The organism is Hyphomicrobium sp. (genome assembly GCF_051860585.1).
In the GTDB taxonomy this organism is placed as follows: domain Bacteria; phylum Pseudomonadota; class Alphaproteobacteria; order Rhizobiales; family Hyphomicrobiaceae; genus Hyphomicrobium_C.
In genome coordinates, this window is record NZ_JBHYDS010000004.1 from 1 (window position 1) to 56,079 (window position 56,079).

Annotated in this window: 55 protein-coding genes, 1 tRNA gene and 1 pseudogene (1 of these 57 only partly in view); 37 read left to right on the forward strand and 20 right to left on the reverse strand. The window is 64.0% G+C overall.

Going from position 1 to position 56,079, the window contains the following annotated elements; genetic code table 11:
* Nucleotides 1-177: 177 nt before the first annotated feature.
* Together ACTIFK_RS07590 and ACTIFK_RS07595 are read right to left on the reverse strand one after the other, a co-directional pair.
* The gene (locus tag ACTIFK_RS07590) at nt 178-543 is read right to left on the reverse strand and encodes a hypothetical protein (protein ID WP_439542457.1); all 366 of its coding nucleotides are present in this window, start codon (nt 541-543) and stop codon (nt 178-180) included.
* Between the two features lie 177 nt (nt 544-720).
* Nucleotides 721-1,218 (reverse strand): hypothetical protein, encoded by a 498-nt coding sequence (locus ACTIFK_RS07595; RefSeq protein ID WP_439542766.1) that lies wholly within the window; start codon nt 1,216-1,218, stop codon nt 721-723.
* Here ACTIFK_RS07595 and ACTIFK_RS07600 point away from each other — a divergent pair.
* Nucleotides 1,219-1,413: pseudogene (locus ACTIFK_RS07600) on the forward strand (hypothetical protein); the annotation flags it as partial.
* 62 nt (nt 1,414-1,475) lie between these two features.
* Entirely contained in the window at nt 1,476-2,555 is a 1,080-nt protein-coding gene (locus ACTIFK_RS07605) for a polyamine ABC transporter substrate-binding protein (RefSeq protein ID WP_439542757.1), read from the forward strand.
* A gap of 754 nt (nt 2,556-3,309) precedes the next feature.
* Here the strand turns inward: ACTIFK_RS07605 and ACTIFK_RS07610 are convergent.
* The 6 genes from ACTIFK_RS07610 to ACTIFK_RS07635 form a co-directional block, all read right to left on the reverse strand.
* Nucleotides 3,310-5,082: a calcineurin-like phosphoesterase C-terminal domain-containing protein gene (locus ACTIFK_RS07610; RefSeq protein ID WP_439542458.1), complete on the reverse strand. Its 1,773-nt coding sequence runs from the start codon at nt 5,080-5,082 to the stop codon at nt 3,310-3,312.
* Between the two features lie 71 nt (nt 5,083-5,153).
* Nucleotides 5,154-5,570: a DUF1801 domain-containing protein gene (locus ACTIFK_RS07615; RefSeq protein ID WP_439542758.1), complete on the reverse strand. Its 417-nt coding sequence runs from the start codon at nt 5,568-5,570 to the stop codon at nt 5,154-5,156.
* A gap of 40 nt (nt 5,571-5,610) precedes the next feature.
* Entirely contained in the window at nt 5,611-6,123 is a 513-nt protein-coding gene (locus tag ACTIFK_RS07620) for a DUF1801 domain-containing protein (RefSeq protein WP_439542459.1), read from the reverse strand.
* Between the two features lie 123 nt (nt 6,124-6,246).
* Complete coding sequence (locus ACTIFK_RS07625) at nt 6,247-7,116, reverse strand: transglutaminase family protein (RefSeq protein ID WP_439542460.1); 870 nt, start codon at nt 7,114-7,116, stop codon at nt 6,247-6,249.
* Nucleotides 7,113-9,680, reverse strand: a complete 2,568-nt coding sequence (locus ACTIFK_RS07630; protein ID WP_439542461.1) for a circularly permuted type 2 ATP-grasp protein — start codon at nt 9,678-9,680, stop codon at nt 7,113-7,115. The genes ACTIFK_RS07625 and ACTIFK_RS07630 overlap by 4 nt, the downstream gene beginning before the upstream one ends.
* 177 nt (nt 9,681-9,857) lie before the next feature.
* Nucleotides 9,858-13,139: a DUF2126 domain-containing protein gene (locus tag ACTIFK_RS07635; protein WP_439542462.1), complete on the reverse strand. Its 3,282-nt coding sequence runs from the start codon at nt 13,137-13,139 to the stop codon at nt 9,858-9,860.
* 233 nt (nt 13,140-13,372) lie between these two features.
* On the opposite strand from ACTIFK_RS07635, the gene ACTIFK_RS07640 reads away from it, so the two are divergent.
* Nucleotides 13,373-14,503, forward strand: coding sequence for a zinc-binding metallopeptidase family protein (locus ACTIFK_RS07640; protein WP_439542463.1), 1,131 nt, complete (start codon nt 13,373-13,375; stop codon nt 14,501-14,503).
* On the opposite strand, the gene ACTIFK_RS07645 is transcribed toward ACTIFK_RS07640, so the two are convergent.
* Nucleotides 14,500-14,655, reverse strand: coding sequence for a hypothetical protein (locus ACTIFK_RS07645; RefSeq protein WP_439542464.1), 156 nt, complete (start codon nt 14,653-14,655; stop codon nt 14,500-14,502). The genes ACTIFK_RS07640 and ACTIFK_RS07645 overlap by 4 nt on opposite strands.
* 278 nt (nt 14,656-14,933) lie before the next feature.
* On the opposite strand from ACTIFK_RS07645, the gene ACTIFK_RS07650 reads away from it, so the two are divergent.
* The 4 genes from ACTIFK_RS07650 to ACTIFK_RS07665 all read left to right on the forward strand — a co-directional run bounded on the left by ACTIFK_RS07650 (nt 14,934) and on the right by ACTIFK_RS07665 (nt 17,271).
* Nucleotides 14,934-15,200, forward strand: a complete 267-nt coding sequence (locus ACTIFK_RS07650; protein ID WP_439542465.1) for a hypothetical protein — start codon at nt 14,934-14,936, stop codon at nt 15,198-15,200.
* Nucleotides 15,201-15,364: 164 nt separating this feature from the next.
* Nucleotides 15,365-15,526 carry a hypothetical protein gene (locus tag ACTIFK_RS07655; protein WP_439542466.1) on the forward strand — a complete coding sequence of 54 codons (162 nt, stop codon included), beginning with the start codon at nt 15,365-15,367 and terminating at the stop codon, nt 15,524-15,526.
* 147 nt (nt 15,527-15,673) lie between these two features.
* On the forward strand, nt 15,674-16,468 hold the full coding sequence (locus ACTIFK_RS07660; RefSeq protein WP_439542467.1) for an FkbM family methyltransferase: 795 nt from the start codon (nt 15,674-15,676) through the stop codon (nt 16,466-16,468).
* Entirely contained in the window at nt 16,390-17,271 is an 882-nt protein-coding gene (locus ACTIFK_RS07665; RefSeq protein ID WP_439542468.1) for a hypothetical protein, read from the forward strand. Before ACTIFK_RS07660 ends, ACTIFK_RS07665 begins: the two co-directional genes overlap by 79 nt.
* Nucleotides 17,272-17,414: 143 nt before the next feature.
* Here ACTIFK_RS07665 and ACTIFK_RS07670 read toward each other — a convergent pair whose 3' ends face one another.
* From ACTIFK_RS07670 to ACTIFK_RS07685, 4 genes are all read right to left on the reverse strand, one after another.
* Entirely contained in the window at nt 17,415-18,290 is an 876-nt protein-coding gene (locus ACTIFK_RS07670) for a dienelactone hydrolase family protein (RefSeq protein ID WP_439542469.1), read from the reverse strand.
* A gap of 126 nt (nt 18,291-18,416) precedes the next feature.
* The gene (locus ACTIFK_RS07675) at nt 18,417-18,620 is read right to left on the reverse strand and encodes a hypothetical protein (protein ID WP_439542470.1); all 204 of its coding nucleotides are present in this window, start codon (nt 18,618-18,620) and stop codon (nt 18,417-18,419) included.
* Nucleotides 18,621-18,767: 147 nt separating this feature from the next.
* Nucleotides 18,768-19,526, reverse strand: a complete 759-nt coding sequence (locus ACTIFK_RS07680) for a cyclase family protein (protein WP_439542471.1) — start codon at nt 19,524-19,526, stop codon at nt 18,768-18,770.
* A 13-nt stretch (nt 19,527-19,539) separates the two neighbouring features.
* Nucleotides 19,540-20,529, reverse strand: a complete 990-nt coding sequence (locus tag ACTIFK_RS07685; protein WP_439542472.1) for a fumarylacetoacetate hydrolase family protein — start codon at nt 20,527-20,529, stop codon at nt 19,540-19,542.
* A gap of 151 nt (nt 20,530-20,680) precedes the next feature.
* Here ACTIFK_RS07685 and cobT point away from each other — a divergent pair, with 151 nt between their 5' ends.
* The 4 genes from cobT (at nt 20,681) to cbiB (ending at nt 24,165) form a co-directional block, all read left to right on the forward strand.
* Entirely contained in the window at nt 20,681-21,736 is a 1,056-nt protein-coding gene (cobT, locus tag ACTIFK_RS07690) for a nicotinate-nucleotide--dimethylbenzimidazole phosphoribosyltransferase (RefSeq protein ID WP_439542473.1), read from the forward strand.
* Entirely contained in the window at nt 21,733-22,371 is a 639-nt protein-coding gene (locus ACTIFK_RS07695; RefSeq protein ID WP_439542474.1) for a histidine phosphatase family protein, read from the forward strand. Before cobT ends, ACTIFK_RS07695 begins: the two co-directional genes overlap by 4 nt.
* Nucleotides 22,368-23,099, forward strand: coding sequence for an adenosylcobinamide-GDP ribazoletransferase (cobS, locus tag ACTIFK_RS07700; protein WP_439542475.1), 732 nt, complete (start codon nt 22,368-22,370; stop codon nt 23,097-23,099). The genes ACTIFK_RS07695 and cobS overlap by 4 nt, the downstream gene beginning before the upstream one ends.
* Nucleotides 23,100-23,187: 88 nt before the next feature.
* Nucleotides 23,188-24,165 carry an adenosylcobinamide-phosphate synthase CbiB gene (gene cbiB / locus ACTIFK_RS07705; RefSeq protein WP_439542476.1) on the forward strand — a complete coding sequence of 326 codons (978 nt, stop codon included), beginning with the start codon at nt 23,188-23,190 and terminating at the stop codon, nt 24,163-24,165.
* 48 nt (nt 24,166-24,213) lie between these two features.
* On the opposite strand, the gene gdhA is transcribed toward cbiB, so the two are convergent.
* The 3 genes from gdhA to cobU all read right to left on the reverse strand — a co-directional run bounded on the left by gdhA (nt 24,214) and on the right by cobU (nt 27,782).
* On the reverse strand, nt 24,214-25,557 hold the full coding sequence (gene gdhA / locus ACTIFK_RS07710; RefSeq protein WP_439542477.1) for an NADP-specific glutamate dehydrogenase: 1,344 nt from the start codon (nt 25,555-25,557) through the stop codon (nt 24,214-24,216).
* A gap of 193 nt (nt 25,558-25,750) precedes the next feature.
* Nucleotides 25,751-27,226, reverse strand: a complete 1,476-nt coding sequence (locus ACTIFK_RS07715; protein ID WP_439542478.1) for a cobyric acid synthase — start codon at nt 27,224-27,226, stop codon at nt 25,751-25,753.
* A 4-nt stretch (nt 27,227-27,230) separates the two neighbouring features.
* Entirely contained in the window at nt 27,231-27,782 is a 552-nt protein-coding gene (cobU, locus tag ACTIFK_RS07720) for a bifunctional adenosylcobinamide kinase/adenosylcobinamide-phosphate guanylyltransferase (protein ID WP_439542479.1), read from the reverse strand.
* A gap of 37 nt (nt 27,783-27,819) precedes the next feature.
* Between cobU and cobA the strand changes: the two genes are divergently transcribed.
* From cobA to ACTIFK_RS07740, 4 genes are all read left to right on the forward strand, one after another.
* A complete protein-coding gene (gene cobA / locus ACTIFK_RS07725) occupies nt 27,820-28,710 on the forward strand; it encodes a uroporphyrinogen-III C-methyltransferase (protein WP_439542480.1) in 891 nt (296 codons plus the stop codon).
* Nucleotides 28,707-30,044: a cobyrinate a,c-diamide synthase gene (locus ACTIFK_RS07730; protein WP_439542481.1), complete on the forward strand. Its 1,338-nt coding sequence runs from the start codon at nt 28,707-28,709 to the stop codon at nt 30,042-30,044. Before cobA ends, ACTIFK_RS07730 begins: the two co-directional genes overlap by 4 nt.
* Nucleotides 30,041-30,697 (forward strand): 5,6-dimethylbenzimidazole synthase, encoded by a 657-nt coding sequence (gene bluB / locus ACTIFK_RS07735; protein ID WP_439542482.1) that lies wholly within the window; start codon nt 30,041-30,043, stop codon nt 30,695-30,697. Before ACTIFK_RS07730 ends, bluB begins: the two co-directional genes overlap by 4 nt.
* Before the next feature lie 80 nt (nt 30,698-30,777).
* Nucleotides 30,778-31,083, forward strand: coding sequence for an ETC complex I subunit (locus ACTIFK_RS07740; protein ID WP_439542759.1), 306 nt, complete (start codon nt 30,778-30,780; stop codon nt 31,081-31,083).
* Nucleotides 31,084-31,134: 51 nt separating this feature from the next.
* Here ACTIFK_RS07740 and ACTIFK_RS07745 read toward each other — a convergent pair whose 3' ends face one another.
* Nucleotides 31,135-31,959: an alpha/beta fold hydrolase gene (locus ACTIFK_RS07745; protein WP_439542483.1), complete on the reverse strand. Its 825-nt coding sequence runs from the start codon at nt 31,957-31,959 to the stop codon at nt 31,135-31,137.
* 150 nt (nt 31,960-32,109) lie between these two features.
* Between ACTIFK_RS07745 and ACTIFK_RS07750 the strand changes: the two genes are divergently transcribed.
* From ACTIFK_RS07750 to ACTIFK_RS07770, 5 genes are all read left to right on the forward strand, one after another.
* Nucleotides 32,110-32,766: an Isoquinoline 1-oxidoreductase subunit gene (locus ACTIFK_RS07750; protein ID WP_439542484.1), complete on the forward strand. Its 657-nt coding sequence runs from the start codon at nt 32,110-32,112 to the stop codon at nt 32,764-32,766.
* Nucleotides 32,767-32,849: 83 nt separating this feature from the next.
* Nucleotides 32,850-32,926, forward strand: a tRNA-Arg gene (locus ACTIFK_RS07755).
* 360 nt (nt 32,927-33,286) lie between these two features.
* A complete protein-coding gene (locus ACTIFK_RS07760; protein WP_439542485.1) occupies nt 33,287-33,793 on the forward strand; it encodes a hypothetical protein in 507 nt (168 codons plus the stop codon).
* A 61-nt stretch (nt 33,794-33,854) separates the two neighbouring features.
* Nucleotides 33,855-34,301: a DUF3617 domain-containing protein gene (locus ACTIFK_RS07765; protein ID WP_439542486.1), complete on the forward strand. Its 447-nt coding sequence runs from the start codon at nt 33,855-33,857 to the stop codon at nt 34,299-34,301.
* A 127-nt stretch (nt 34,302-34,428) separates the two neighbouring features.
* Entirely contained in the window at nt 34,429-35,055 is a 627-nt protein-coding gene (locus ACTIFK_RS07770) for a hypothetical protein (RefSeq protein ID WP_439542487.1), read from the forward strand.
* Between the two features lie 104 nt (nt 35,056-35,159).
* Here ACTIFK_RS07770 and ACTIFK_RS07775 read toward each other — a convergent pair whose 3' ends face one another.
* On the reverse strand, nt 35,160-35,840 hold the full coding sequence (locus ACTIFK_RS07775) for a response regulator transcription factor (protein WP_439542488.1): 681 nt from the start codon (nt 35,838-35,840) through the stop codon (nt 35,160-35,162).
* Between the two features lie 20 nt (nt 35,841-35,860).
* Entirely contained in the window at nt 35,861-36,397 is a 537-nt protein-coding gene (locus ACTIFK_RS07780; protein WP_439542489.1) for a hypothetical protein, read from the reverse strand.
* A gap of 488 nt (nt 36,398-36,885) precedes the next feature.
* Here ACTIFK_RS07780 and ACTIFK_RS07785 point away from each other — a divergent pair, with 488 nt between their 5' ends.
* The 14 genes from ACTIFK_RS07785 to ACTIFK_RS07850 all read left to right on the forward strand — a co-directional run bounded on the left by ACTIFK_RS07785 (nt 36,886) and on the right by ACTIFK_RS07850 (nt 49,851).
* Nucleotides 36,886-38,718 carry a methanol/ethanol family PQQ-dependent dehydrogenase gene (locus ACTIFK_RS07785; protein ID WP_439542760.1) on the forward strand — a complete coding sequence of 611 codons (1,833 nt, stop codon included), beginning with the start codon at nt 36,886-36,888 and terminating at the stop codon, nt 38,716-38,718.
* Between the two features lie 224 nt (nt 38,719-38,942).
* A complete protein-coding gene (gene moxJ, locus ACTIFK_RS07790; RefSeq protein WP_439542490.1) occupies nt 38,943-39,821 on the forward strand; it encodes a methanol oxidation system protein MoxJ in 879 nt (292 codons plus the stop codon).
* A gap of 46 nt (nt 39,822-39,867) precedes the next feature.
* Nucleotides 39,868-40,452: a cytochrome c(L), periplasmic gene (gene moxG, locus ACTIFK_RS07795; RefSeq protein WP_439542491.1), complete on the forward strand. Its 585-nt coding sequence runs from the start codon at nt 39,868-39,870 to the stop codon at nt 40,450-40,452.
* Nucleotides 40,453-40,548: 96 nt separating this feature from the next.
* Nucleotides 40,549-40,839, forward strand: coding sequence for a methanol dehydrogenase (locus tag ACTIFK_RS07800; RefSeq protein WP_439542492.1), 291 nt, complete (start codon nt 40,549-40,551; stop codon nt 40,837-40,839).
* 147 nt (nt 40,840-40,986) lie between these two features.
* A complete protein-coding gene (locus ACTIFK_RS07805; protein ID WP_439542493.1) occupies nt 40,987-42,036 on the forward strand; it encodes an AAA family ATPase in 1,050 nt (349 codons plus the stop codon).
* Nucleotides 42,033-42,968, forward strand: coding sequence for a DUF58 domain-containing protein (locus ACTIFK_RS07810; protein WP_439542494.1), 936 nt, complete (start codon nt 42,033-42,035; stop codon nt 42,966-42,968). Before ACTIFK_RS07805 ends, ACTIFK_RS07810 begins: the two co-directional genes overlap by 4 nt.
* A 6-nt stretch (nt 42,969-42,974) precedes the next feature.
* Nucleotides 42,975-43,886, forward strand: coding sequence for a nonribosomal peptide synthetase MxaA (locus tag ACTIFK_RS07815; RefSeq protein WP_439542495.1), 912 nt, complete (start codon nt 42,975-42,977; stop codon nt 43,884-43,886).
* The gene (locus ACTIFK_RS07820) at nt 43,883-44,884 is read left to right on the forward strand and encodes a vWA domain-containing protein (RefSeq protein WP_439542496.1); all 1,002 of its coding nucleotides are present in this window, start codon (nt 43,883-43,885) and stop codon (nt 44,882-44,884) included. The genes ACTIFK_RS07815 and ACTIFK_RS07820 overlap by 4 nt, the downstream gene beginning before the upstream one ends.
* The gene (locus ACTIFK_RS07825) at nt 44,884-45,495 is read left to right on the forward strand and encodes a hypothetical protein (protein WP_439542497.1); all 612 of its coding nucleotides are present in this window, start codon (nt 44,884-44,886) and stop codon (nt 45,493-45,495) included. The genes ACTIFK_RS07820 and ACTIFK_RS07825 overlap by 1 nt, the downstream gene beginning before the upstream one ends.
* The gene (locus ACTIFK_RS07830) at nt 45,492-46,454 is read left to right on the forward strand and encodes a vWA domain-containing protein (RefSeq protein ID WP_439542498.1); all 963 of its coding nucleotides are present in this window, start codon (nt 45,492-45,494) and stop codon (nt 46,452-46,454) included. Before ACTIFK_RS07825 ends, ACTIFK_RS07830 begins: the two co-directional genes overlap by 4 nt.
* 16 nt (nt 46,455-46,470) lie before the next feature.
* Complete coding sequence (locus ACTIFK_RS07835) at nt 46,471-47,004, forward strand: SRPBCC family protein (RefSeq protein WP_439542499.1); 534 nt, start codon at nt 46,471-46,473, stop codon at nt 47,002-47,004.
* A gap of 1 nt (nt 47,005) precedes the next feature.
* Nucleotides 47,006-47,992, forward strand: a complete 987-nt coding sequence (locus ACTIFK_RS07840; protein ID WP_439542500.1) for a YncE family protein — start codon at nt 47,006-47,008, stop codon at nt 47,990-47,992.
* Nucleotides 47,993-48,021: 29 nt separating this feature from the next.
* Nucleotides 48,022-48,342 carry a hypothetical protein gene (locus ACTIFK_RS07845; protein WP_439542501.1) on the forward strand — a complete coding sequence of 107 codons (321 nt, stop codon included), beginning with the start codon at nt 48,022-48,024 and terminating at the stop codon, nt 48,340-48,342.
* A gap of 309 nt (nt 48,343-48,651) precedes the next feature.
* Nucleotides 48,652-49,851, forward strand: a complete 1,200-nt coding sequence (locus ACTIFK_RS07850; RefSeq protein ID WP_439542502.1) for a serine hydrolase domain-containing protein — start codon at nt 48,652-48,654, stop codon at nt 49,849-49,851.
* A 2-nt stretch (nt 49,852-49,853) separates the two neighbouring features.
* On the opposite strand, the gene ACTIFK_RS07855 is transcribed toward ACTIFK_RS07850, so the two are convergent.
* Nucleotides 49,854-50,657 carry a quinoprotein dehydrogenase-associated SoxYZ-like carrier gene (locus ACTIFK_RS07855; RefSeq protein ID WP_439542503.1) on the reverse strand — a complete coding sequence of 268 codons (804 nt, stop codon included), beginning with the start codon at nt 50,655-50,657 and terminating at the stop codon, nt 49,854-49,856.
* Nucleotides 50,658-50,739: 82 nt separating this feature from the next.
* On the opposite strand from ACTIFK_RS07855, the gene ACTIFK_RS07860 reads away from it, so the two are divergent.
* From ACTIFK_RS07860 to ACTIFK_RS07870, 3 genes are all read left to right on the forward strand, one after another.
* Nucleotides 50,740-51,852, forward strand: coding sequence for a formylglycine-generating enzyme family protein (locus tag ACTIFK_RS07860; RefSeq protein WP_439542504.1), 1,113 nt, complete (start codon nt 50,740-50,742; stop codon nt 51,850-51,852).
* Nucleotides 51,853-52,207: 355 nt separating this feature from the next.
* Complete coding sequence (locus tag ACTIFK_RS07865) at nt 52,208-54,088, forward strand: PQQ-dependent dehydrogenase, methanol/ethanol family (RefSeq protein ID WP_439542505.1); 1,881 nt, start codon at nt 52,208-52,210, stop codon at nt 54,086-54,088.
* Between the two features lie 155 nt (nt 54,089-54,243).
* Nucleotides 54,244-56,079, forward strand: the 5' portion of a protein-coding gene (locus tag ACTIFK_RS07870; RefSeq protein ID WP_439542506.1) for a quinoprotein dehydrogenase-associated putative ABC transporter substrate-binding protein. It continues 9 nt past the right edge of the window; only the first 1,836 of its 1,845 coding nucleotides appear in the window; the start codon lies at nt 54,244-54,246; the stop codon falls past the right edge of the window.

Consider the following 56,079-nt stretch of genomic DNA (forward strand, 5'->3'; position numbering starts at 1 on the left):
CGGGTAGGGCGCCGCCGCCACGTAGACCTTCCAGTCGAACGTGCGCCGCTTGCCCCACGCGTCGAAGCTCAGGCGCTATTCTGCCTCACTCCGAGAACGACAACGATCGTCCGGCTTCCGTTGGGCCACAATGGGACCCAAAAGCCGCCAGCTGACTATCCTGCCTATCGCGATATTCTAGCCGACGCCGACCAGAACCTTGTCCGGTTCCTTTAGGTCGTTGGCCCAAATCTTGATCTCCGTCACTTCCTGCAGAACAGGAAGCTCGAGCAGATGCTCGCCGAGTACGGAGCGAATGACGACATGGCGCTTCGGCGTTCGAAGCATGCCCTCGTAGACCGGGTTGTCGGCTCGATCAACCTCACCGAGTGGCGCAAGCGTAAATTCTGTTTCGCCGTCGTCCTCTGACAGGCAACCAACCGCTACGCAGGTACTTGTAGCAGAGACAAGCGAGCCCCCCATCGTCTTCGGAATTTCTCCGCCGTCCACGTCGGACACGAGAACGACGGAGTTCGGTGGCGCCATCCTCTTCGTCAATGCCATCACTGACCTCCCCGCGAGAGCCGGCGCGCAATCTCTAGACCCTGTTCGCGGCCTCGTGGTGTCGAGCTGTGCGCAGATCGCACAAGGGGTCAAGAGCTCCTCTTGTCATGAGACCCTTCTGCTGACGGGCCTTCAGCGCGTGGATCTCCGTTACAGCGGGTCCTTCAGCAGACCAAATCAGCGCAATTGGCAGACTACTTGGCGAGACCAGCGATCATTTCCGGCGCTGATCGAGCTCAACATTGTTTTCGGTGATTCCGATCGCAGATCATGGCCTGCGCTGCTGGTGGCGCCACGCATCTCCGGCGCAATTGACCCTTCGGGGGTGATGTGAGGGCCGTTTGCACATTCACGCGCAAGGCTGTCGATATGTTCGGCAGCGAGCATGGTGCAGCGTTGGCGCTGGTGCTGGCGCCACTCCTCATCGCGACCAGCATCGCCATCAGCTTGACCTCGACCACGCGCGCCGCGCTCGATGGGGATCGCCGCATCGAGGCGACGTTGCGGCGTCACCTGGCGCTGCAGTCCGCGATCAACCAGACCCTTGTCGCCCTGCTGGAGCCAAATGCGAGGACGTGGCCGGCGCTCGACGGCCGGCCCCAGAGCGTTCGCGTCGATGATGTCGAGGTCATTCTCATCCTTGAGACCGAGACGGCCAGGATTAACCTCAATCATATGCCCAACCCGGCGCTTGAAACTCTGCTGACGCTGTCGTGCGTTCCCGCGGACCAAGCGCACCGTCTGGCCCGCGCGATTGCAGACTATGTCGATGCCGATGATCTGGGGCTTAGTGGCTCGGAAACCCAGGACTACGTCGCAGCGGGATTGCCCTATGGACCCAAGAACGCCCGGCTGGCCACGCGCAATGAGCTGAGGCGTGTCCCGGGGATTTCGGCGGACCTCTATGAACGCATCGAACCTTACGTGACGCCATATTCGTATACGGACGTTCCCGCTCCGTGGCCATTCCGGCGCCGGTGGCCGCAGAGGAACGTGTCGTCAACGTCTACAACTGGTCGGACTACGTCGATCCTGAAACGCTCGACGCCTTTACGAAGGAAACGGGGATCAAGGTGGTCTACGACACCTACGACTCGGACGAGATTTTGGAGACCAAGCTCCTCGCTGGCAAAACCGGCTACGACGTCGTCGTGCCCGGTGCTCACTTCCTGCAGCGTCAGATCAAGGCTGGCGTTCTCGCCAAGCTCGAGAAGTCCAAGCTCAAGAACCTCGGCAACCTCTGGGACGAGATCGAGAAGCGGCGCGACGCCTATGATCCAGGCGCGCAGCACTCGGTCCCCTACATGTGGGGAACAACGGCTATCGGCATCAACGTCGCAAAGGTCAAGGAACGTCTTGGCGATGTGCCCCTCGACAGTTGGGATCTCCTGCTGAAGCCCGAGAACGCCGCGAAACTCAAGGACTGCGGGATCCATATTCTCGACAGCGCGGCACAAATCCTGCCGAACATCCTGAACTACGCCGGGCTAAATCCGGACAGCCGTGATGAGGCTGATATCAAAAAGGCGATCGCCATCCTCAAGGGAATTCGGCCGAACGTCGCGAAATTCCATTCATCAGAGTACATCGGGGCTCTGGCCAGCGGCGACATCTGTGTTGCCGTCGGATATTCCGGCGACGTGTTGCAAGCAAAGAGCCGCGCTGAAGAAGCAAAGAGCGGCGCAGAAATCGGCTACATCATCCCCAAGGAAGGCGCGCTCATGTGGTTCGATGGCATGGCGATCCCGGCTGATGCCCCGCATGTGGACGAAGCACATGCCTTCATCGACTTCATGCAGCGCCCGGAAATAGCCGCGAAGAACTCGAACTACGTGAGTTACGCCAACGGCAACAAGGCCTCGCAGGCCCTGCTCGATGAAGCGGTTCGCAACAATCCGGGAATCTATCCGCCACCCGAGGTCATGGCCAAGCTTTTCGTTTCGACTACGGCGGACGAGAAGGCCCAAAGATTCATCAATCGAGCATGGACAAATTTAGTCGCCGGACAATGACTGCAAATCCTTGGCGCGGACCCAAAGCCACAGACGTGAGTAGGGCCGCGCCAACAATCTCTGCATAAAGACGACTCAACCGCTGTGCGTCCAGAAGGACGTCGCGCGGCGGACGGAGTGGCTGCGACGACAAGGCGGCGGGACTTGGGAAAGTCGATTCCACTTATGCTCGATGAGCGCGCCTTCGATCGCGCCCTCATTCAAGACACGTTCACCCCCGATGTCGGCGGCGCGCTGTTGAAGTCCTCGTTCTCACGAAGCCGAGCAAACCAGAACGGGTGTGGCCGCCGGCAGCCGCAGCGCGGAGATCAACTGCGCTCGTAATGCTTCAGCAAATCATCATTTGCGCCATCGGATGTCCGAGAGCAGTATTCAAGCAGCGTTTCGGACCACAGCTTGCACCGAACCTTTCGAAGCATGGGGTCTGTCCAATTCTGGTTCATATCGCTCGCGAGTAGGCGGATCACCACATGCAAATCTGCAGTTGAGGCGATCCGCGAAGAAGCTATCGCCAACTCTAAGGCATCGATTCTTGCGCCCATAGTTTTAAGTTCGTCGTGAAGTCGACGTGCGCGCTGTGAACGTACGGAATAATTGGCGTCCTACCGAGCACGGCGCTCGTGTTGAGCGTCCTGGACCATGCCCTGCGTTGCCATGTGAACAGCGCAAATCCTGACGGCTTCTTTTCGGGGCATCATGACGACGTCGCCGGGCAGGGAGCCCATTGGCCCCCCGCGCCCTCAAACGTCGGGGCTTAGGCGACGATGTCGAGAACCATTTGGTCGGCAATGGGACGGCCAAACTCATCCGTTCCCCGGACGGCAAGGCGGTAAACGCCGGGAGGGAGATCCTTCGGCAACGGTGCTGTCCAAATGTGCGACGATGGCGTCGGCTCTACCCAAGCCTTGTAGGCGTGGCGGTCTCGCGTAAAGACGTCGACAACATGAGGATCGCACAATCGCGAGCGTCGCATTGGCCGGGGACCAAGGTGTTCGCCTTCAATTTCGAACGTGAGTTGGGTACGCGGCCCGCCGTCGAAGACGTCAACGACGAGTTCGGTGCTGCAGAGCGACGATGCCTGCAGGGGGCAACAGAGCACGCCGCTCGACTCCCACTCCGAAGTGTCCCGTTCGCCCGCTCGCTTCAAGAGCATCATCCGCATCTTGATCTCGCGGCTGCGGCTGACGGGTACGAAGCGCGTCGCGTAGCGCGCGCCGTCCACCGACAAGACGTGAAACCCTTTCGGGCTGCCGTCCCGGCTTAAAGCCGAAGGAATGCCCCGCTCATCCGCAACGCCACCCCACCAGCTCCCCGATGCCGCGGTGAGAACCTGGTGATGATGCGGTTCGTCACGGTCGAAGCCCTCCGCACGTCCCAGATAGTGATGCTCAGTCGTGTGCGAGTGTCCGGCAAAACTCACTGTATTCGGCCTTGCGGAGAGCGCCGCAAGCAACGCGCGCGCATCGGCCGTGGTCTCGCGTGGATCGTCCGGCGCGTTGAAGCTCGCCAGCGGAATATGCATCGAGACGACGACAAGCCTGTCTTCAGGGGTCCGCTGCAACACATTCTCGACAAACGCGAGTTGATCGGACCCGATGCCTCCCCGGTACTGTTCAGGGCAAGAAACATCCACGTTGTTTAACAGGATGAACGTCGCGTGGCCGTACTCGAAGGCATAATGGGCCGGGCCGAACACGTGCCGCCAAGTTGCGAACGCCGCTCCGGCGTCGCGCGCACCGGCGTCCATGTCGTGATTGCCAGGGCAATGGTGCCAGGGCATTCGCAGGGCGCCGAGAATGTCCAAATACCGCCCGTACAGCGTCAGGTCGTCGCCGACGACATCGCCATGATGGATGCCGAAAGCCGCGGGCACTCCAAGCGCTGCGCTGATGATCTCGTCGCGAAAATAGCCGAGTTCCGTCGCATTTGACGGCTGCGTGTCCGCAAACAGCAGGACGTCGAATGCCGTGGGTTCCTCGCTACGGCGAAGGGCAAAGTCGATCCGGTTTTCTCCGGCCCGCTGCGCGAAATCGGGTACACCGCCGGCTGCATGGGCCGTCGTCCAGCCTGACGGTTTAATCAGAAAGATCAAATCGTCGTCGTAAGCCGAAATCGACCAGGCCCCGTCGGTGGCGGTGACAGCGATATCCCGCCCGTTTGAAACCATTGCGCCGGCAATGCCGCAATGGAAGCCGCGCCCGTCGTCCCGTTTGGCGTCATCGAAAACGAAGCCGCTCACGATCCGCTTGGCCGGCGACGCGCGCGTGGGCTCAGCCGTCAGCAAATAGGGCGTTGCAAGCGCCGCACCAGCGCCCGTGAGCACGTCGCGCCGGGACGGTGAGCGAAAATCAATCGGCCGGACGTTTCCAGAGTTCCTCACCGCCGCGCCAGCCCCGCTGGGTTCCCATTGTCTCGCGCAGGACGGTACCGATGATTCACGACGGTTCGGGAACGGATCGGTGAAGGATTGATGACATTGGACGCAAAACGTGAAAACGAGGTCGGACTTTGACAGGATGTGACTCATCGAGCGCAAGATCGAGCGCGCGCAACTCGGCGATCGGCAAAGTCGGCTCCGGGTTAGAGATAGACTTTGTCCTAGCGGCCGCTTCGCTTCGACGTGTTCAGGACCACGGCGGCGCGAATGAGCGCGATCAGGGCCTTTTCATTGATCGTGTCGCCCTCACGGACATCGATCGCACGCCGTGTGTTGCCGTCGAGGCTGGAATTGAAGAGACCCGACGGGTCCTTCAGCGAAGCGCCTTTGGCGAAGGTCATCTTCACGACGGCTTTGTACGTCTCGGCCGTGCAGATAATCCCGGCGTGCGACCACACCGGAACGCCTCGCCACTTCCACTCCTCGACCACGTCGGGATCGGCCTTCTTGATGAGTGCGCGGATGCGCGCGAGCACTTCGCCGCGCCAATCGCCCAGCTCCCCGATGCGCGCATCGATCAACTGAGAGGCCGAGCGTTCTCCGGTCCCGTCATCCGAACCGGTCGCCGTCTTCTTCATCTTCGTCGGCTTCTTCATGGCTGATGCACCTTGCCGGCACTCACATGCGCTCACCGGGCAATTGGCTGGCTTGGGTCACCCAGGCGCCCAATTGGGCTTCATCGATTATGTCGGTCTCATGAATATCGAGGTAGCGCGTGTCCTTGGTTCTGGACTCGCCCGGCGGCACCGGACGCAGCAGCCGGCCGCGGAAGAAGGCCACCTTCACGTACTTCGTGAAGCAGTGGAAGCTCAGGAACCAGCCTTGGTCCGCGAGGCCGTACAGCGGCGTGTTCCATTTGACCGCCTTGCGCACGCCGGGGATGGTGCGCGTGATCAGCGTGTCGAGGCGTCGTCCGATGTCACCCTTCCAGCCCGGCATGGCCGCGATGTAGGCCTGCACGGGGGCGTCCCCGTCGCCCTTCGCGATCTGAGGGTTGCCGCCTGAGAGGAGGCGGACCGTGCCGGTTCGCGGTTGCTGTTCCGGCTTGCGCCGCTTGTCCTTCGATGGCGTGCGTTTGGCGGCGGTGGTCTTCGCGGGCTTCGTTGACTTGGACGACGTCGATTTGGCCATAGCGTTCAATCCACGATCGGATGGGAAAAACACTGAGCAAGGTGCTCGAGGGGTTCGGCCCAACTTAGGAGAGGTCCAGTCGATTTTGAAGGCCGCCGCCGGGCATTCGACGGGGCCAACGCGTCAGATCGGAAGCACATCCACGCCGACCGTGACGTCATGGTCTCCGCCCCCGAGCAGCAGTCCGCTGATCGGGCTCACGTCGTCGTAGTCGCGCCCGCAGGCGACCGTCACGTGCTCGTCGGTGACGGCAATGCCGTTGGTCGGATCGAGATCTACCCAGCCGGTTTCCGGCGCCCACACCGAAATCCACGCGTGCGAGGCGTCCGCGCCTTGCAGCCGCGGCTGGCCCGGAGGCGGCTTGGTCAGGATATAGCCGCTGACGTAGCGCGCCGGGATCCGCATCGCGCGCAGGCCGGCGAGCGCGAAGTGGGCGAAGTCCTGGCACACGCCGCGGCGATGGCGGAACACCTCGTGGATTGGCGTCGAGACGTCGGTTGCCTTGGAGTCGAAGATGAACTCGCGATAGATCCGCATCGTGAGATCCATCGCTCCGTCCAGCACGGGCCGGCCAGGCGTGAACGAGAGCGCCGCATAGTCCGCGATGTCGAGCGTGGCTGTCGTCAAGCGCGACCCGCAGCGATAAGGAACGACGTCGAGCGGGATGGCGCCATTCCGTCCGAGGGTGTCGTCCAGGCGATCCCACGCGCTCGATGCGGAGAAGTCCGTCTCTTGCGGCGTAATCGTCTCGACCGTGCTGCGCGCATGCAGCACCAGCTCCTTGTGCGGCATCTCGATGTCGAGAATGGCCATGTGATTGCCGAACGCATCGACGCCGTCGTACCGCCCCGCAGGCGCGGGCTCGATCAGCAGGCTGTGGTGCCGGATGATCTGATGTTCTGTCGAGCGCGGCGAAAGATGGATCAGGTGCTGCGATTGAACCACCGGCGAGGTGTAGCGATAGAAGGTGCGATGGCTCACGCTCAGCTTCATGGAGCAGTCTCGCTGCGCGTCTGCAGCCGGTGCGGGGTGTCTTCCGTCAGGTTGAAGTAGTGGCGCGTCACCGCGTCCGAAAGCTCGGGCAGGAGCTGGATTTGTTCGATCAGGAGACGTTCGAGCGTCGCTCCGTCGGGTTCCTCGGCGATGCGCTCCACATCGGCGAGGCGGGTCGAGGTCAGCAGCGCGAGAATGATGCGCCGGTCCTCCGTCAGGCTCGCGCCTTGCGTGCTTTCCGGCAGCGTCTCGAGTTGACGCGAGAAGGCGGCGAGCTGATAGCTGAGGCTCCGCGGATTGCTTTCGTCCAGCAGCAGCAGATCGAGCACCAGCGGCATGACCGGGCTCAGCCGATAGCGCGAACGATACGTGATGAAGCTGTCGGCGAGTTCGAGCAGCAGCATCAGGCTGTTCTGCTCGTCTTCGGCGTCTGGCACGGGAACGAAAAGCGCCAGCATCGCCTCGCTGAGATTGTACGCGCGTTCGAGGCGCCGCCCCATGTCGAGGAACGACCAGCCGAAGTTGCGGGTCATGTTCTCGTGCATCAGCCCGTTGAAGGCGGAGATCGAGGCGAGGCCTTCGTCGAGGAGATCGAGCACGCCGCCGGGCGTCGCGGATGCGAGCGACGTCGACCAGGAGTCTCCCGGCCGGAAGCGCCCGAGTGCCTGGAACGCTTCGAGCGACAGGCGGTCACGCGCCAGATGCGCGACTTTGTAGAGGCGTTGCAGCGTGCGTTCGAGCGTCCGCGACGAACGTCCGCCGCGCAGCACGCGATGACAGAGCCCATCGAAATCGAGTTTGCTGATGGCGGTCCGGTCGGCGACGTCGGTTTCCTTGTCCGTCAGCAGCACTTCGAGGCACCGGCGCGCGCTTTCGAGGCCCGTGTGCGGTCCGCTGTCTTCCGCGACGCGCCGCAGCGCGCTGCGCAGCACGCGCATCGTCCAGTCCGCGCGCTCGGCATAGCGGCCGAGCCAGAACAGGTCGTCGGCGACGCGGCTTTGGATGACGCGCTGCGACCGGTGCACGCGCGCCGACTCGATCGGCGGACGCCACAGGCTGACGTGATGCGCTTGCGTCGCGTCGGAAAGCACCCACACGTCGCGTGTATGGCCATCGGGCGCGGAAAGTGCCACGGCGCGGCTCGGATCGACGGTCATGGCAAGCCCGCCCGGCATGGCGACATAGCCGTCTTGCGAGCGCGCAACGAAGACGCGCACCGCGAACGGCTTCGGCGTAAGCGCGCCGTTCGCAAATACCGGCGCCGTGCTGAAACTCGTTTTCTCCTCGGCCACGAGGCGCGCGCCAGCCAACTCGATTTCGCGATAGAGTTCCCTGCGCTCCGCATCCGACATGGTGCGCGTGTCGCGTCCCAACGCCGCCTGGCCGGGACGTCCCGTGCCTTCCTGCGCCTTGCGGATGACGAGATCGTCGAAGCGGTCCGCCACGTGGCGGCGCGAAGCCGGATCGCCGAGCCACCAGCGCTTGGCGTCGTGCAGCATCAGGTCTTCGCCGAGCAGCGTCTTGGCGAGCTGCGGCAGATAGGGTCCGAGCCCGCGGTTCTGGACCATCGCCGAGCCAATCGGATTGACGACGAGGTTCGGTGACAGCCGGCAGGCGCGCACCAGGCCGGACGGCGCGTCGTAGCCGCTGGGGTCGAGTTCGAGCGGATCGCTCGCATGCCCGTCCACGCAGCGAACCAGGAGATCGATTTCCTGCAGCCCTTCGAGCGTCTTCAGGAACACCTGCCCGCCACGCGTGCGCAGATCCGCGCCTTCGACCAGCAGATAGCCGAGGTATCGCGCGATGTAGGCGTGCGAGAAATAGTCTTCGTGATGTGCGCCGGGCGTGAGCAGCGCGATCCGCGCGTTGTCGCGTCCGCTGTGCTGCGTGAGCGCGCTCTGCACGTCCTGGAAATAAGAGGCCAGCCGCACGGCGTTGTTGGCATTGAAGATGTCGCCGGCGACGTGCGTGTGCACCATCCGGTTGGCAAGCGCGAACCCCGCGCCGGCCAGCGTTTCGGCATGGCTGTCGATGACGCGCCATTGCCCGTCCGCGCCGCGCGCGAGATCGGCCGCATAGAACCGCAATCCACCGGCGCGCGGCAGCACGCCGCGAACGGGATGCAGATAGGCGCTATCCGAAAAGACCAGCTCCGGCGGCAGGTGCCCGTCGCGGAGGAGCTGCTGATCGCCATAGAGGTCGTTGAGCACGCGGTCGAACAGGTGCGCGCGTTGGACCACCGCCTGCTCCAGCCACCGCCACTCCGCCGACGAGAATATGATCGGCACGAGATCGAGCTGCCACTTCTGCGCGCTCTGGGTCGGATCGGCGAAAATGTCGTAGGCGATGCCCGTCTCGCGCACGCGCCGGTCCAGTCGCGCGGCCATCGCTTTGCGCTCAGCGTCTGTCAGCGCATTGAGTTCGTTGAGGAACGGCTGCCAATGCCGGCGGGGCGTACCGTCGCTGGCCAGCAGTTCGTCGTAGCTGGCCGTCTGCGATGGCGTGTAGGTATCCAGCAGATCGGACCTGGCGAGCTGGCTGGTCATCGCAGCAGTGGTCGTCATTGTATCGGCTTCCGTCTCCGAGTTCTCAGCCTGTCGTCGGATTACGTTACAAGCCTCAGTTTCCTCATGCAGAATCAGTCTGCACATCGTCCACGGCACTATCGCGTCGCGAACAGGTCGCCGCAAGCGGCGAATATGCACCGCCAACGGTAATCGGCGCGGACCGGCCGGAGACGGTTAATAGGCGCGCCGGAGATCGAGCGTGAGGGGATAATCGGAGTTGATGACGGGCGGCGCTGGGGCCGTCTCGCCGGGCGTGTGCCCGAGCGGCTCGAAACGGGCAAGCCGCCGCCCCTCGGCCTCGTAGGCGTTGACCGGGAAGGTCGCGTAGTTGCGCCCGCCCGGGTGGGCGACGTGGTACCGGCAGCCCGCGACGGCGCGCCCGAGCCAGGTGTCGAACACGTCGATGACGAGCGGCACGTGAACGGGAATGTTGGGATGCAGGGCCGAGGGAGGCGCCCACGCCCGGTAGCGGATACCGGCAACGGCTTCACCCTGGGTGCCCGTTGGCGTCAGCGGCAACATGCGGCCGTTGCACGTCACCGTCAGGCGATCGCCAAAGAATCCGGACACCTTCACCTGAACGCGCTCGAGCGAGCTGTCGACATAGCGTGCGGTCGAGCCGCCCGCGCTTTCCTCGCCCATCACATGCCAGGGCTCGAGCGCCTGGCGCAGTTCGACCTGGCTGTTGGCGTAGTCCAACGTTCCGCAGCGCGGGAAGCGGAATTCGAGGTGCGGCCGGAACCACGCGGCCTCGCACGGGATGCTCGCCGCCTGCAGATCCGCGACCACGCTTTCGAGATCTGCCCAGAGAAAATGCGGCAGCATGAACCGGTCGTGCAGCGCCGTGCCCCACCGCACCAGCCGCTGCTTGTAGGGCTTCTCCCAGAACATCGCGATCAGGCCGCGCACGAGGAGCTGCTGCGCCAGACTCATGCGCGCGTGCGGCGGCATCTCGAACGACCGGAACTCGACGAGGCCGAGACGTCCCGTCGGACCCTCGGGCGAATAGAGTTTGTCGATGCAGATCTCTGCGCGGTGCGTATTGCCCGTGACATCGATCAGGAGATTGCGGAACAGCCGGTCCACCAGCCAGGGCGCGATTTCACCGTCCTTCGGATCGGGGATTTGGGCGAGCGCGATTTCGAGTTCGTAGACGCTTTCGTAGCGCGCCTCGTCGGCGCGTGGCGCCTGGCTCGTCGGTCCGATGAAAAGGCCCGCGAACAGGTACGACAGCGACGGATGGTTCTGCCAATAGGCGATGATGGACGCCAGCAGGTCCGGGCGCCGCAGGAACGGGCTTTCGGCGGGCGTCATGCCCCCGAGCACGATGTGATTGCCGCCGCCGGTGCCGGTGTGCTTGCCATCGAGCATGAACTTTTCGGCGGCGAGGCCCGCGGCAGTGGCGTCGTCGTAGAGCGCCGTGGTGTGTTCGACGATCTCACTCCAGCTCGCGGACGGCTGCACGTTGACTTCGATCACGCCCGGATCCGGCGTCACTTTCAGAACCTGCAGGCGCGGATCGTACGGGGGGCCATAGCCCTCGATGTGCACGGGTATGGCGATACTGGCAGCCGTGTCTTCGAGCGCGGCGAGCAGCAGCGCGTAGTCGTCGGCGTTTTCGAGAGGCGGCATGAAGATGCAGAGCGTGCCCTCGCGCGGCTCGATGCAGAGCGCGGTGCGCACGGCTTCGATCTTTTCCGGCGGCAGGACGCGCATCGCTCCAGCCGCATCGGCAGCCGCGCCGTCACCGCCAGCGGGATCCGCAAGCGGCGGCACCGTCGCCATCGGATCGAGAGGCTGCACATAAGGATAGTCTTCGGCTGCGATCGGCGGCAGCGAGGCGAGCGGCAAGCGGAACCCTGCCGGTGAATCGCCCGGCACCAGCACAAGCTTGTCGCGCCGCAGTTTCCACCGCTCCGTCGCCCAGTGCGAGCGCCGCACGCTCGATGCCTTGAGCGGCAATACGTAGGCAACGACATCGTTGAGCCCGCGGTCGAGCGCGCGCGCAAGCCGGGCCCGCTCGGCCTGGATATCCGGGTTGGCATCGTCTTCGATCGGGTCGCCGATCGGCTGCTTCTGCTCGGTCAGCATCAGCAGCGAAGCGTCTTCGTAGGCGGCAATGGCGCTGTCGCGCGGCAGCCCGAGGCGTTGGCTGAGCCCCGATGCGAAGGCCTCGGCGTGTTCGATGGACGCGTGTTTCTCGTTCGTCTCGCGCGCGATCAGCGACGGGTCGCGCCACAACGGCTTGCCGTCCGTACGCCAATAGGCGGCGAAAGCCCACCGCGGCAGCGGCTCGCCTGGATACCATTTGCCTTGCCCGTAGTGCAGCAAGCCGCCCGGCGCGAGGCGGCGCTGCATCTTGCGCACCAGATCCTCGGCGAAGCGCCGCTTGGTCGGCCCGACGGCGGCGATGTTCCACTCGGGCGCTTCCATGTCGTCGGTGGCGACGAATGTCGGCTCGCCGCCCATGCTGAGGCGCACGTCTCCGGCAACCAGTCGCTCATCGACAGCGTGCCCGGCCGCGACGATGGCCGCCCACGCCGTGTCGTCGTAGGGCTGCGTCACGCGCGGGGTTTCGAGAATGCGCGTCACGCCCATGTTGAAATCGAACGTCGACGTCGCCGCCTCGTGGGCGCCCGAGATCGGCGCAGCCGATTGCGGATGCGGCGTCGCCGCCAACGGAATATGGCCTTCGCCCGTGAGCAGCCCCGACGTTGCGTCGAGCCCGATCCAGCCCGCGCCGGGGATATAGACTTCCGCCCACGCATGCAGATCCGTGAAGTCCTGCGAAGCGCCGGCAGGGCCTTCGCGCGGGCTAACATCGGGCTTGAGCTGAATCAGGTAGCCGGACACGAAACGCGCCGCGAGGCCGAGATTGCGCAGGATCTGTACCAGCAGCCAGGCGCTGTCGCGGCACGATCCGGAGCGCAAGCCCAGTGTGTCTTCGGGGGTCTGCACGCCCGCTTCCATGCGCACGAGATAGCCGATGTCGCGCTGGAGCCTCGCGTTGACCGTGCAGAGAAAATCGATGGTCGTGCGCCCCGCGGCGGTGTCGATCGTCGCCAGATACTCTTTGAGCTTTGGCCCGTCCGGATCGGGCGGGAGATACGCCGCAAGCTCCGAAGCGAGCAGGCTGTCGTAGGCGAACGGCCAATTGGTCGCGCTTTCCTCGACGAAAAAATCGAACGGGTTGATGACCGCCATATCGGCAACCAGATCGATGGTGACGGAGAAGTGGTCTGTCTTCTCCGGGAAGACGACGCGCCCGAGGAAATTACCGAACGGATCTTGCTGCCAGTTGATGAAATGCGTGGCCGGCGAGACCGTCATGGAATAGCTGACGATGGGTGTCCGGCTGTGCGGCGCCGGCTTCAGCCGGATGACCTGAGGCCCCATCGAAATGGGACGATCGTAGCGGTAGCTGGTGGCATGCGTTAAGGCAACGTGCAGCGCCATGGAGACGTGATGTCCTTTTCGCTCGTGCGTTGGCGATCGTCGCATGAACTCGGCGATCATGTATGCGTTATCGAGCTGGGGCTTAAGAGACAAGCATCCGCGTGATTGTTAGGCTGCGTTCCTTGTGAATGCGCTTAAGGCATGAGCAGGGTGATGAAACTTTGGTGCGATAATGCAAGAAATGCGGGCACCACGCAAAGCGGGTCCTCCCGCATAGTCGAGGGCGGTAACGAATGAAGCAGTTCTCCTGTTCCGCATGCGGCAACCGCGTTTACTTTGAAAACGTGGCGTGCGTGCGCTGCGGCCACGCGCTCGGCTTCGATACGGACCTGCAGGCGATGGTGGCGCTCGAGCCGGCCGCGGACGACGCGACGCTCTTCCGGCGCATGACGGCCACGGCGGCCGACGTGCGCTACTGCGCGAATTCCTTCTTCGGCGTCTGCAACTGGCTGACACCCGCGGGCAGTCACGCCCTTTGCCGCGCTTGCAATCTCAATCGCACCATCCCCAATCTCTCCGAGCAGGGCAGCCTCCAGGCCTGGCAGGATCTGGAGCAGGCGAAGAAGCGGCTCGTCTATTCGCTGATGCGCTTCGGCCTGCCGTTCCAAACCGCCGATTCCGGTCAAGGCGCGCTCACGTTCGACTTTGTTCGCAGCGCCATGACCGGACACCTCGACGGCGTCGTCACAATCGACATCATGGAGGCGGACGCGGTCGAGCGCGAGCGCCAGCGCCAGCAATTCGGCGAACCGTACCGGTCGCTGCTCGGCCATCTTCGCCACGAGAGCGGTCATTTCTACTGGAAAGTCCTGGTGTCCGGCACCGGCATGCTGGACGAATTCCGCGCCCTCTTCGGCGACGAACGCGCCGACTACGCCAACGCCATTGCGCAGCACTATAACGTCGGTCCGCCGCCGGGCTGGGATGCTTATCATGTCTCCGCGTATGCCAGCGCCCACCCCTGGGAGGATTGGGCCGAAACATGGGCGCACTATCTGCATATGGTCGCCACGCTCGAAACGGCCGAGGCGTCCGGCATGGAGCCGCGCGTGGCCGGCATAGCGTTCGGAGCAGCCTGGCCGTTCAAGACGTACGATATTTATCGGGAAGAGACGTTCGACGCGCTGCTCGAGCGCTGGATCCCATTGACGCTGGCGATGAATAATCTCAATCGCAGCATGGGCCACGCCGACTTCTATCCGTTCGTCGTCCCAGCCGCCGCGGTGAGAAAACTCGCCTTCGTTCACCGTGCGATCCGCGACCGCCAAATCGTGCAGAACGAGGCCGCGCAAACGCAAAGCCCGAGCGCTCAACCGCAGCACTTGCAATCCGCGCCGCATCCGCAGCCCGCAATCGGAAATTAGCGCAGCACCTTTTCGATCCGCTCCGGCGTCGGCAGTGACGGGCTCACGTTGGGGCGCGCGTCCGCCCCGGAAGATTCAGGTGCGGTGGGCCGCGACGGCGCCGGCTGCGGATGTTCCACGGTGCTGGTCTTGGTTTTGGTCTTTTTCGCCATTCGATACTCCGCCCGGCAATGACGTGCTCAAGCACGGCACTGCTCAAAATGATCGACCCCCGGGAGGGGGGACCCGGGGGCCGAGGAGGGGAACGACGCACGGCCGAGGGAAGGGCCGTGTGTGTCAAAGCAATGCGCGCCTGTCGCCAAGGTTCCCGCAGCCTCCGAGAAAATTTCGCAAACGGCCATTTTAAAACTCGACGCGCGAACCGTTTGCTGCAGCGCAGCGTTGAGCCTCTGCAACCCTGCACATGGACTGAAACATGGAGGTGTGTGTGATGGCCGATACCCAACTGACGGTTCTGGATGGGCCCGACAAACCGTCGCTGCAATGGGCTCTGCTCTATCCGGAGCGGGGCCAGAGCGTCACGTTCAAGCTGGAAAACGAGATCGTCGAGGCGCAGATCGCCGAGATGGTCGAGATGGGCAATGGCCTCAAGTTCGGTCTCAAGGGCACATTCCGCTCGGGCGGTATGCGCGATCAGGCCTTCCACGGCACTTACAGCGTCGACTCGCGCTCGGGCCTGCTGACCCTCGACTCGTAATGCGCAATTCGTGATGCTGAGAGTGTGACAGAACAGCTTGGCTGCGCGGCGGCTCGCTGCTGGGCAGCCGTTCGAGACGTACGATATTTGTCGGGAAGAGACGTTCGACGCGCTGCTCGAACGCCGGATTCCATCGACACTCGCGATGAACGATCAATCGCAGCATGGGCCACGCCGACTTCTATCCGTTCGTCGTCCCGTCGACCGTGGTGAAAAAACTCGCCTTCGTCCACCGTGCCGTTCGCGATCGAACCGCTAGCGATATTTCGCGCATCAAATCCGGAGTTTCGGCACACGCCGAATTCGGAGATGTTTTATGGCCTTAAGATCGGAAACCCCCTTCCGCTTAAGGATCCGCGCTAGATTTCGACAAAATCCGGATGCTAAGGTGGTATCCGTCGCCAGGGGGGCGCGCACGAATGGATTCAATCGCCGATCTTCGATACAAAATTCCGAAACTACGATGGCTTCCAATGCGCCATTGGTACGATTTGCGCGACGCGATGCGCTTCTCGGTTAAAGTCACGGATCCTTTCGACGGAGTGAAGTACAGGTTTTCCTCGGAATCTTTTGAATCCTACCAGCGCGGCAAGTCCTTTCTTGGAAAGGAGCCCGAAACAACGGACTGGATTCGATCCAACCTGAAGCCCACCGATGTATTTCTAGATATCGGCGCCAACATCGGCGTCTTTTCTGTGTTCGCTGCCAAGCATCTCGGACCGGAAGGGCACGTGTATTCTTGCGAGCCGCACCTCGGCAATGCCTCGCAGTTGCTTCAGAACATTGCAGCGAACGAGATTCAGGATCGAGTTTCCGTTCTGTCGATCGCGGTTTCCGGGCAGGATGGCTTTGTGCCGTTTAAGTATAAGCGGTGGCGCCATGGCGCCTCAGGCAGCCAGCTTCAAGTCGAGGGCGGGCCTGAAATGAAAGCCTCAGTCGGTACCGAGTGCAAGGTCACCATGACCGTGGACACCATGATCGAGCGCGAGGTTATCCGTTCGCCGAACTTGATTAAGATCGATACGGACGGGATCGAAATACCGATCGCGCGTGGCATGGAAAAACTTTTGCGGTCCGACAATCGCCCAAGAACCATCCTGATGGAGGTGCAGCCTGGCGATTACACGGAACAAGCCGCGTTCATGAAATCGTGCGGCTACAAACACATCGACACGCACATTTCTGGCCGATGGGCGCGGCCCCGCTATGCGGGCGCGAAGCTGGACGAAATTGGCTTCAACGCACTTTACGTGCCGAACCAATTGTAGGGTGTTTGGAGGAAAGAATAATGAGCGCGTTAGCGATCGATCAACGCACTGACAGGGCGCAACGGATCGTCAATCACCTCGTCGAACGCTTTGGCGGCAGCGGCGTCGTCGATGAGCCGTTCCAGCATTTTGCCACCGAGAATGCCTTCCCCGATGACGTCTACGAGGACATCCGGGCCAGCCTCCCGGGGCGCGAAGCCTACCTGCCCATCAATATCAAGCAGTGGAAGAACGCTGCGGGACAATCCACGCGCGACCGGATTCTTCTGTCGGATGTGGAGATGCCGAAAATCCCCGCGGAAACCCGTCAACTCTGGGAGGATATTAGAACGGCCCTTGCGGCGCCTGAATTCCAGAAGGTGGTTTACTCATCGCTACGGAGAGACATCGCCTTGAGATTGAACGTCCCGGAGGACGATGTGCCAAAGCAGAAGGCATACGTCTACACGATGGTTGTGCGGGATTATGAGGACTATTCGATCAAGCCGCATCCCGACGGCGAACCGCGTGTCGTCACCATGATGTTCTATTTGGCCAAGAAAAACGATCCGAAGGATCTCGGAACCTCGCTCTATCGCGAGCGGCCCGTGCTGAACCGGCTGCTCGGCAACAGATTTGAAGAGGTCGGGAGATTTCCGTTCCTTCCCAACAGTGCCGGCACCTTCGCGGTGAACAGTCGGCCGGATCGGAGAAGCTGGCACGGGCGCGAGCTGATCAAGGGCGCGAATACCGTTCGCGATTCGATCATTGTCTCATTCCTGTCGAAGGAAATGCCGGAGTTCGGTTCGCGACATAACTATTGATGTCCGGCCGCGCCGTGCTTGTGGACTTCGCCGATCGCCCGCCTCGAGCCCGGACATGCCTGTGGTGATGGTCGTCTCCGCCGCCACGGGCTGCCCGGCGGCGCAGCGGTACGCTGCTGGGCAGCCTTCAGTCGGCCATCGCCTCAGACCACCCCGTACTGTTTGAACCACGCTAGCGTGCGCTTCCAGCCTTCTTGCGCCGGTTGCGCGCGGTAACTCGGCCGGTAGTCGGCATGGAAGGCGTGCGGGGCGCCCTCGAACACCACGATCTCGCACGTCTTGCCGGCCGTCGCACAGGCCGATCGCATCTTCTCGATCGTATCGAGCGGAATGCCCTGATCCGCGCCGCCGTAGAGGCCGAGGACCGGAGCCTTGAGATCGGCCGCGATATCGACCGGATGCTTTGGTGTCACGTTCGTCGGTTCGCCGACAAGGCGTCCATACCAGGCGACGCCCGCGCGTAGTTGCGGATTGTGCGCCGCATAGAGCCACGTGATCCGCCCGCCCCAGCAGAAGCCGGTGATCGCCAGCTTGTCGCCGTTGCCGTGCCCGGATGCCGTCGCGTAGGCGACGGCCGCGTCGAGGTCGCTCATGACCTGCGCATCCGGCACGGTCGCGACGATGGGGCGGATCTCGTCGATGGTCTTGAGCTTCGAAACATCGCCCTGGCGCACGAACATCTCGGCCGCGATCGCCATGTAGCCCGCTTTCGCGAAACGCCGGCAGACATCCTTGATGTGCTCGTGCACACCGAAGATCTCCTGCACGACGAGCACGATCGGAAACGGTCCGCCCGTGGCCGGCATGGCGCGATAGGCGGGGACGGCGCGGTCGGCGGTGGGGATCTGGATCTCGCCCGCTTCGAGCCCGGACGTGCCGGTGGTGATGGTCGTCTCCGCCGCCACGGGCTGCGTGGCGAGCGCAAAGCCGGTCGCGAGCGTGGTCAGCATCGCCTCCCGCCGGGACGGGGCGAACTTGGGCGCGAGGCTTCGCACATCGTCATCGAAATTGTCGGTCATGTCGGATGCTCCCAGCAGGCGCCGTCGCGTCTCGGCGATCTTTCCGAAAAGCGCGCGTCTCGTGCGATCGTTCCGCAGACATGGGGAGGTTATCCGGCCGATCAACCCGCGCAGGGGATCGGCGTCTCAATCGTCCTTGCGACGGCGAGGGGCTTTACGGGCTTTTGCGGTTTTCTTGGCGGCTGGAGGCTCGGACGGCAGGGCGCCGCTGTTTTCGAGCCTCCGGCGCCTGTGCGCCGCGAGCCGCGACTGCTTGAGCAGGATGGCGTCGTGGTTCGGGTGGCTCGGGTCCAACTGGGTCGAGATGGGCTCGGTTTTCGGCGGCTTCATTGGTGCCCTGCGTGCGGATGAGAACGTTATCCCATTCTACAGGGAAAAATTCCCGATCCGCATCCCCGGCAGCCACTTATTTTTGTGCAGGACGCCGATGATTGGCGACTAAGGTGAACCGTAACAAAGCGCTAGCCGATCCTGTCATCAGCGCATGAGGGCGACGACCCTGGCCGGCGCAGCCGACGCGCCGACGATTTTGAGCGGAAATACCGCCACCTCGAACCCATGCGGCGGCAGCGCGCCGAGATTCGTGAGCTGCTCCATGTGCCAATAGGGCCGCCGCTGCCCGACGCGGTGCGCTTCCCAGAAAAGCGTGGCGTCCCCGGTCGCCTTGGATTTCGCGATCTGGGCGCGGAACGGCAAATCCCAACCCCACTGGTCGATGCCCATGACGGTGACGCCCCGGTCCAGCAGCCATTCGGTAGCGGCCGCGCTCATGCCGGTGCCCGTTTGCCAGAAATCCTTCGTGCCCATCAGGCGGTCGCGGCCCGTGCGGATCAGAACGATGGTCTCGTCTGTTAGCGTCGCGCCCGACACCGCGAGAGCCTGCTCCATGTCCGCGACCGTGATCGGATCGTCGTCGGCCTTGTGCGAGAGATCGAGCACGACGCCCGGACCGATGCAGCGGTCGAGCGGGATTTCGTCGATGGTCTGCGCGGGCGCCGCGCCCGACTGCGGCCCGTAGTGCCATGGCGCATCGATATGCGTCGTCGCATGCACGCCCATGCTCACGGTGTCGTCGGCCCAGCCCGCAAAGTCGCGTGGGAAAAGACGGAAGGGGAGGCCGAGCAGACGCACGAGAACCTTCGCCATCCAGTGCGGCTTGTGCGTAACCTTGACCCGCATGAAGAACGGATCGTCACGATTGAATTGCACGGGCTTCGACAGATCGATGACCTTCATGCAGGCGTCTCCCTCATGATCCGCGCGCGGGCGCAACGATGCGATTGCGCAGCGTGCCGACGCCCGTGATGCCGATTTCGATCTCGTCTCCGGCTTCCAGCAAGCGGCCGCGTTCGATTCCGCTGCCTCCGGGCAGCGTGCCGGTCGCGAACAGCTCGCCGGGGAAGAGACGCTCCGAACGCGACACGTGCGCCACGGCCTCACCGAGCGACCAGCGCCCGCCCGCTGTCTGCGGCTCCGCGATCAACTCACCGTTGAGGCGAACGAAGCCCGTGAGATCGCGCCAGCGCGGCAGGATCTCGTCGGCGCTGACGATCTCCGCCGAAAGCCCGTTCCGGAAATGCTTGGCCTTCTGCGGCCCGAACCCCGAGCGCATCTCCGCATGCTGCACGTCGCGGGCGCTGAAGTCGTTGACGACCACGAACCCGCCAATGGCCGCCTCCGCTTCCGCGGGCGAAGCGTCCATCAAGTCGCGCGACAGCACGAAGCCAAGCTCCAGCTCGTAATCGAGCGCCTGCGTGTAGGCGGGAATGGACATGTCGCCGTCGCCAGCGAACGCAAGGTGATTGCCCATGTAGTAGATCGGCTGACGCGACCAGAGCGCGTGCGGTTTGAGAAGGGGAAAGGGCGGGCCGACGGTCGCCTCCCAGGCCCTGACGAGCGGCCACGCGCGCGGCATATACGTGCGCACGAAACCGCGCGCCGCGTCGATGGCGTGTCGTTCGTACAGCATGAAGTCGCGGAAGGAGCGCGGCGCGAACGGCAACACAGGCACCCGCGCATCATCGGTAAGAGGCGAAATCCGCGCGGCGCGTTCCAGCATGTCCCGGTGCACGGCGGCCGGTGCACCGAGCAGCGCGATGGCATCGGTGCACCATAAGGCGCGCTCGGCATCGGTTGCGAATTGAGTGCCCTGAAGCGCGCGGGCGACGTCGACCCAGCCGCCCGCGATTGCAACCTGCACGGCCGGAACCGCCCCATCCATGACGCGTCTGAGCTTCATCGCCCGTCCTTGACCTGTCCCGATCGTCGTTTGGCCTGACTTCTGCTCCCACATCCGGGCCGCCCCATCAATCCCGGCCGCAGTTGCCGCCCGCCCCAGGCCGTGTCATGCAGCGCGGAGACCGTGAAACGACCAAAAAATACGGAATGCCATGACCAGCCGCTGGATCGAGACTGTCTGCCCGACGCCGTCCGTTGCCAACGAGGCGGCGGCGCGCGAACGCCAGTCCCAGCTCACCAAGCCGCCGGGCTCGCTCGGCCGCCTCGAAGACCTCGCGGTCACGCTGGCGGCTTTGCAGGCGACCGATCGCCCGCGCGCGGCGGCAGCCCCCATCATTCTTTTTGCGGGCGATCACGGCGTCACCGCGCAGAACATCTCGGCCTTTCCCGCCGCCGTGACTGTCGAGATGCTGCGCAACTTCGCATCCGGCGGCGCGGCTGTCGCCGTCCTAGCGCGTGAGCTTGGCGTGCCATTGATGGTGGTGGATGCCGGTACGCTGGCCAAGGAGCCGATGGCCGGCGTGACCTCCGACAAGACGCGCCGCGGCACGCGCGACTTCACCGTCGAAGCCGCAATGACCGGCGATGAACTGGACGAAGCGCTCGCCGCCGGACGCCGCGCCGTGGAGACGGCCGGCCCCGCCGATCTCGTTCTCTTTGGCGAAATGGGTATCGGCAACACGACGTCGGCCGCGGCGATAGCTTCGGCGCTTCTCGGCAAGCCGCCCGCGGAGGTCGCGGGCGCCGGCACCGGGCTCGACGAAGCCGGCATCGCGCACAAGATCGCGGTCATCGCGCAGGGTCTCGCACGCCATGATCTCGCACGCGCCGGCGTCGATCCGCGTCGTGTCCTGCAGACCGTCGGCGGATTCGAAATCGCCGCGCTCGCGGGGGCGATTGTCGCCGCGGCTCAACGCGGGTGCCCCGTCCTCGTCGACGGGTTCATCGTGACCGCGGCCGCACTCGTGGCGACACGCCTCAATGCGGGCGTCCGTCCGTGGTTGATGTTTTCCCATGTCTCCGCCGAACGGGGTCATGCCACCGTGCTCGAGGCCCTGTCTGCCGATCCCATTCTCGATCTCGGCTTGCGTCTTGGTGAAGGCTCGGGCGCGGCGTCGGCACTCGCGATCCTGCGATTGGCCTGCGCGCTCCACAACGGCATGGCGACATTCGCGGAGGCGGCCGTAACGAACCGGGACGCCCCGTGACATCTATCAATGTGACGGCCATCGATTTTCTCCGCCATGGACGCACGGAAGCGGAGGGCCGTCTGCTCGGCCGCACGGATGCGTCCCTAACGGACGCCGGCCGCAAGGCCGTTGCCGCGCAAGTCGCCGGCCGCACCTGGGACAATATCGTTTCATCTCCGCTCAGGCGCGCGCAGGAAACCGCCGCCCTCGCGGCGGGGAGCGCGCGCCAATTTGCAACCGATCCGTCATGGCGCGAGATCGACTTCGGCGACTGGGACGGCCAACTGCTCACCGATCTCGCCGACGATGCGCGCTTCACGTCTTTTCAAGCTGACCCGGAGGCCAATTCTCCGCCGAACGGCGAACCGCTCGCCGATGTGCGTCTCCGTGTGGAAACGGCACTGCGCGCATTGACCCAACACGAACAAAAGCGCGTACTCGTCGTCGCCCATGGCGGCACGATCCGCATGGCGCTGTCGGTGCTCCTCGCCATTCCGCTGCAACGCCTGTGGGCCATTCGCCTGGCGCACGCAACGCGGGTTTCGCTGCGCGTGGGATGGGCGGACGCGCACGGCCTCTGGGGCGAACTCGTCGAAATCGTCCAGCCGCCAGAAGAGGGGCCAGAAGAGGGGCCAGAAGAGGGGGAAGCATGAGCGGATTTCTCACGGCGTTGACGTTTCTGACACGGCTTCCGGCGCCGGGCTTCGCACCGGAACGCGCTGGTGATTTGGGCCGTGCCGCGCCCTGGCTGCCGGTCGTTGGCGCCATCGTGGGGCTGATCGTTGCGCTGGCCGCCGCGCTGGGGTCCGGCGCAGGCCCATGGGTCGGCGCGCTGCTGGCCCTCTTGGCATGGACGGCCGTGACGGGCGGCCTGCATCTCGAAGGCCTCGGCGATGTCGCGGACGGGCTCGGTGCAGCCCATGGCGATCCCAAGCGCTTCATTGAAGTGGCGCGCGATCCGCACACCGGCGCATTCGGCGTGATCGCCATCGCGCTCCAAATCGCAACCAAGCTCGTGCTGCTCGCGGCGATGATGCAGGCCGCCGAGAGCGATCTGCTCGCCATGGCGGCGGCGCTGGCCCTCACGGCGGCATGGGCGCGCTGGGGAACGCTTGTCATCGCCCGCGCGGTCCCGCCGCTGGGAGATGGGCTGGCCAGCCGCTTAGCCGCCGGCGTCGACCCGCGCGCCGTCGCGCTCGAAGGCGTCGGCCTCGCAATTGTCTCGCTGTTCGTCGCGCCGATGCTGATCGCGGCCGTCCCGATAGCCTTTGGCCTGGCGCTTTACTGGCGCCAGCGGGTCGGCGGCGTGAACGGGGACTGCCACGGCGCGAGCATCGAGATCACCGAGTCGGCGCTGCTCCTGCTCCTGATACTCGCCTAGGATGGAGGTGCGCTCGCGTGAGGTGTGTTCCTCCACGGCCCCGGCTGTGCTAGCACGCTGATCTCGCGGCCGACTGACGGGGAGAGGTATGACGTTCGCGCTGGCCTTTCTCGCGCTCTTCATCGAGGCGCTCGTCGGCTATTCCGACGCGCTCGTGGCTCGCATCGGCCATCCCGTCACCTGGATGGGTGCGCTCATCGCGCGCGCTGAGCAGGTCTGGAACGAGGGCCATCTGTCGCCCGCGCGCGCACGCCTGCGCGGCATCCTCGCCCTTGCGACCATCCTGCTCGTCGTCGTCTCGATCGTGCTTCTGATCGACGAGGTGATCGATCTCGCGCTTCCGTTGGTTGCCGCGCTAATCCTGAAGGCCGCCCTGGCGAGCACGTTGCTGGCCGGCCGCAGCCTCGATGAACATGTGACCGACGTCGCCGTCGCCCTCGAGGAGGGTGGTCTCGCCGCCGGACGTCAGGCGGTCGCGCGCATCGTGGGCCGCGATCCCGCGTCGCTCGATGAAGCAGGCGTCGCGCGCGCCGCCATCGAGAGCCTCGCCGAAAATTTCTCCGACGGCGTCGTCGCGCCTGCGTTCTGGCTCGTGGTGGGTGGCCTGCCGGGCTGCGCCGCGTACAAGGCAGTCAACACTGCCGACAGCATGATCGGCCACAAGTCGGAGCGCTATTTCGCCTTCGGCTGGGCGGCCGCCCGCTTCGACGACCTGATCAATCTACCCGCCTCGCGCCTGACTGCGATCTGGATCACGCTCGCGGCGCGTGTCACTCGCGGAGCTGATTGGCGGGCCGCCGCGCAAAGCGCCTTGAGCGACGCGCCGCGTCATCGCTCGCCGAACGCAGGATGGCCGGAGGCAGCGATGGCGGGAGCGTTGGGGCTCGCACTGGCGGGTCCCCGCAGCTATGGCGGAAAGAGCATCGACGACGCGTGGATGGGTTCCGGCAGGCGAGACGCAACCGCGGTTGATATTCACCGCGCGCTGCGTCTCTATCGGATCGCCTACCTGATCCAGGCCGCCGTGCTCGGCCTGCTCGCCATCCTGGCGTTCTTGCTGTGGTAGGCGCCGCGAGGATCCCGGCGTCATCTGACGCCAAGTGCGTCCACGGCGTCAGATGACGCCGAGCGCGTCCATGGCATCCGCGACGCGGATGAAGCCGGCGACGTTCGCGCCCAGCACGTAGTTGCCGGGAGAGCCGTACTCGTCCGCCACCTCCGCGCACCGGTCGTGAATATCTTTCATGATGGTCGCGAGCTTCTGTTCCGTGACCTCGAAGCTCCACGAATCCCGCGAGGCGTTCTGTTGCATTTCGAGCGCGCTTGTTGCCACGCCGCCGGCATTGGCGGCTTTTCCGGGCGCGAAAATGATGCCCGCGTCCTGGAACACGCGCACGGCTTCCGGCGTGCTCGGCATGTTCGCGCCTTCGCCGACGGCAATCACGCCGTTCTTCACCAGCGTGCGCGCGTCCTGGCCGTTGAGTTCGTTCTGCGTCGCCGAAGGCATCGCGATGTCGGCTGGCACATCCCAGAGGCGCCCGCCAGGGACGAACGTCGTGCCCGTCCCGCGCGCAATCGCGTAATCCCCGATGCGCCCGCGCTTCGTTTCCTTGATGTCCTTGAGCAACGCGAGGTCGATGCCCGCGTTGTCGACGACGTAGCCGCTGGAATCCGAACACGCGATGACGCGCCCGCCCAGTTGATGGATCTTCTCGATCGTGTAGATCGCGACGTTGCCCGAGCCGGAGACGAGTACCTTCTTGCCCTCGAAGCCCTGCTTGCGCGTGGCGAGCGCCCGCTCGACGAAGAACACCGCGCCGTAGCCGGTCGCTTCCGTCCGCACGCGCGATCCGCCCCACGTCAGGCCCTTGCCCGTCAGCACGCCCGACTCGTAGCGATTGCTCATGCGCTTGTACTGGCCGAACATGTAGCCGAGCTCGCGCCGGCCGACGCCGATGTCGCCCGCCGGAACGTCCGTGTGCTCACCGAGATGGCGCGAGAGTTCAGTCATGAACGACTGGCAGAAGCGCATGATCTCGCCGTTGGACCGGCCCTTCGGATCGAAGTCCGACCCGCCCTTGCCGCCGCCGATCGGCATGCCGGTGAGGGCGTTCTTGAACACCTGCTCGAAGCCGAGGAACTTGACGGTGCCGAGCATCACCGACGGATGGAAGCGCAGCCCGCCCTTGTACGGCCCGAGCACCGAATTGAACTGCACGCGGAAGCCGCGGTTGATCTGCACTTCGCCGGTGTCGGTGACCCACGGCACGCGGAAAATGATTTGCCGCTCCGGCTCGCAGATGCGCTCGATCAGGGCATTGTCGGCATAGCCGGGATGCTTGGCGATGACGGCGCCGAGCGACTCGAGCACCTCCCGCACGGCCTGATGGAATTCGTCCTCACCAGGGTTCCGGCGCAGCACTTCCGCGTAAATAGGTTCGAGTTTCTCGTCGAGCATATCGTCAGGCATCCCTAAAGCCGGTCATGATCAGGCGCGTATTGCGGACGCGCCCGCGCTCCCGAACACTTCGCTCATGGCCTCTTGGGGCTCGGCGGCGTCCGGGGCGGGCCCTGTATAGGCAAACGAGGTCCCGTTGTGCATCTATTTTAGTCAACATGCCTGATAAGTAGTCAGACAGCAGAGGGCGGGGTTACCCTGGGATCGTGCGCGCGAGCGCGAGAAGCGCCGCGCAGTCCAGATGCCGCTCCAGATGATCCGCGAGCCGGTCGAGCGTCGCCTCGATGTCGGCCGCGTAGCCGAGGTCGGAGGGCCGTGCCCCGATCTTTTCAAGCCACGCAGCCCGTTGTGTGTCATGGGCAAATAATCCATGCACGTAGCAGCCCGCGATGCGTCCGTCCGCGGCCACCGCCCCGTCCGGCCGGCCGCCCGCAATGGCAAGCAGCGGCCGCCGCGTGCCCTCTCCCACGGTTTCACCGACATGCATTTCGTAGCCCGTGAAAGGCGCGCCGCCGCCCCATGCCGAGCCGGTCACGTCGCGCAGCGTCTTTGTGCCGCAAAGCGTCGTCGCCACGTCGAGCAGCCCAAGACCGGGAACCGTCTGTGCCGGGCCTTCGAGACCCGCCGGATCGGCCACCGAGGTCCCGAGCATCTGATAGCCGCCGCAGATGCCGAGCACGTGCCCGCCGCGCCGGACGTGCGCCGCAAGATCGATGTCCCACCCGGTCTCGCGCAGCACACGCAGGTCCGCGATGGTCGCCTTCGATCCCGGCAGCACCGCCAATCGTGCCGTGGCAGGCAAGACCTCGCCAGGCCGCACGAACACGAGATCGATCTCCTCTTCGAGCCGCAGCGGATCGAAGTCGTCGAAGTTGGAGATGTGCGGATAGGCGAGCACGGCGACGAGCGGTTTGCCGCTCTGAGTTCCCGCGCCCGTCCTGGCATCGAGCGCCAGCGCATCCTCGGCAGGAAGGCGCGAGGCGTCGCGAAAATAGGGCACGAGCCCGAGCGACGGCCAGCCCGTCAGCCGCTCGATCGCCGTCATGCCTTCGGCAAACAGCCGTGGGTCGCCACGAAACTTGTTGACCACGAAGCCGCAGATCGCCGCCGCATCCTCGATGGGCAGCACGGTCTTCGTACCCACGAGACTGGCGATCACGCCGCCTCGCTCGATGTCGCCGATCAGGATCACGGGCACACCCGCCGCGCGCGCGAAGCCGAGATTGGCGATGTCGTTGTCGCGCAGGTTGATTTCCGAGACTGCGCCGGCGCCTTCGACGAGCACGAGATCGGCCCCGGCAGCCAAGTGACGGAAACTGTCGAGCACGGGCGCCATCAAGTTTCGCTTGGCTTCGTGATAGCGGCCGGCTTGCGCAACTCCCGCCACGCGGCCCTGCACGACGACTTGCGCTTCCGTATCGCTCTGCGGCTTCAGCAGCACCGGGTTCATGTGCACGGTTGGCCGCACGCCAGCCGCCAGCGCTTGCAGCGCCTGAGCCCGCCCGATCTCGCCGCCGTCGGCGGTCACGGCTGCATTGTTCGACATGTTCTGCGGCTTGAATGGGCGCACGTCGAGCCCGCGCTGGCGGAACACGCGGCACAACCCGGCAACGATCAGCGATTTGCCGACATCCGAGCCCGTGCCCGCGAACATCAACGCGCGCGCCATTGCGCTAAGGCGCCTTGAGCGTCAACGGAAGACCGGCCGCCATCAGCACCACATGGTCGGCCTGTTGAGCCACCGCCGCGTTGAGGCGGCCCTGGGCATCCCGGAACGCGCGCGCCAGCGCGTTGTCGGGCACGATGCCCATGCCGACTTCGTTCGAGACGGCGATGACCGGAATCGCAGCCGAAGCGAGCGCTTCGAGAAGTCGCGTCTGTTCGCGCTCCACGTCGCCGCCGCCGAGCATGACGTTGGTCAGCCAAAGCGTCAGGCAGTCGATGAGCAGGACGGACGCCCCTGCGTGCTTCGCCGCAATCGACAAAGCGTGCTGCGCCAAGATGGCGCCCGCGAGATCGCGCGGCGCCTCGATCGTCGTCCACCCTTCCGCGCGCCGGCTCCGGTGATGGGTGATCCGGTCCGCCATCTCGTCGTCATGCGCTTCCGCGGTCGCGACATAGATCCAGGGCGCGGGATGAGCCGTCGCAAGTCCCTCCGCGAAACGGCTTTTGCCCGAGCGCGCGCCGCCGATGACGAGCGTGAGGCGAGGAAGCGGCGTGGCCATGGGTCGTGCGTCCATTGAGGCTGGGGAGATGCCCTGTTTGACAGGCCGCGGCGCCAAAGGCTACCTCCAATCGGTCGATGGCGCGTCCGCGCGGCCCTCACCCTCCATTGTGATGCCGGCCATGAACTTTCCGCCCGAGATCTTCCCCGAGTTTCCCGAATTGGCGCCCGGCCAGGTATGGCTGGTGGGGGCTGGTCCCGGCGACCCGCGCCTGCTGACGGTGATGGCCATTCACGCCCTCCGCTCGGCCGACACCATCGTGCATGACGCCCTCGTCGATCCGCGCATCTTGCGCCTCGCGCGCGAGGATGCTGAGGTGCACTTCGCCGGCAAGCGCGGCGGCCGCCCGTCCCCGCAGCAGCGCGACATCAATGAGCTGATCATCGCCGAAGCGAGGAGAGGACGCCGCGTGCTCCGCCTCAAGGGCGGCGATCCGTTCGTCTTCGGGCGCGGCGGCGAGGAGGCCTATGCGCTCGTGGCCGCCGGCATCCCGTTTCGCGTTGTCCCGGGCATCACGGCCGGCCTCGCGGCTCCGGCGCTCGCCGGAATTCCGGCCACGACGCGCGAGACGAACCACGCCGTCATTCTCGCGGCCGGCCACCGCGCCGACGACGAGACGGCCGCCCGCTCGTGGGAGGCGCTCGCCGCCACCGGCCAGCCGATCATTCTCTACATGGCGCTCGCGCAGATTGCCGAGATCACGGCCGCGTGCCTGCGCGGCGGCCTTCCGCCTAGCACGCCCGCCGCTGTCATCTCGCACGCCACCGGCGCCGAGGAACGCATCATCGAGACATGTCTCGCCGATCTTCCCGCCGCCGTCGTGGCGCACGCCATCACGTCACCCGCGGTGATCGTCATCGGCGCCAACGCGGCGCTGCGCTCCGTGCTTGCGCCGGGTATGCTCAAGAATGACATGGTCAAGCCATGAATTTGATGCGGCCACCGGGGCTGATCATTGCCGCGCCCGCCTCCGGCAGCGGCAAGACCACCGTCACGCTCGGCCTCATGCGCGCGCTCGCGCGCAAGGGGCATGTCGTGCAGCCGTTCAAGTGCGGACCGGACTACATCGATCCTGCCTTCCATGCCGTCGCCACCGGGCGCGCCTCGCACAATCTCGACACCTGGGCCATGCGCCGCTCCGGGCTCGCGCACATCGTGCATGGCGAAAGCGAAGGTGCGTCGGTCGTCATTGCCGAAGGTGTCATGGGCCTGTTCGACAGCGGCGTCGGCGCGCCGGGACAGACCGCGCGCGGCGCGACGGCGGACCTCGCCGCGCTCACCGGATGGCCGGTCGTGCTCGTGCTGGATGTGTCGGCCCAGGCCGAAACGGCCGCGGCGCTTGCGCTTGGCTGCGCTCGCTACCGCGATGACATCGCCATCGCGGGCGTCATTCTCAACCGCGTTGGCGGCGACGCGCACGCCCGCATGATCGTCCCGGCGCTCGAAGGTGTCGGCCTCCGGTATCTCGGTGCGCTTCCGCGCGGTGCGGATTTCGCGCTGCCGGAACGGCATCTGGGTCTCGTTCAAGCCGGCGAGATGGCCGACGTCGAGGCGCGCATCGGCCACATCGCGGACGCCATCGCCGAACGCCTCGACCTCGATGCGCTCGTGAGCTTGGCGCAGCCCGCGACGCTCGCTTCGATTGAGCTGCGCGAGGGCTCCATTCGCCCGCCGGGCCAGCGCATCGCGCTCGCCGCGGACGCGGCCTTCGCATTCGTCTATCCGCACGTTCTTGCGGGTTGGCGGCGGGCCGGCGCGGAAATCGTACCGTTTTCGCCGTTGGCCGGCGAAGCGCCGGACGCCGCCGCGGACGCCGTGTGGCTGCCTGGCGGCTACCCGGAACTGCACGCCGGCACGCTGGCGTCCGCTCAGCTCTTTCAACAAGGGCTCGCAGCGGCGGCGGCCCGGGGGGCGGCAGTGCATGGCGAATGCGGGGGCTACATGGTGCTTGGCGCGGGCCTCGTCGACAAGGACGGCCACCGGCACGCCATGGCCGGCCTGCTCGGCGTCGAGACGTCGTTCGCACGGCCCGCGATGCATCTCGGCTATCGTCGCGTGCGTGTGCTTGCCGATTGTGCGATCGGTGCGGCCGGCAGCCAGCTCATGGGCCACGAGTTCCACTTTGCTTCCGTCATCGCCGCCGCCGACGATCCACTCCTCGCCGCGACCGATGCGGATGGCCAGCCGGTCGCCGAGCGCGGCGCGCGGCGCACGAATGTCACAGGCACGTTCGTGCATATAGTCGATAGGGTCGGCCCATGACGGAGAACCCTCATCGGGAAGCGCCCGCCTTTACCGCTGCATTCGCAGCCCAGTTCCGCGACCTCGTCCACTGGCGGCGCGATGTCCGGCGCTTCCGGCCCGATCCCCTGCCCGACGGCAGCGTCGAGCGCCTGATCGAACTGGCGTGCCACTCGCCCTCGGTCGGCAACTGTCAGCCCTGGCGTTTCGTGCTGGTGGCTTCGGAAGGCCGGCGTGAAGCGGTGCGAGCGTCTTTCCAGCGCGCCAACCGCTCCGCCCTCGACGGTTACGACGGAGAGCAGCGCGCGCTCTACGCCCGCCTCAAACTCGAAGGATTGGAAATCGCGCCGGTCCACCTCGCCGTGTTCGCAGACGAGGTGACGGAGCGTGGGGCAGGGCTCGGCCGCCAGACGATGCCGGAAGCCCTTCGCTATTCCGTCGTCGGCGCCATCCACACGTTGTGGCTTGCCGCACGCGCCGAGGGCATCGGCCTCGGCTGGGTGTCGATTCTGGAGCCTGACGTCGTCGCCGGAGCGCTCGAAGTACCGGCCGATTGGACGCTCGTCGCTTATCTTTGCCTCGGCTGGCCCGTCGAGGAGCATCTGGACCCGGAACTCGAGCGCGCCGGATGGCAAGCGCGCGCCGCGACGGCGGATATCGTGCTGCGCCGATGACGGCTTGCCCGAACAGTCAGTCGAAGCTAATCATGGGCGCGGCTAATCATGCCGCAACGCAGTCGAACAGCGAGGGCGACGTGACCGCACGCATCTACAAGCCGGCCAAAACCGCCATGCAGTCTGGCACCGCCCGCACGAAGGAGTGGGTGGTGGAGCATGAGCCCGCCGTCGCGCGCGAGATCGATCCGTTGATGGGCTGGACCAGCTCGGCCGATACGCGCGCGCAGGTCCGCCTCGAGTTCGACACGAAGGAAGAAGCGATCGCCTACGCCGAGCGGAACGGTCTCGCCTATCGCCTCGAGGAGCCGAATCCGCGCGGCCTCGTCCGCAAGACCTACGCCGACAATTTCAAGTTCGGCCGCATCGGCGCGTGGACGCACTGAGCGGCCACTTGTGATTGAGCGTTTGAATCGAGCGTTGCGTTCGCCAACCGCTCAGCCTGCCTGAAGCGCCGCCGGCTGCAGCAGCCGCGCCGCGCAGAAATCCGACACGGCCGTCCGCGCTTCGGGAAACGCCACGTCGAGGCAGAGATGCCCGGCGCCCGGAATGGTGCTCAGGGTGAGGTGCGGATTTTTCATCGCGCGGATCATCGCCTTGTCCACGTCGTCGAGCAGGCACGGGATCGTCTGCTGCGGGCGCACCGGAAAGAGCGGCAGCGTACCCGTCAGGATCAGAGCCGGAACTTTGACGTGCGCCAGGATCGAATAGTAGATGCGATCGCCAATGAGCCCCTCGAGCGTGTACCCGAAGGCGTTGGCGAAGAGAGCCATCAGGTAGTCGCCGATCGGCCGCGTCGTCGCCCGGTGCACGAAGTTGCTGTAGATCGGCCATTGCTTGGCTGTTGAAAACGGCGGATCGGCCGCGATCACGCCGCGCACGCAAGGAGTGCGTCCATCCGCGACGCCAAGACCGATGAGCCCGCCGACGGACTCACCCACGATCACGACATCGCGGCGCGCGAAGTGCCGCAACAGAAATTCGCGAAAGCGTTCCGTGAAAGCCGGGATGGACGGCTCGCCGTCGGAAGGCGAATGCCCATGTCCCGGCAGGTCGACGAAGATGACATCGAAGCGGTTCGAGAGCAGCGGAAACCAGGCTTGCGTGTTCTCCGAATGGCGCAGCGCTCCATGCAGCACCATCACGAGTGGGCGCGACGAGGTCCGCGGGTCGCGATCCATGAGAAAATAGAGGTCGCCCAGCGACGTCGCTCCTGAGCCCAGGCTGAGGCCCGAATCATCCTTGTCGCGAGAATCATCCATGTCGCGAGCCTAAGGTCATTCCGGTGCAGGCGGAAAGGGTTCGGATCGCGTGCACCGCTCTTCGCCCCTTCACCATTTCCACGGGCTGGTCGAAACCAAAGCAGCTTTGGGAAGTTATGTGCGCTGTGGGATCTTCGGTGGAGAAGTGACATGCGGGCCGGATACGGGGCGATCGTGGGGCTAAGCGCAGCGGCGGCCGTCGTGGCGTCTGTCATTGGATGGTTCGTGAGTGCAGGCCCAGCAGGGAACGCCGATCCGGCCGCAAACGCGCCAGCCAGCGCGCGCGCCCTCAAGCCAGTCGCCGCCTTTCAGGGCATAGACGATAAGACCGAGCGGGCCGTTGCGCTTTTTGCCGAGGCCGGCCGCGTTATCCAGCACCCGCGCTGCGTCAACTGCCATCCGCCCGGCAACCGTCCGGCTCAAGGCGAGGACAGTCATCCCCATCAGCCGATGGTCGTCCGCGGCGAGGACGGCCTGGGGGCTGTCGCCATGCGCTGCACCACCTGTCACGGCCCGGCGAATTTCGACCCCGGCGAGGTGCCGGGGCACCCGCAATGGCACGTCGCGCCGGTCGAAATGGCTTGGCTCGGCAAGTCGCTGGGTGAGATCTGCGAGCAGATCAAGGATCCCAAGCGCAACGGCGGCAAGTCGATGGACGAACTGGTCCATCATATGGCCGAAGATTCGCTGGTCGGCTGGGGCTGGAAGCCCGGCAAGGGCCGCGAGCCCGCCCCGGGCACGCAGAAGGATTTCGGCGCGCTGATCAAGGCCTGGGCCGACGCCGGCGCCGCCTGTCCCAAGAGCTAGACGCACCCCGGGCGATGGGCTCCGGGCGACAGCTGGCTTGCCACGGGGAATCTCTCTGCTATGCAAAGGGCTCCGACGGCTCAGATCCCGTAGCTCAGCCGGATAGAGCACCCGCCTTCTAAGCGGGATGTCGCAGGTTCGAGCCCTGCCGGGATCGCCATCCACTGCCGCATATTGGCGCCGAAACGGCGATCGAAAAATGGCGGCCGTGAGCGGCAACGAGAAAAGCAGACGACCTGCCAGAGCATCCTCTGCGATCAGACCCGCTTCGTACTCAAAGCGGACGTTTGCGAACGCAGCACGAGACGGGAGCGTGCGGGTGACATCACGTTCAGCCTTTTTAGGGCGGGACCGACGGGTGCAATTCCCTTTCCAATCCGGGAAGCATTTGCACACGCGCTTTCACGTTCGCGTCAGGCGCACGCGCGCCGCCGTGTTTTGCCTTGAAGGCGAACGGCCGGCCCCCATTATCCGCGTTCCTCGGCGGCCGTACCGTCACTGAAACGTTTGGAGGCGAAGAATGCGCGTGCTGCAGCGAACGATCATGGTCCTATCCGCTTCAGTCCTGACGTCGGCGGCCGTAGCCTCCACGATGGCGTTCGAGGACAACAAGCTCAACTTCAAGAGCTGCGAAGGGGCCAATATTACCGCGCGGTGGCGCGGGAGTGCGTTCTCGCTGGCGGAGCCCGGCAAGTCGCTCGGCGACGAGCACGCATCCTTCAAGCATCTCGGCTGGGATGGTGCCTGCAAAACCGCGAGTTGGAACTCTGACGGCGCAAAGTTTTCGATAGCGGCCGACGGCGCGTCGAAGCTCACTGACCTCGTTCACTACGTGGCGCCCGATGGATCGAAGTGGGTTGGCATACGCGCCGGTGACGGGTTCTTCGTCACGCGTGTTGCCGTCGCGGGCGAAGAGATTTCGAACGAGCGCGTGACGAAAGTCGCCGACTGGCTGGCGCGCACCAGCAAGGAGTTCACCCCCGGGGCGGAACTCGCCGCGCACCTCAAAGCAACCGTGCAGAACTAGGATAGCCATGGCGTTGCTGCGGTCGCCGGTGCGGTGCGTCCATCACCGGAGTTTTTCGAGGGTGGCGTCGGTGTTCGTGCGCGCGGCCCTGTGCCTGCCGTTCGGTCTCGGGATCGCGTCGGGTGCGAGTATCGGAGGCGCGGCGGCGTTTGCGGATCAACTGCCGGAGCGCAAGCCCGGCCACTGGCGCATCACCAGCATCTCGGCCGAACTCGGCATGATGGAGATCGACGCGTGCATCCGTTCTGGAGACAGCATTGCTGTCCCGTCGGATGGGAGTGTGTGCTCCGTGCCGGATGTCCAGCGCGTCGAGGATCAGGTGATCGTCAATGTGACGTGTAAATCCAAACTGGGTGAGGAGAGGATCAGCACGCTCTTCACCGGCGATTTTCAGACTTGGTACCGCGGGATAACGAAGATGACATTCGACCCGCCTACCCAGGGCCAGACGGGGATGGCAGTGACGGTCGACGCCAAGTACGTCGGGCAGCAATGCCCGCCGTCATAGTCGCGTGGCCCGCGGTCTCCGGCCGATTGAAAATCCGGAAAAAGTCCCGGCTGAATTTGCCGTGACACGGCGTAGTCCAGCACGGCAAGTGCAAGTCAATTCCAACCGAAGAATATGGAGAGTTCAGGTGCGCACAATCGTCGTCGCAGTCGCGCTATTGATGGGCGTGGTCGGTCAAGCGCAGGCCGACTGCAAAAGTGAGGTCGACCAGGCCTTCGCGAAACTGCGGAGTGGAAAAAGCTTCCGGCTCGAGACGCGGATCGTCAACGAGCAGCAGGGCGCACTGACCATGACGGTCGACTATCTTTTGCCCGACCGCATGCACCAGCGCGTCAGCCTCGGCGATTCACCGCAGAAAATGGAGACCATCGCCATCGGTGAAAAGGTCTGGTCCAACCAGGGGCAGGGTTGGACCGAGGTGCCGGCGAATTTCGCCGAAGTCATCTCCAAGCAGCTCAAGGAAACGGTCGCCGAGCCGGCGAAGAGCAAGATCGACTACGAATGCCTGGGTGAAAAGACGTTCGAGGGAAAGCCGTACGTTGCCTATAAGGCCAGCCTGCCGGCCTTAGCGGCGGAGCAGTCAAAGGGCGAAGCCGCCAAGGCGCCCGGGCAGCCGAACGTCCAGACCCTCTACGTCGACAAGCAGACGGGTCTGCCGGCCCGCAACGTGGTGACCCAGGGCGAGAGCGAAACGCGGCTCTTCGACGGGACGTTCTCGACGCCCGCCGATATTGCGATCAACGCACCGAGCTGACCCCAGCATCGCTCAAATGACGAATGGCCGGGCAACGCGCCCGGCCATTTGCATTTTAGGCGGCAGGCCGGCGCTACGGCCGGAACGCCGAAAGCGATCGTCCGTCACTCCTTGCCGCGCCGGCCGGATGGACCGGGCAGATGCTGGATCGCGAGCCGCATCAACTCGGGCAGGCTTCTGGCCCCGAGCTTGGACTTGATCTGCGACGTGGTGTTGGCGACGGTTTTGTAACTGATGTTGAGCTCCTCGGCGATCACGCCGTAGGACTTGCCTTCCGAGATCAGTGACAGGGTCTGCAACTCGCGCACGGTGAGCGCGTTGAGGGGGTTCGCGCTGTGACGCGTCTCGCTGAATGCGATCTCGGACGCGACCTCATGGCTGAGATAAGGCTTCCCTTGCCGCACGCAGTGGAAAGCCTTGAGGAACTCCTCCGCCGGTGCGTCCTTGAGGAGATATCCCGTCGCTCCGGCTTCGAGCGCGCGGCGAATGATCATCGGATCGCTGTGCATGCTGAGAACCAGGATCGGCGTCCGTTTGTCGTGAAGCCTGAGGCGGCGAACGAACGATAACCCCCCGAGGGTTGCCGTCTTGATCGAAAGGTCGACGATGATGACGTGCGGATGGTGCGCGCGATATTGGCGGTAGCCGTCGGCAAGTCCCCCGGCCTGAAGCGCACGGGCGATCTCGGCTTCTTCGAGAATACGTGCGCAGCCCTGCAGCACGAACGGATGATCGTCGATGATGAGCACGCGAAGTTGCTCTGTGCTTTGCATATCCAGTCCCATTGGAAGTCTATCCTGAAGTGTTAACGCCTCGGTCCATAGCGGGTCTTGAGCATGTCGAGCGCCTCACCGCGCTCGACGTCGGCAACCCGAAGATTGAAGTAGTGCTGGCTGATCGCGCCAAAGCCTTCCGTCTGGCCGATCTCTCCGGCAATGCTCGTGAGATCGTCGAGAATTGCGATCGGCCCTTCGGCGATGCCGCGCGAGGCCAGCATCTCGGAGAGCTGTGCCGTGCGGTTTGCGATCATGCGCTCGCTTTCGCGGTACCGCGCATTCGCGGTCGCGAGCCGCTGCGCGACGTTCTGCACGTCGGCGTCCCCGATCGGCTTCAATTGATCGTCCCGCCTGCTGACGAGCCACTGGGCCGGGCTTAGCGGGCTCGAAACCTCGAGCCACGCGACCTGGTAGGCAGCCTCTCCGCGGGCGGGCGCCCGCGCCTGGTCGGTCGAAGTCTCATCTCCGCAACCGCCCAGCCCGGCCATGGCGAGCAGAACTGCAACGACCGCCGCGGACGTCCACGCGCGCGCCTCGTTGGGTTTTCGATGTCGGAAGCAAGACACGCGTTCAAAGCCTCATTACGCCGGCCGACGCAATCGCTGCGTCGCGTTCGCGTTGAAACACCACAAGCTTGCGATCAAGCGCAATCACAAAAACGTTACATAGTTACACAATGTCAGCGAACTGGCCAGAGCCCGACGAGTTTGCATTTGTTTCCCGCTGATGTGTGCCAGTCGGACTAGAGACCGAAACGAAAGCCACGGTCTAGCGTGCGCAGACGGCACGAGATGCAATGCCGCAGCGGACGAACTCTAGTCTTCTGCGCGCTGACGCGGATCGAGCCGTGCTCGCGATGTCCGGGACATGGTCGGAGGCCATCGCGAATTGAACAGTGGCAGGCCGCGGTATGCGCTGAGTGGGTTCAAACCCAACCAGAGCAACGCGGGAACTGCCGCGACCTTGGGATGGATAACGCGAGGTTTTGGGAATGATGAAGCACCTGGGTAAGGGGCTGCTGGCTGGCGCGTCATGCGTCGCGCTGACAGTCACCATGCAAGTGGGCTCGGCATCGGTCTCGTTCGCCAACGACAAGCTCAATGAGCTTTCGAAGAGCAACGAAAACTGGATTATGCCGGGCAAGAACTACAGCTCGCAGAACTACAGCCCCAACACGCAGATCAACACCGAGAACGTGAAGCAGCTTCGCGCTGCCTGGTCGTTCTCGACGGGTCTGCTGCATGGGCACGAAGGAACGCCGCTCGTCGTCAACAATGTGATGTACGTCCACACGTCGTTCCCGAACAACACGTTCGCGCTCGACCTGAACGACCCCGGGCACATCCTGTGGCAGCACAAGCCGAAGCAGGATCCGGCCGCTCGCTCGGTCGCCTGCTGCGATCTCGTGAACCGCGGTCTGGCCTACTGGCCGGGTGACGGCAAGACGCCGGCGCTCATCATCAAGACCCAGCTCGACGCACATCTTGTGGCCCTCAACGCCGAGACCGGCGAAGAGTACTGGAAGGTCGAGAACGGCGACATCAAGGTCGGCCAGACGCTGACCCAGGCTCCCTACGTCATCAAGGATCTGGCGCTTGTCGGATCCTCGGGCGCAGAGCTCGGTGTTCGCGGCTACACCACTGCCTACAGCGTCAAGACCGGCGAACAGGTCTGGCGCGTGTATGCAACTGGCCCCGACAACGAAGTGAAGCTCGGCGACGACTTCAACAGCGCCAACCCGCACTATGGCCAGAAGGGCCTTGGCACGGGCACCTGGGAAGGCGACGCCTGGAAGATCGGCGGCGGCACGAACTGGGGCTGGTACGCCTATGATCCCGAGACGAACCTCTTCCATTACGGCTCGGGCAACCCGGCGCCGTGGAACGAGACCATGCGTCCGGGCGACAACAAGTGGACGATGACGATCTGGGGCCGCGATGCGGACACCGGTGTTGCCAAGTTCGGCTACCAGAAGACGCCCCACGACGAGTGGGACTATGCTGGCGTCAACGTCATGATCCTGTCGGAACAGACCGACAAGGCTGGCAAGAAGCGCAAGCTTCTGACCCATCCGGATCGCAACGGCATCGTTTACACCCTCGACCGCGAGAACGGCGACTTGGTCTCGGCCAACAAGCTCGACGATACGGTCAACTGGGTGAAGCAGGTCGACCTGAAGTCGGGTCTTCCGGTTCGCGATCCTGAGTTCGGCACGCGCATGGACCATAAGGGCAAGGAAATCTGCCCGTCGGCCATGGGTTACCACAACCAGGGCCACGACAGCTACGATCCCACGAAGGAACTGTTCTTCATGGGCATCAACCACATCTGCATGGATTGGGAGCCCTTCATGCTTCCCTATCGTGCCGGCCAGTTCTTCGTCGGTGCAACGCTGTGGATGTATCCTGGCCCGAAGGGCGATCGCCAGAACTACCTCGGCCTCGGTCAGATCAAGGCCTACAACGCGATCACCGGCGAGTACAAGTGGGACAAGATGGAGCGCTTCTCCGTCTGGGGCGGCACGATGTCGACCGCAGGCAACCTGGTGTTCTACGGAACGCTGGATGGCTTCATCAAGGCTCGCAACTCGGACAGCGGTGAGCTGCTCTGGAAGTACAAGCTTCCCTCGGGCGTGATCGGTCACCCGATGACGTATGAGCACAAGGGCACCCAGTACGTCGCCATCATGTACGGCGTCGGTGGCTGGCCGGGCGTTGGCCTCGTGTTCGACCTGCAGGATCCGACCGCTGGCCTTGGTGCCGTCGGTGCCTTCAAGAACCTGCAGAACTACACGCAGATGGGTGGTGGCCTCCAGGTGTTCTCGCTCGATGGCAAGAACCCTTACTCGGAAGACATCAACGTCGGTGAGTTCGACAGCAAGGGCTGATCGATCCTGAACTAACGGCCGCCGCAGTGCCGACCTCTCCGGAGAAGCACTGCGGCGGTCAACCGCAATATCACCAAAACGTCGCGAGCCTGCGAGAGACGCACCTGAAGCGTCCGAAGCCGGGTTGCGCGCCGAGCCTAAGCCGCAAACGTCTGGACCCGAGAAGTCCGGATGAAAACAGACGGCGCGCTCGAACCCTCAAGAGGAAACCCAAGGTGAGAGATATGAAGCGTTTCGCCTCCTTCAGCTTCTCGTTCATGAAATCGGGCATGGCCGCGCCCATTCTTGCAGCCGCTCTGTTGACCGGTCCGTCCCTGGCTGCCGACGATGACGTCGACAACGCAAATGTGCTGCGCATCTGCGCCGCCGCAGACGAACTTCCCTATTCGAGCCGCGATGGCTCAGGATTCGAAAACAAGATCGCGACCGCGCTGGCCGAGGCCATGGGACGGGAGCCCATGTTCGTCTATCTGAACAAGCCCGCGATCTACCTCGTGCGCGACCTGCTGGACGTGAAGCGGTGCGATGTCGTCATGGGTCTCGACACCGGCGACGAACGCGTCGCGACGACCAAGCCGTACTATCGCGCGCCCTACGTCTTCATCCAGCGCAAGGACACCAAGCTCGACATCAAGGATTGGTCGAGCCCGGACCTCGCCAAGGCGTCCAAAATCGGTTTCACGCCGGGTTCGCCTGGCCAGATCATGCTCGAGAAGATCGGTCTCTTCCGCGAGCACTTCAATTACATGCACTCGCTGACCAACTTCCAGGACAAGCGCAACAAGTTCACGCGCATTCCCCCGCAGCGGATGGTCAATGAGGTCGCGGACGGCACGGCGGACGTGGCGATCAACTTCGCACCCGAAGTGGCCCGGTACGCGAAAGCCTCCGACAAACTGAAGCTCACCGTCATCCCCGACGACAACACGCGCAGCGACGGCGAGAAGGTGCCGCACCATTTCGATCAGTCGGCCGGCGTGCGCAAGGATGACAAGGTCCTGCTCGCTGCGCTCGAAGCCGCGCTCGAGAAGACGAAGCCGAAGATCGAGGAGATCTTGAAGGAAGAGGGCATCCCGCTCGTCGGCGGATTGCCGCGCTCCTGAGCAGCGGTAGACAACAAAGCACGAAAGAATGGATGGCGATCACAGTATGACGACGAAGAGCAGGACTATTGTTGTTTTGGCGGCGGTCGCCGCTGTTCTCGGCGGTTCGGTTGCGTGGGCGGAAACGTTCCGCAACACGATCACGGGTGAAGATCTCAGGGTGCCAGAGACCGCCAATCCGGAAGGTCGCGATACGGAAGCGGTCAAGCACTTCCTGGAAAGCGGGGTCAATCTCTACACCGAGGTCAAGACATGCCTGCCCAAGGGAGAGGAGGTCTATCTGACCTCGTGCTCCGGCTGCCATGGCCATGTCGGCGAAGGCAAGGTCGGTCCCGGCCTCGCCGACTCCTATTGGACCTATCCGAAGAACAAGACGGACAAAGGCCTCTTCGAGACGATCTACGGCGGTGCGCAAGGCATGATGGGCCCGCACAGCGATCTGACGCTCGATGAAATGCTGAAGTTGATGGCTTGGATTCGCCACATCTACGTTGGTGATGCGGCGGACGCCGATTGGCTGACCGAAGAGCAGAAGAAGAATTTCAAGCCATACAAGCCCGAGGAACACGCGTCCGCGGACGGTAGCGAGAAAGCCGCCGGCGGGGATGAGTGCAAGGTATCCGCAAACTAGCCGGCAAGGCGCCCGAAAAAGGCGCTCCCGGCAGCATGTGGGTGTCAATGCGGATGAAACCGCTCGAAGTCGAAGACGCTATTGGAGGAACGACCCATGACGATCAAGTCTATTCTGACCGTTGCAGCAGGAGCAGTTGTTCTTGCGATCGGAGCCGGCGCCGCCGGCGCCTACGACGGAACCAAGTGCAAGGCTGCAGGGAACTGCTGGGAAGCAAAGCCCGGTTATCCCGACAAGGTGGCCGGCTCTAAGTACGACCCCAAGCACAACCCGGCTGAGCTTGCCAAGCAGCAGGCCGCACTTGATGGCCAGGACGCGCGTAACAAGAAGCGCGCCGAGCACTTCAAGAAAACCGGCAAGTGGGTTTACGACGTTTCGAAGCTCTAAAGGCTTCTTCGTCCTAGTCTCCTCGGCTGCGGTGCCACGCTTGCAAAGTGCTCTGCTTCCTCTCCGAGGGTTCTTGGGGTGCGGCTTCGGCCGCACCTCCTTTTTGAATAGGGCGGCGGGTCGGCTCCGCACGCCGCGAGGTCAACGATGCCTCTCGACAAGGTTGAAAACGGCGACTCGGCCGAACGCATTGACTTGGACGAATGGCGCACGCGCGCCCGGAGGTTCGAAGCGGAAATTGCAAAGGCGGTCGTCGGTCAGCAGCGCGTCATTCGCCTTCTGACGATTGCGCTCTTTGCGCGCGGGCATGTTCTGCTGGAAGGCGACGTCGGCGTCGGCAAGACGACGCTTCTTCGCGCGGCCGCCAGGTGCGTCGGCGGAGCCTATGAACGCATCGAGGGCACCATCGATTTGATGCCCGGCGATTTCATTTACCACACCTATCTCTCCGAAGATGGCCGCCCGCGTGTCGAGGAAGGTCCCGTGCTGCGCGCAGGCGAGGATCTCGCCATCTTCTTCTTCAACGAGATCAACCGAGCGCGCCCCCAGGTGCATTCCCTGCTCCTGCGCATCATGGCGGAACGGAGTGTCTCGGCATTCAATCGCGAATTCCGTTTTCCCCATCTCGTCGTATTCGCCGATCGCAACCGCGTCGAACGCGAGGAGACGTTCGAGCTGCCGGCGGCCGCTCGCGATCGCTTTCTGATGGAAATCTCGATCGGCCTGCCGCCCGACGATGCGACGCGGCGCGCGCTGGCGTTCGACAGCCGGTTCCATGACGGCGACCGGCTGATCGAGCAGCTGCAAGAAGGCGTCCTCGAATACGACCGCTTGAACGATGTCGCCCGCGCCATCCAGAGCGAGATAAAGACCAGCGAGGTGCTTGAGAGCTACGTGCTGGCTCTGTGGCAAGCCGTGCGCAATCCGCATGACGCTGGGATCGAGATTGCGGGGGTCGATACATCTCGGCTCGTTGCGGCGGGCGCCAGCCCCCGAGGCTTGAGCTATCTCGTGCGTGCGGCGCGCGTCTCTGCGTGGCTCGATGGCCGCACGGCGGCGCTCCCGGAAGACGTGCGGGATGTCTTCTTCGAGACCATGGCGCACCGCATTTTCTTTGAACCGGCCTATGAGTTGCGCCGCGAGAGCATCGCGCGGGACCTGGTCGATGCTCTGTTCAAACGGATACCGGTGCCATGATCACGGGCGCCATGAACACGGGTACCAAGACCACGGGCGCCAAGACCGCCAGTCCTGTGACAGCCGGAGACCCGACGGCAGCGAACGCACTGCAAGACCTTCCGTACCGCATCATCTGGCGGAGCCGCGCGTTGCGGCACGGTGCGCATCGCAGCACGCATGCGGGCGCGGGCGGAATGTTTCGCGATCTCGCCAGTCTGCTCGAGTACCGCGACCCCCGCCGCATCGACCTGCGCCAAACGCTGCGCGACCCGTTCGGCGGGCTGCACGTGCGCCGCTTCGAGGAGAGAAGCCAGATCGGTGTCACGATGCTGCTCGACGTGTCGGGCTCGATGGGCTTCGCGGGTGCCGCGCGCAAGATGGGTTTGGCGGCGGATCTCGCGCAGGTCTTCGCTGCGTCGGCGCGGAGAGCAGGGGATACCTTCGCCCTCTATTGCGCCGACGAGGCGATCCGGGAGGATCTGAGCGTTCTCCCACAGCGCTCGCGCGCGGGGGAAACGCAGATGGTCGATGCCATCCGCGGGTACGTCCCGGTTCGCAAGGGTGCGCTCGGGCTTGTGGAGGCCGCGCGCCGCGTGGGCCGCAAGCGTAATCTCGCGCTGGTCGTGTCGGACTTTCTGTTCGCCGAGACGCAGCTCGAAGATCTGTTCGAAGCGCTGAGCGCGCACGATGTCGTGCCGATCCGGATCTCGGACTCCCGCGAGAGTGCGCACTTGCCCTCGTGGGGTCTCCTTGACCTGTCCGATCTCGAAACTGGCCGGCGGCGCCTCGTGGTCATGAGGCCTTCTCTGAAGGCGGAGTGGCAAAGGAGGATCGAGGCACGCCGGTCCCTTTTTCATTCGCTGGCCGCCCGCTACGGCCGCGAGCCGTTCGAAGTCGTGGATCGCATCCAGTGGGATTTGCTGGGTGCGCACCTGGCGGCGGGAGCGTGAGGGATCGTGCGTAAAGCGATGGTCTTTGTCTTTCTCCTGGGCGCCGCGAGCAATGCCGCCGCCGAGGTGCGTTCGGTGCGAACGATCGAGCCGCGGGCCTTCGGTTACTTCCTCGGCGACACGATCACGCGGACGGTCGAAATCGAAACCTCGGCGGATGCCGAGGTCGTACCGGCGTCGCTTCCGCGCGTCGGAGTGTCGAACTATTGGCTGGAACTGCGGTCGCTCGCCACGACTTCGGCAGCACGGGGCGAGGGGCGTGTCCACAAGCTGACGCTCACCTATCAGACGTTCTATGCGCCGATCGATCCGAGGAAGATGACGATTCCCGCGGTCGAGATTGCATTTCGCAGCGCCGGCGGAAGCGAGACCGTAAGCATCCCCTCCTTCACCTTTCTGATGTCGCCGCTTCGCGAGATCTTTCCCGAGAAGAGCGGAGAAACGTCCGAGACCTTTCTGCGGCCGGATGCGCCGGTGGAACTCAGGAAGTCCGGCGGTCTGAGAACAACCGCACTGCTGCTTGGCATCCTCGCCGGTGTCCTCGGATTGCTGCTCGCGCGCGAGTTCGCTTGGTGGCCGTTCCAGCGCCGGCCGGCGCGGCCCTTCTCACGCGCGGCGCGCGAGGTCGGGCGCGCACTGACGCGAGGCGGTGCCGACGGATATCGCGCCGCCCTTCTCGCGCTCCATCGTGCCTTCGACACGGCTGCCGGTCATCGTCTCTTCGCATCCGACGTGAGCGAATTTCTAAAAGCCCACCCCGAACATGACGCAACGCGGCCCCACGTCGAACGGTTTTTTGCCACGTCGAGGGCGGTGTTCTTCGGCGAACGCCAGACCCCGGGGGACCCGGGCCTTCCGTCGCACGAGCTCAGGGATCTCGCATCCAGGCTCGCACGTGAAGAAAGGGCCGCGCGATGAACCTTGCTGTGTCGCAGCCTCTTATCCTGTGGCTGCTTCCGCTCGCGGTGCTGCCGTTGATCCTGTCGGCGCAGCGCCCGCAAGGATATCCCACGCTCGATGGGCTCGAAACCGATCCGCTGTCGGCCGTGATCGACTGGATCTTGCGTCTTGCGGGTGCGCTTGCGATCGCGGCGCTTCTGCTCGGGATTGCCGGCGTGCATCGGCTAGGCGGCACCATCGAGAAAACCGGCGAGGGCGCGCATATCGTGCTGCTCGTCGACCGGTCATCGAGCATGGACAACACATTCGCCGGTCGCGCCCCCGAAGGAAACGAGGAAAGCAAGTCCGCTGCTGCGCGCCGCCTGCTCAAGGATTTCATTCTGCACCGCGAGCACGATCTCGTGGGCGTCGCCGCCTTCTCGACGTCGCCGATGCTGGTGCTGCCGATGACCGGACACAAGGAGGCGATCACGGCGGCGGTCGACGCGATGGACCGGCCGGGCCTGGCCTATACCAACATCGGCCGTGGGCTGGCGCTTGCGCTCGACATGCAGGAGGCGGATACGTCGCTGGCCTCGCGCGCCATCGTTCTCGTGTCGGATGGCGCGGGCGTGATCGACCGGAAAGTGCAGGAGAAGCTGCGCGCAGCCTTCGCCCGCAGGCCGATCAACCTCTATTGGCTGTTCCTGCGCACGCAGGGAACACCGGGCATTTCATCTGTTCCGGCGCCCGGCGAGGAAGATACGCCACAGACCATGCCGGAGCGCCATCTGGACAAATTTTTCAAGTCGCTTGGCGTTTCCTATCGCGCCTTCGAAGCCGAGAATCCGGAAGCCGTCGAGCATGCCATCGACGCGATCGGCAAGCTCGAGCGGAGCGCCATCACCTATGAGGAAAGCATTCCTCACCGGGATCTGAAGGAGTGGGCGTTTTCCATCGCGTTGGCCGCACTGCTGGTGCTGTTGGCCTCGCGACTGTCGGAAGTGCGTCTGGTTTCGGATGCGGAGGGACGCTGATGGCAGAGGCAAGAACAAAGCTGCATCTGATCACGGCGCGCGTGGTGTCGGTCCTGCGCAAAGCGAAGACCTTGGTGCTCGCCGCAACGCTTGCGCTCACGCTCTTCGCGTTTGGCTTGACGGCGTGGCGCTTCCACGAGGCGCGGCGCGACAATGCCAGCATCGCGGCGTTGGCGGCGGGGGAGGACATCCCCATCGACCTGCGCACGGCCTCGGCGGAAGTCCTGTTGGCGCGTTCGCACTATCTGCTGGCGCGCGACAGGTGGGAGGAGGCGCAGGCGGTCCTCGATGCGTCGCACAGGATGCCGGACGGCAGGCAGCGCGCGCGGCTCATTTACAACCATGCCAATGCCCGGATCCGCCAGGCCATCGCCGCCGTCGAGCGCGCCGACAACGACAAGGCCATTCCGCTAACCCGTCTCGCCAAGGACGAGTATCGCCTCGCGTTGCGGCTCGATCCGGACGCCTGGGACATCAAGTACAACTTCGACGTCGCGATGCGCATCGTCCGGGATTTTCCCGGCTATGAGCGTGAGGGCGAAGACATACCGCCGGACGCGCCCAAGCGGCTCTGGACCGACCTTCCTGGCGTTCCGAAAGGGCTGCCATGATGCGCGGGGTTTTGGAGCCGCGCCTCTGCATTTTGCTCGCGGCGATCGCGCTGACCGCCCTCGCGCTGCTGTTGCCAAGCGTTCAACTCACACGGCAAGCCTACGATCTCGTGGCCGTCGTCGATATCACGGGCAGCATGAACACGCGCGACATGACCGTCGCCGGAAAGACCGCGAGCCGGCTGGACGCCGCCAAGTCGGCGCTGCAGCGCTTGCTGACGGGCCTTCCCTGCCAGTCGCGCCTCGGCCTTGGCCTGTTCACGGAGCGTAGAGCGTTCCTGCTCTTCAATCCCGTTGAAGTCTGCGCGAGCTTCGCGCCGCTCGAATTCGCCATTCAGTCGTTGGACTGGCGCATGGCGTGGGAAGGCGACAGCATGGTCGTCAAAGGTCTCTACAGCGCCGTGGCGATAGCGGATGATCTCAAGGCCGATCTGCTGTTCTTGAGCGATGGCCACGAAGCGCCGCCCCTGCCGCCCGGAGCCGGCCTTCCCGATTTCGAGGGAACGGTCGGAAAGGTGAAGGGCCTGGTGCTCGGCATCGGCGGCAAAGACAAAGTGCCCATGCCGAAGTTCGATGACGACGGCCATGAGACCGGCTCCTACGGCCCCATGGATGTGCCACAGGAAAACCATTCCGGCCCGCCGCCGCCGGATGCGGAGCTGAGGCCCGGCTATCATCCGAAATGGGCGCCGTTCGGAAGCGATGCCGGGCAGGGCGATGAGCATCTGTCATCGGTCAGAAGCGATCACCTCGCCGCGATCGCCGCCAAGTCCGGCCTGGTTCACGTCGACCTGATCGATACGCCTGACATTGTTGCTGCCTTCGAAAACGACGCCCGTCCGCGGCCGGTCGAGGTCGCTGTTGATATCCGCCGCGTGCCGGCAGCGCTCGCGCTTGCGCTTCTGATTGTCCTTTACGCCGCGCCGGCGCTCGTGCGCAGCGGTCATTTCAAAATCTAGAAAGATGAGGTCACACATGACGAAATTCGCACAGGTGATGGGAGCCATGGCGCTTTGGCTCGGCGCTGCCGCTCCGGCACTGGCCCACGGCCCCACCCCGCAGAAGGCGGAGGTCAAAGTCACCATCGCCGCGCCGCCCGCCAAAGTATGGGCAGTGCTGAAGGAGTTCGGCGACGTCAGCTGGAACGCCGCCGTGAAAAAAACCGAAGCGAGCGGCGGAAACGGGAACGGTGCCACGCGCACGATTTCGTTGGAGACCGGCAACCTCGTCGAAGGCCTCGACGAATACAGCGCCAAGGACATGTCGTACGGCTATCGGCTTTCGACCGAGAACCTCGAAGCCATGCCGGTCAGCTTCTACTCCGCGACGATTGCGGTGACGGCGGCTGGCGAAGGCAGCGAGGTTACATGGATCGGCCGCTTCTATCGCGGCGATACCGGCAACTTCCCGCCGGAAAACCTGAATGACGAAAGCGCCGTCAAGGCCATGACCGGTTTCATGAACAGCGGTCTCGAGTCGCTGAAGGCAAATGTCGAAGGCAAGAGTTGACGTGAGACGAGTGCGCCACCGCTGGTCGGGGTTTGCCGCTGCAATCGTGGCGTCGCTGTGCCTACTCGGACAGGGTACGGGCGCGGCGGCAGATCGCGTCTACGTTCTCAGCCAGACGGGAGCCGCGTTGAGCGAGATCGTCGAGGGCGCGGACGTTGCGTCTGAAGCCATTGCGCTCGAAAAAGCTCCGGCGGCGATCGCAATCGCTCCGGACGGGGGCCTTGCCTATGTCACGCATCCCGATCTCTCGAAAGTCTCGGTCGTTGATCTCGTGCGGAAACGCGTTCTGCGAACGATTAAGTCACCCGGCTCGCCGTTCGGTGTGGCGATTGCGAGAAACGGACGTCTTTTCGTTGCCGACTGGAATGGGTCGCACGTCTCCGTCGTGGAAGCGGACGGCGGGGCGGCGGCAACGACGGTGCAGGTCGGACGCGCGCCCGCCCACATCCTTCTCACGCCAGATGAGAGCCTGCTGTTTGTCGCCAACCGCGAAAGCGACAGCATCAGTGTCGTCCGCACGGCGGATCTGACGGTCGTGGCCACCGTTCCCGTGGGGCGCGCCCCATTTGCGATGGCGCTCTCACCCGATGCGAAGCGCCTCTACGTCGGGAATGTCCAAAGCGGCACGGTCTCGGTGATCGACACGGCGACGTTCGACGTCGTCGGCGTTTGGCAAAGCGGCGCGATGCCCTACGGCGCGGCTGTGATGGACGACGGATCGCGCGTCCTCGTCACCAACCAACAGGCCGGCACCGTCGCCGTTTTGTCGGACCAAGGCGCTCCACCGGTGCACATCAAAGTCGGCGCCTATCCCGAAGGCGTCGGCATCGCCGCGGACGGCGCCCGGTGCTACGTGGCGAACTGGTTCTCCGACGACGTGTCCGTAATCGATCTTGCAACGCTCAAGGAGGTTCGCCGCGTGAAAGTCCCGGGCGGGCCGCGCGCCATCGCCGTGTGGCGCCCGGAAATTGGAAAGCGTGCGCGCTAACGCAGGGAGATCGCAGGATGCAATCGAGGTTGGAGATCAGAGCGGCGCTGGTGATACCGCTGATCCTGGGGTTCGCCGCCGTTGCCGAGGCAGGTAAATATTGTGGCGACCCTGTCGAAAGCGGCGTGACATCCGAAGCCACTCAAGAGAAAGCAATGATCGCGGCTCAGGAGTGGTGGTCCTCCCGGGCAGGCGCGCTCGGTCGTGGTTACGAACGCTGGAACAACGCGACGGATCAATCGATGGAATGCAGCAAGGACGATCGCGGCAACTTCCATTGCAAGGCATCCGGCCGCCCCTGCCTCCCGGAGGGCACGCTTCCCGAAAACGTGCCGAAGATAGACATGTAGTTTCGGGTCGAGCGCGGGGCCCCACATCGCCGAGGGAAGCAATGTGGCCATGTGACAGGGAAACTTGGCAAACCATATCGGGATGTCGTCCCGTAGTGGACCGACGGGGCGTTGCCTAAGGTCCGCTGGCTTGCAGCGAAGCCGGGCGTCGAGTGATCGGTCTCCTCCTTATGTTTTCTCGACGCCCGGCCTTTTTTTGCGAGATGGCGGGCGCCCGCAGAACTCGGAGCGAGGCTGGTGGTCTCGCGCCGGGTTGTTTGATTGCGCAATTGTTTCTAGTCTTGCCGTCTTTGGCCAAGCCGTGGCGGCATGAATCATAACGTCAAGCGCCCGCTGATCGCGCCGTTTCGCCCGTGGCTGGTGTGCCTGAAGGGCGCGGCTGCACTTGCGTTCGCCCTTGCGAGCTATTCCCCGTCACGCGCAGCGGACTGGCCGCAAGAGAAGACCTCGGGCGCGGACGCCCTGGTCGCAAACTTTCTCAACGAACTCGACCGGCAGGCACCGGAGCGTCCGAAAACATCTCTCGTTTACGGTGTCGCGACTGCCCGCGGGCTCGTAGCGTCTCGCGGCTATCGGGAGGCTGCGCCGGGTGTTCCGGCGACTGCCCATACCGTTTACCACGTCGGCTCCCTCGCCAAGCAGTTTACGGCGGCCGCGGTGCTCGATCTCATCGCACGCGGCGCGACGCTGAGGGACGGCACGCCAATTTCGCTGGATCTTCCGATGTCGCGTGTGTTCTCGGGCGTGGCTCACTGGCCGGGCTTGCGTACGGATCTCGACCAGCAGCCGATCACGCTGCGCACGCTTCTGACAATGACATCCAATCTTCCGAACTTTACGCGCCGTCCCCCCGCATCGACGGACCCCTGGGGCCGGATTGCCGCGCCCGATTTGTTGTCGGAGATCAAGAAGCTCGCACCCTCAGGCTGGCCGAATACGTTCGAGTATTCGAACACCGGCTATTTCCTGCTCGCCGAAGCAATAGAGGAGGCCGTCCTGCCGGGCGAGGCTGTGCCGAAGTCGCACCACCGTTATTTGCGGGAGGCCATCTTTTCCGTTGCCGGACTTGCTGAAACCGGGTTCGTCGGAGAGCCCGTGCCGGGTTCCGTCGCGGCGGCAGCAATCTACAGGACCAAGCCTGTCTTCGACCAACCGGATTGGCTCAAGGGCAGCGCGGACATCACAAGCTCCGTTGCAGACCTTGCGCGCTGGAACGCTGCGCTCATGGATCGAAAGATAATTCCAGCAGATCTCCAGAAGGAGATGTTCTCGGACGCCGCGCGGGTCACACCTGAAACCTATTACGGCATGGGCTGGTTCATCGAGCACGGCCCCGACATGGACATCTATAGCCATTCGGGGCTCGTGCCCGGTTTTACGGCCTACAACATCATCGCGGCACATCCAGGAACATCGGACTGGATCTCAGTTTCGGTGTTGATCAATACCGATGTCAGCGAAGGAATTGACGTGCTTGCGCGCGATCTTTTGAGGATTGCACAAGAGTAGGATCATGACCCGCTCTTGGCCGGTCGATTGCTGAATTCGCCGCCGTCGTTGTCGCGGGCGTTGACTTCGATCACATCGCCGGGACGCGCACCGTAGCTGAAGCGGAAATTCGGGTTTTCGGAGATCGAAATGCCGCCCTCCATGCGGAACAACAGCGTGCCGGCGTTTTTTATTTCCAGGTCATTGACGAAGCGGGCAGGGACGAAACCGCGCGAGATGGGGTCCATCTGCATGCCGGTGAAATTCGGGTGCTTGATCTTCACCTGTGTTTCGCGCCATGCGTCGCCGCGCAACGGCTCCGACAGCGTCTTGATGTCGATCCGGCCGAGCCCGGCCAGCGCCGCTTCCATGTCCTTCGACGGGATCGCGGAACAGCCGCCGGCGCCTGCAACAAATCGGGTTGCCATATGCAGCGTTCCGTCGGCCGTCTCGACGATGGCGCGAACGCGCGAGAAGCTATCGATGCGAATGCGCGTCGCCAACTGACGCTCTCCGACATCCGCGCCGTTGCGGAAGGCGTCTCCGAACTTGAACGTGGCAGCGACCGGCGCAGGATTGCGTTCGACGAGCAGCGTCATCGCCACGATCGTGCGCGAGGTAGCGGACGGAAAGCGTACGCTTACGGGCACCAGCGCCGCATCCTCGGCATTCTCCGGCGCAAAAAGGGCGACTACGCCATCGTTTTCAGCGATCGCACGCTCGCCGAAGAGCTCTTGCTTCAGCCCCGGCCAAAGGTCTGGGTCGGCGGCCCAGCATTGCGATGAGAGGAACAGCAACGCGAATGCGAGAAACGAGCGACGGATCATGTCGGATCTCCACGGCCGGCTTATACTTGATAATAGAAACACTATAACATAAGTGTTCACGCGATCTTCGAGGGATGATTGCATGAACGTCGCTAGGACATTTTCCCGATCGGCTTTGAGTGCGTGCATTGCGCTCGTGTTGGCGAGCGCGCCCCTCCAGGGCGCGGAACGCACGGCTGATATCGCCGCCGCCAAGGATGGCGCAACGCTCGAGGCGATTCTCGCGGCGAACCCGCAATTAAAAAGCGATGTCGCGGCGCGCGCCGGCGAACTCGGCCTCGCCGTGATCGCCTTCACCACAGGATCGAAAGAGAAGCCTGCCGGCACGTCTCGCATCGCGGGCGGCGCCAAGCCGTTCAGCGATTGTGCGGAAGTCTGCCCGACCTTGGTTGTCGTGCCGGCATCGCCGAAGGGGTTCAAGATCGGCTCACCCGAAAGCGAGCCGAACCACATGGATGACGAACGGCAGCAAGACATCTCGATCAAGCCGTTTGCCATCGGAGCCATGGAAATTACGGTTGCCGAATACAGGGCGTGCGTCGCCGGCGGGGGCTGCAAGCCGCCAGAATGGCTCGAGGTCGGCGGACAGCACAACATCGAGACCGGGGCGAGCCGCTACTATCGCAACCTGGGCGACAACCTGACCGCGCCGGGCCAGCCGATCGTCGGCGTCAGTTTCGAGGATGCGACGGCCTATGCCGCTTGGTTGTCTGCGAAGACAGGCCATTCCTATCGCTTGCCCTCTGAAGCCGAGTGGGAGTTTGCGGCCCGCGCAGGTACAATCACAGCCTATTGGTGGGGTGACACGCTTCCGGCGGACAACGTTCGCGCGGCCTGCACCGCCTGCGGCAGCGAATGGGATGGCAAGGCGCCCGCTCCTGCCGATGCGTTCGGGCCGAACCCATGGGGTCTCTTCAACGTGCATGGAAACGTCTGGGAATGGACAGCAGACTTCTACTGCGACGACTACGCCTCTGGCCCGAAGGACGGCTCGCCGCGCAGCAGCGACGATTGCGCCCCCGTTGGCGATCAGCCGCCCGCGCGCGGTGTGCGAAGCATGCGGGGAGGGTCCGTCTTCTACTCTGCGAAGGTCATGCGTTCGGCGATGCGGGCCCGCAACGTGCCTGACTTCAGAAACTTCAGCGTTGGTTTTCGCATCGCACGCGAGTTGAAGAATCCGATCAATAGTCCGTGATCGGGAAATCCTCCCCGCGTCAGTGGGACATTTCCCTCTCGCGGTTCTGGTATAACATCCCTAGCGTCGGCTCTGTTGGTAAGGACAATCGCGCAAGCACATTCATCGCGAATTGCATGCGTTTGGCTTTTGACCGACGCTTGTGTTTTGAACGCTAGGGAGCAGAAGCGCGGTCCACCTGCAGCGAACGCCGCATGGAATAAGGCTCATTCAAGAGCCGTGATCGCATTGCCAAAGTCACATAGTCGCGTGAGCGGGCCGCTCGAGGTTTCTTGCTGAACCTTCTGAGCGGGCGGATGTGCTTTGCCTGTTTCCTCAATTCGCAAGCCTGTGAAGCTAGGAGAGGAGACCGGAAATGACGAAAAAAATGGGCTTGCTCGCGGGCGGCCTCATGTTTGCGATGCTGGGACTTGCCGTCCCTGCGTTTGCAAATGACGAGGTCGACAAGCGCGCAGCCGACCCCAATCAGTGGGGCTCGCCGGGCCGCGACAATGCGCTGACGCGCCATTCGCCGCTGAAAGACATCACCACGGGCAACGTCGATAAGCTGCAGATGGTCTGGTCGCAGTCGACCGGTGCTCTACGCGGTCATGAAGGCCAGCCGCTGTTCATCGAGGATGTCGGCGGAAAGCCGATGCTGTTCTTCGTATCGGGTTGCCCGAACATGGCTCAGTGCAACATCGCGCAGGGCCTGGATCTCTCGGATCCCGACCATCCCAAGCAAATCTGGAACTACGTCAAGACGACGGACCGCGACGAGTCGGCCGTGCCGCGCGCCTGCTGCGACACCGTCAACCGCGGACCGGCTTATGCCGATGGCAAGCTCTATTACGGTACGCTCGACGGCTTCCTGATCGCACTCGATGCCGCCACCGGCAAAGAGGCGTGGGTTGTGAAGCACGCCTGGCCCGAGAAGGGCGAGACGAGCACGAGCGCTCCGCTCATTGCAGACAACCTGGTGATCCTCGGCTTCGGCGGCGACGAGTTCGCAGCCCGCGGCCGCGTCACGGCCTATGACCTCAAGGACGGCAAGAAGGTTTGGGAGTGCCATTCGACGGGCTCCGACAAGGACGTCTGCCTGACGCCCGAGACCAACAAGGCCAACCCGCACTACGGCACGGCCGGCCAGGACCTCGGCATCAAGACGCACCTCGGCGAGGACTACAAGATCGGCGGCGGCGCGGCTTGGGCTTGGTTCAGCTACGATCCTGAACTCAAGATCGTCTACTACTCGACCGGCAACCCGGGTCTCTGGAGCCCCTCGTATCGCTGCTCGAAGAAGACGCACGAAGAGTGCAACACGGGCGAGTTCGACAACAAGTGGTCGATGACCATTTTCGCCCGCAAGGTGGAAACCGGCGAAGCCGTCTGGGCCTACCAGATGACGCCCTTCGACCAGTGGGACTACGACGGCGTCAACGAGAACATGCTTGTCGACATGGATGTGGACGGCAAGAAGCGCAAGGCTCTTGTTCACTTCGATCGTAACGGCTTCGCTTACGTTCTCGATCGTGCGGACGGCACGCTTCTGCGCGCCCACAAGTACGTGACGACGGATTGGGCGGAGAAGGTCGACCTCAAGACCGGCCGTCCGGTCAAGGTGCGTGAGCACTCGCCGCTGGAGCGTGGCCGCAACGTTGCTGCTTGCCCGTCTGCGATGGGCGGCAAGGACCAGCAGCCTTGCTCCGTTGATCCGGCCGATCCGACCAAGTTCTACTGCCCCACCAACAACTGGTGCATGGAGCTTGAACCTCAGGAGCGCACGCACACGCAGCAGGGCACGGTCTACGTGTTCGCGAACGTGTACATGTATCCCGAGAAGCCGGGTACGACGGGCAAGATCAAGAAGTTCGACGTGCTCAGCGGCAAGGCGGACTGGGAGATCCCGGATCCGTATCCGAACTGGGGCGGCACCATGGTGACCGACGGCGGCCTGATGTTCTACGGCTCGCTTGGCGGTGACTTCCGCGCTGTCGACCGCACGTCGGGCAAGGTGCTCTGGAGCCGCAAGCTCGCCTCCGGCATCATCGGCAATCCGATCACCTACAAGGTGAAGGGCAAGCAGTACGTCTCCATCCTCGCCGGCATCGGCGGTTGGATTGGCGTGCCGGTGACCGCAGGCCTCGATCTCAACGACAAGTTCGGTGCGATCGGTGCAACCGCGATGACCAAGGCTGCCAACCTCGACAAGATCCCGCAGGCAGGAACCCTGTTCACCTTCCGGGTCTACGAGTGATTGAGCGACTGAAGTAACGGAACGCCCGGCGTCTCGCGATGCCGGGCGTTCTCATGTCCGTACGGGAAGCGTTCAACGGAACTTGATCGTGCCCGCCGGGTTGATCGCTTGTTGCCCGCGTCGCGCAACGATATAGAGTTACAAGAAAATTTCACATGAATGGGAAGTGTGTCACCGTGAGGCCGTTTCGTTTTCTGGCGTCGATGGTTGCTGCGGGAGCCGTATTTGGCTTCAGCTTCCACGGCGCGTTTGCGGCCGATCCTGGCTTTCGGGCCAACAAGGAATTCGACGAGCTGACGGCCGCGGAAAAGACGGCGGCGAAAGCGGCGGGAAAGAAGGCGTTCGAAACGAAAAGCTTCGGCGCGCTCCGTGTCTGCGGCGATCCGGGGAACATGCCGCTCTCGTCTAGTGATGGACAGGGCTTCCAGAACAAGATCATGGCGGTGCTCGCCAAGGCGATGGGCACGCAGGTCATCAATTTCTGGCGGCCGTACCTCGAGCGGGGCATGACGCGCCAAACCTTTGAGACCAACGATTGCGATGTGCTCGTCGATATGCCGACCGTGTACGGCGGCGTGCTCACGACCAATCCTGTCTATCGCACCACCTACGTTCTCGCCTGGAAGAACGATCGCGGTCTGGACATCGCGGGCCTGGATGATCCGAAGCTCAAGGATCTCAAGATCGGCGTCTATCAGACTTCGGCCATTCGGGAAGTTCTGAAGCGGCGTGGCATCAGCACGAATGTCGTCGTGCATACGGTCAGCCACAACGGCGATCTCCTGCCCGAGCAGCAGCCGACCTATCAGGTGCAGCAGGTCGTGGACGGCCGGCTCGACGTAGCGGCGGTGTGGGGGCCATTCGCCGGTTGGTTCCGCACCATGAAGGGCGCGCCGTTGGCCGTGCTCCCCGTCAACCTCATGGAAGACGAGGTGCCGCTCGAATTCGATCTGTCGCTCGGGGTGCGGCCGACCAACGTCGTGTTGAAGTTCGCGCTCGACTATGCATTGGACGCAAGCCGGAACGAGATCGAAAAGATCCTGCGCGATTATGGCGTGCCGCTTGTCAAATGCAGCAAATGCGTGGTTCCCGGAGACCTGCCCGCGCACGGCTCCTATACCAAGCCCTTCGAAATCAGCCAAGGCCCGAAGGTCGAGGCCTCGCCCGATCAGCGCGTCACGCGTGAGCGTCTGGAAGCGTGGCTTGCAGAGGGCGCAGAGGTACAGAGCGAACTCGCAAATGCCGTTCTGGCGTCGGACGTCGACCGCATCCGCTTCCTGATCGAGAAAGGTGCCGACGTCAACAAACACGACGCACAGGGTTACGGCGCGCTTCAGGCGGCCGCGCGCAACCGGAACGACAAGATCATTCCGCTCCTCATCGAACTTAAGGCCGACGTCAACGGTCGCGACAGGGATGGCTTCACCGCGCTCATTCATGCGGCGGAACGCAATCATGTGCCGTCGATAAAGGCGCTCGCCGCCGCCGGCGCGAACCTCGAGGAGTCGGTCGACGGCGGGTTCGGCCCGCTGTCGCTGGCGATCGAAAGCAGCAAGTTTCTTGCCGCAAAAGCGCTGATCGAGCTGGGGGCGTCGGTCAACGCCACTGCCGGGACCGATCGCGTGACGCCGCTCATGGTTTCGGCAAGTCAGCTTGCCGTAGGTGAAGCCGCCAAGGAAATAGAACGGCGGCAGGGATTGCGCTCGACCGATGTCGCGACGGCTCTGATCGATCGCGGCGCCAACGTCAACACGGTGAACGTTCACGGCGTCAGCGCTTTGATGATCGCCTCGGCGCGCGGCAACCTTCCGATGATCGGCCTGCTGCTGGAGGCGGGCGCCGATCCAAATCTCAAATCGGATGCCGGAAAGACGGCGGTCGACATCGCCCACGAGAACCTCAACGAGGACGCCGTCAAGTCGATCAAGCTGTTCCAGTCCACGATCTCGGAGCGCGCCCAACCGGACGGCGCGGATGCCGGCGGAAAGGAC

Bases quoted from the DNA above. Each gene is read 5' to 3' on its own strand.
- ACTIFK_RS07590 (WP_439542457.1), bottom strand. From the start codon at position 543: ATGGCATTGACGAAGAGGATGGCGCCACCGAACTCCGTCGTTCTCGTG.
- ACTIFK_RS07595 (WP_439542766.1), bottom strand. From the start codon at position 1,218: ATGATTGAGGTTAATCCTGGCCGTCTCGGTCTCAAGGATGAGAATGAC.
- ACTIFK_RS07610 (WP_439542458.1), bottom strand. From the start codon at position 5,082: ATGAGTCACATCCTGTCAAAGTCCGACCTCGTTTTCACGTTTTGCGTC.
- ACTIFK_RS07615 (WP_439542758.1), bottom strand. From the start codon at position 5,570: ATGAAGAAGACGGCGACCGGTTCGGATGACGGGACCGGAGAACGCTCG.
- ACTIFK_RS07620 (WP_439542459.1), bottom strand. From the start codon at position 6,123: ATGGCCAAATCGACGTCGTCCAAGTCAACGAAGCCCGCGAAGACCACC.
- ACTIFK_RS07625 (WP_439542460.1), bottom strand. From the start codon at position 7,116: ATGAAGCTGAGCGTGAGCCATCGCACCTTCTATCGCTACACCTCGCCG.
- ACTIFK_RS07630 (WP_439542461.1), bottom strand. From the start codon at position 9,680: ATGACGACCACTGCTGCGATGACCAGCCAGCTCGCCAGGTCCGATCTG.
- ACTIFK_RS07635 (WP_439542462.1), bottom strand. From the start codon at position 13,139: ATGGCGCTGCACGTTGCCTTAACGCATGCCACCAGCTACCGCTACGAT.
- ACTIFK_RS07640 (WP_439542463.1), top strand. From the start codon at position 13,373: ATGAAGCAGTTCTCCTGTTCCGCATGCGGCAACCGCGTTTACTTTGAA.
- ACTIFK_RS07645 (WP_439542464.1), bottom strand. From the start codon at position 14,655: ATGGCGAAAAAGACCAAAACCAAGACCAGCACCGTGGAACATCCGCAG.
- ACTIFK_RS07650 (WP_439542465.1), top strand. From the start codon at position 14,934: ATGGCCGATACCCAACTGACGGTTCTGGATGGGCCCGACAAACCGTCG.
- ACTIFK_RS07655 (WP_439542466.1), top strand. From the start codon at position 15,365: ATGGGCCACGCCGACTTCTATCCGTTCGTCGTCCCGTCGACCGTGGTG.
- ACTIFK_RS07660 (WP_439542467.1), top strand. From the start codon at position 15,674: ATGCGCCATTGGTACGATTTGCGCGACGCGATGCGCTTCTCGGTTAAA.
- ACTIFK_RS07665 (WP_439542468.1), top strand. From the start codon at position 16,390: ATGGGCGCGGCCCCGCTATGCGGGCGCGAAGCTGGACGAAATTGGCTT.
- ACTIFK_RS07670 (WP_439542469.1), bottom strand. From the start codon at position 18,290: ATGACCGACAATTTCGATGACGATGTGCGAAGCCTCGCGCCCAAGTTC.
- ACTIFK_RS07675 (WP_439542470.1), bottom strand. From the start codon at position 18,620: ATGAAGCCGCCGAAAACCGAGCCCATCTCGACCCAGTTGGACCCGAGC.
- ACTIFK_RS07680 (WP_439542471.1), bottom strand. From the start codon at position 19,526: ATGAAGGTCATCGATCTGTCGAAGCCCGTGCAATTCAATCGTGACGAT.
- ACTIFK_RS07685 (WP_439542472.1), bottom strand. From the start codon at position 20,529: ATGAAGCTCAGACGCGTCATGGATGGGGCGGTTCCGGCCGTGCAGGTT.
- cobT (WP_439542473.1), top strand. From the start codon at position 20,681: ATGACCAGCCGCTGGATCGAGACTGTCTGCCCGACGCCGTCCGTTGCC.
- cobS (WP_439542475.1), top strand. From the start codon at position 22,368: ATGAGCGGATTTCTCACGGCGTTGACGTTTCTGACACGGCTTCCGGCG.
- cbiB (WP_439542476.1), top strand. From the start codon at position 23,188: ATGACGTTCGCGCTGGCCTTTCTCGCGCTCTTCATCGAGGCGCTCGTC.
- gdhA (WP_439542477.1), bottom strand. From the start codon at position 25,557: ATGCTCGACGAGAAACTCGAACCTATTTACGCGGAAGTGCTGCGCCGG.
- ACTIFK_RS07715 (WP_439542478.1), bottom strand. From the start codon at position 27,226: ATGGCGCGCGCGTTGATGTTCGCGGGCACGGGCTCGGATGTCGGCAAA.
- cobU (WP_439542479.1), bottom strand. From the start codon at position 27,782: ATGGCCACGCCGCTTCCTCGCCTCACGCTCGTCATCGGCGGCGCGCGC.
- ACTIFK_RS07730 (WP_439542481.1), top strand. From the start codon at position 28,707: ATGAATTTGATGCGGCCACCGGGGCTGATCATTGCCGCGCCCGCCTCC.
- bluB (WP_439542482.1), top strand. From the start codon at position 30,041: ATGACGGAGAACCCTCATCGGGAAGCGCCCGCCTTTACCGCTGCATTC.
- ACTIFK_RS07745 (WP_439542483.1), bottom strand. From the start codon at position 31,959: ATGGATGATTCTCGCGACAAGGATGATTCGGGCCTCAGCCTGGGCTCA.
- ACTIFK_RS07750 (WP_439542484.1), top strand. From the start codon at position 32,110: ATGCGGGCCGGATACGGGGCGATCGTGGGGCTAAGCGCAGCGGCGGCC.
- ACTIFK_RS07760 (WP_439542485.1), top strand. From the start codon at position 33,287: ATGCGCGTGCTGCAGCGAACGATCATGGTCCTATCCGCTTCAGTCCTG.
- ACTIFK_RS07775 (WP_439542488.1), bottom strand. From the start codon at position 35,840: ATGGGACTGGATATGCAAAGCACAGAGCAACTTCGCGTGCTCATCATC.
- ACTIFK_RS07785 (WP_439542760.1), top strand. From the start codon at position 36,886: ATGCAAGTGGGCTCGGCATCGGTCTCGTTCGCCAACGACAAGCTCAAT.
- moxJ (WP_439542490.1), top strand. From the start codon at position 38,943: ATGAAGCGTTTCGCCTCCTTCAGCTTCTCGTTCATGAAATCGGGCATG.
- moxG (WP_439542491.1), top strand. From the start codon at position 39,868: ATGACGACGAAGAGCAGGACTATTGTTGTTTTGGCGGCGGTCGCCGCT.
- ACTIFK_RS07800 (WP_439542492.1), top strand. From the start codon at position 40,549: ATGACGATCAAGTCTATTCTGACCGTTGCAGCAGGAGCAGTTGTTCTT.
- ACTIFK_RS07805 (WP_439542493.1), top strand. From the start codon at position 40,987: ATGCCTCTCGACAAGGTTGAAAACGGCGACTCGGCCGAACGCATTGAC.
- ACTIFK_RS07810 (WP_439542494.1), top strand. From the start codon at position 42,033: ATGATCACGGGCGCCATGAACACGGGTACCAAGACCACGGGCGCCAAG.
- ACTIFK_RS07820 (WP_439542496.1), top strand. From the start codon at position 43,883: ATGAACCTTGCTGTGTCGCAGCCTCTTATCCTGTGGCTGCTTCCGCTC.
- ACTIFK_RS07825 (WP_439542497.1), top strand. From the start codon at position 44,884: ATGGCAGAGGCAAGAACAAAGCTGCATCTGATCACGGCGCGCGTGGTG.
- ACTIFK_RS07830 (WP_439542498.1), top strand. From the start codon at position 45,492: ATGATGCGCGGGGTTTTGGAGCCGCGCCTCTGCATTTTGCTCGCGGCG.
- ACTIFK_RS07835 (WP_439542499.1), top strand. From the start codon at position 46,471: ATGACGAAATTCGCACAGGTGATGGGAGCCATGGCGCTTTGGCTCGGC.
- ACTIFK_RS07850 (WP_439542502.1), top strand. From the start codon at position 48,652: ATGAATCATAACGTCAAGCGCCCGCTGATCGCGCCGTTTCGCCCGTGG.
- ACTIFK_RS07855 (WP_439542503.1), bottom strand. From the start codon at position 50,657: ATGATCCGTCGCTCGTTTCTCGCATTCGCGTTGCTGTTCCTCTCATCG.
- ACTIFK_RS07860 (WP_439542504.1), top strand. From the start codon at position 50,740: ATGAACGTCGCTAGGACATTTTCCCGATCGGCTTTGAGTGCGTGCATT.
- ACTIFK_RS07865 (WP_439542505.1), top strand. From the start codon at position 52,208: ATGACGAAAAAAATGGGCTTGCTCGCGGGCGGCCTCATGTTTGCGATG.